We start from the raw sequence: 57,671 nt of genomic DNA, 5'->3' as shown, positions 1-57,671 counted from the left end.
CGCGCCGCAACGCATCGTGATGACGGCGGAACTGTCCGGGCGTCTGTCCTCGCTGAAAGTGTCCGACGTGCGCCCGCAGATCGGCGGCATCGTGCAGAAGCGTCTGTTCGTCGAAGGTTCGGACGTGAAGGCCGGTCAGGTGCTCTATCAGATCGACCCCGCCACTTATCAGGCGACCTACGATCAGGCGCGCGGCACGCTTGCGAAGGCCGAGGCCACGCTGGCGTCGGCGAAAACCAAGGCCGACCGCTACGCGCAGCTCGTGAAGATCAACGCCGTGAGCGCGCAGGACAACGACGACGCCATCGCCGCCGTGCGCGAGGACGAGGCCGACGTGATCGCGGATCGCGCCTCGCTCGAATCGGCGCGCATCAACCTCGGCTATACGCGGATTACCGCGCCCATTTCCGGGCGCATCGGCTCGTCGTCGGTGACCGAGGGCGCGCTCGTGACGTCCGACCAGACCACGGCGCTCGCGACGATTCACGCTTACGACGAGATGTATCTCGACGTGACGCGTTCGAGCGCCGACTGGCTGCGTCTGCGCAAGGCGTTCGCGTCGGGCCGCATGAAGCGCGCGGGCAACGGCGCGGCCGTGCAGCTCGTGATGGAGGACGGCACGCCTTACACGCACACGGGCGTGCTCCAGTTCTCGGGCATCACCGTCGATGCCACCACCGGTTCGGTCACGCTGCGCACGATCTTCCCGAATCCCGAAGGCGAATTGCTGCCGGGCATGTTCGTGCGCGCGCAGCTCGACGAAGGCGAAAGCGCGAGCGCGCTGCTGGTGCCGCAACTGGCCGTCACGCGCGCGTCGGATGGGGCGGCGAGCGTCTATGTCGTCGATGCGACGGGCCACGCGAAACAGGTTTCGGTGCAGGCCGACAGCGCTTACGGCGATCAGTGGGTCGTCACGAGCGGACTGAAGGCGGGCGACCGCGTGATCGTCGACGGCTTGCAGAAGGTGCAGGCGGGCGCGGCGGTGCATGTGGCCGCGGATTCGGCTTCGGCGGCATCGGCTGTATCGGCGGCATCGTCGGCGGCATCGGCAGGTTCGGCGGCGGATGCTGCCGCGTCGTCGCCGGCCGCGAAGGCATCGTAAGGAGGGCGCATGGCAGGCTTCTTTATCCAGCGCCCGATCCTCGCGTGGGTCATCGCAATCGTCATCATGCTGATTGGCGGCGCGGCGACCACCACGCTGCCGATCGAGCAATATCCGACCATCGCGCCGCCTTCGGTGCAGGTCACGGCGACCTATCCGGGCGCATCCGCCGACACGGTCGCGAAGACCGTCACGCAGGTCATCGAGCAGAAGCTTTCGGGCATCGATAACCTGCTCTATATGTCGTCGACGAGCAGCGGCGCGGGCCAGGCGACCATCACGCTGACCTTCAAGCCCGGCACCGATCCCGACATCGCGCAGGTGCAGGTCCAGAACAAGGTGACCCAGGCGAGCGCCTCGCTGCCCGAAACGGTGCAGGAGCAGGGCGTGCAGGTGGCGAAGGCGTCGAGCGACTTTCTGATGATCGTCGCGCTGTCCTCGCCGGGCGGCACGCTCAATTCCATCGATCTCGGCAACGTGATCGCCACGCAGCTCGAAGACCCGCTCACGCAGATCAACGGTGTGGGCGACGTGACGCTGTTCGGCGCGCAGCACGCCATGCGCATCTGGCTCGATCCGGTCAAGCTGCGCAGCTTCGGCCTCACGGCTTCCGACGTGACGACCGCGGTCACCAACCAGAACGTGCAGCTCTCCGTCGGCGAACTCGGCGGCGCGCCCGCTACGGACTCCCAGGCAATCAACGCGACGATCTCCTCGTCGAGTCTGCTGACCTCGCCCGAGCAGTTCGGCGACATCCTGCTGCGCGTGAACAGCGACGGCTCGAAGGTGCGCGTGAAAGACGTCGCGCGCGTGGAAGTGGGCGGCGATTCGTACGATACGTCGTCGCGTCTCGACGGCAAGCCGGCCTCGGCGCTGGCGGTCAAGCTCTCGACCGGCGCGAACGCGATGGCGGTCGCGAAGGCCGTGCGCGCGAAGCTCGTGGAATTGCAGCCGCAACTGCCGAAGGACGTGGCGATTGCGTATCCGTACGATTCGACGCCGTTCGTGAAGATCTCGATCGAGGAGGTCATGAAGACCCTCTTCGAAGCGGTGATCCTCGTGTTCCTCGTGATGTATCTGTTCCTGCAGAATCTGCGCGCGACGCTGATTCCGACCATCGTCGTGCCGGTCGCGCTGCTGGGCACGCTGGGCGTGATGTCGGCAATCGGCTTCTCGATCAACGTGCTGTCGATGTTCGCGATGGTGCTGGCGATCGGCCTGCTCGTCGACGACGCCATCGTGGTGGTGGAGAACGTCGAGCGCATCATGGCCGAGGAAAAGCTCGACGCGAAGGCCGCGACGAAGAAGGCGATGGGCCAGATCACCGGCGCGCTCGTGGGCGTGACCACGGTGCTCACGGCCGTGTTCATTCCGATGGCGTTCTTCTCGGGCTCGACCGGCGCGATCTACCGGCAGTTCTCGGTCACCATCGTCTCGGCGATGGTGCTTTCGGTGCTGCTGGCGATGACGCTCACGCCCGCGCTGTGCGCGAGCCTGCTGAGCCCGGCCGCCGTCGAGCATCATGAACGGCGAGGTTTGCTCGGCGCGTTCAACCGCTTCTTCACGAAAAGCAATGCGCGCTACAGCAACACGCTCGCGCGCGTGGTCGCGAAGCCGGCGCGCTGGATGCTGGGCTACGCGCTGATCGCGGGCGTCGTGGGCATTCTGTATGTGACGCTGCCTTCGTCGTATCTGCCGGAAGAAGACCAGGGCTCGATCATGGTGTCGATCTCGGCGCCGGTCGGCACGCCCGCGTCGAAGACGGTCAAGACCGTCGAAGCCGTCGAGCAGTATTTCCTCAAGCAAGGCGCGGTCTCGCACGTGATGGCCGTGAACGGCTTCAGCTTCAACGGGCAAGGGCAGAACAACGCGCTCGCGTTCGTGCAGTTGAAGGACTGGAGCGTGCGCGGCTCGAACGACAGCGCGCAGGCGGTGATCAATCGCGCGAACGCCGCGTTCGCGGGCAATCGCGACGCGCAGGTCTTCGTGATGAACGAGCCTGCGATTCACGGCCTCGGCACGCAAAGCGGGCTCGACTTCGAAATCGAGGACCGCGCGGGCCAGGGCCACGACAAGCTGCTCAAGGCGCGCAATCAGTTCATCGCGCTGGCCGCGAAGGAACCGGCGCTGTCGATGACGCGCGCCGCCGGTCTCGAAGACACGCCGCAGCTTTACGTCGATATCGACCGTGAAAAGGCGAGCGCGCTCGGGTTGTCGATTTCCGATGTCGATTCGACGCTGTCCACCGCGTTCGGCTCGTCGTACGTGAACAATTACATCGATACGGGCCGCATCCAGAAGGTTTATGTGCAGGCCGACGCGCCTTATCGCATGATGCCGAACGACGTGGGGCAGTGGTATGTGCGGGCGGATTCGTCGTCGTCCTCGTCTTCGTCTTCTTCGTCATCGAGTTCTTCGTCGTCGTCGAGTTCGTCGTCCACTTCGACCACGAGCACGTCCGGTTACGACAGCCAGATGGTGCCGTTCTCCGCGTTCGCTAAAACGCGCTGGACCTTCGGCCCGCCGCAGATCGAGCGCTACAACCGCGAACTCGCGATGGAGATGAGCGCGCAACCGGCACCTGGCGTCAGCACGGGCCAGGCCATGGCCGCCGTCCAGAACATCGCGAAGCAATTGCCGACCGGATTCGGCATCGAGTGGACCGGCCAGTCGTATCAGGAAGTGCTCGCGGGCTCGCAGGCGACCTACCTGTACGCGATTTCGCTGATCGTGGTGTTCCTCTGTCTCGCGGGCCTTTATGAAAGCTGGTCGGTGCCGATTGCCGTGATTCTCGTGGTGCCGATCGGCGTGCTCGGCGCGCTGCTCGGCGCGCATATGCGCGGCCTCTCGAACGACGTCTACTTCAAGGTCGGCCTGCTGACGACCATCGGTCTCGCGACCAAGAACGCGATTCTGATCGTCGAGTTCGCGAAGGATTTGCAGGCGCAAGGCCGCGGATTGGTGGAGGCCACGCTCGAAGCGGCGCATCAGCGTCTGCGTCCGATTCTCATGACGTCGCTGGCGTTCGTGTTCGGCGTGCTGCCGCTCGTGGTGAGCACGGGTGCGGGCTCGGCCGCGCGTCACGCGATCGGCACCGGCGTGGCCGGCGGCATGATCGCGGCCACCGCGCTCGCGATCTTCTTCGTGCCCGTGTTCTTTATCGTCGTGCGCAAGCTGTTCAAGGAGCACGGCGATGTCCGCAAGGACGATGCAGACGGCAAGGATCAGTCTGCGAAGGATTCCGAATGAAATTGAAGCTTTTATCCGTGCTCTGCGCCGTTGCGCTGAGCGCGTGTTCTCTCGATCCCGCTTATCAGCGGCCCGCCGCGCCGGTCGATTCCGCATGGCCGACGGGAACGGCTTATGAAACGGGCGCTTCGGCGGCGTCGGCGGCGTCTGCTGCCACCGCGCCTGCCGCGCCCTTCGCCGCCGATGTCGGCTGGCGCGATTACTTCAAGGACCCGCGCCTGCAGAAGCTGATCGCGCTCGCGCTCGACAACAATCGCGATCTGCGTGTGGCCGCGCTTCAGGTGGCCGAGTACGAGGCGCAGTACCGCATCACGCGCGCCGCGCTCGCGCCGACCATCGACGCGGGCGGCTCGATCACCAACACGCGCAGCGACGGCGCGATCAGCCACTCGAATACCGCGTCGGTCGGCACGACCTCGTGGGAAATCGACTTCTTCGGCCGTCTGCGCAGTCTCAAGCGCCAGGCGCTGGAGAACTATCTGTCGAGCGATGCGTCTCGCACCAGCACGCAGCTTACGCTGGTGGCCGACGTGGCGACCGACTTCCTGCAACTGCAATCCGACGAAGCGCTGCTCAAGGTCGCGACCGACACCGTGGCCGCCGACCAGAGCACCTACGATCTCACGGTCAGCATGATGAAGATCGGCAGCGCGTCGTTGCAGGACGTGCGCGAGGCGCAGACCTCGCTCGCGAGCGCGCGGGCGAGCATGGCGTCGTACACGCGCGCCGTCGCACAGGATCGCAACACACTGAGCGCCGAGATCGGCTGCGCGCTGCCCGACGATCTGAGCAGCGGCCCCACGCTGCTCGACAGCGACGCGATGTTCGCCGACGTCGACGCGGGCGCGCCCTCGGACCTGCTCACGCGCCGCCCCGACATCATCGAGGCCGAGCACACGCTCAAGGGCGCGAACGCGAATATCGGCGCGGCGCGCGCGGCGTTCTTCCCGAAGATCGAGTTGACGGCATCGGCGGGCGCGGCGAGCACGAGCCTGTCGCAACTGTTCAAGGCGAGCACGGGCGCGTGGAGTTTCGCGCCGTCGATCACGATGCCGATCTTCGACTACGGCAGCAACAAGGCGTCGCTCGACGTCGCGAAGATCGAGAAGGACATCGATATCGCCGACTACGAGAAGGCCATTCAAACGGCGTTCAAGGAAGTGGCGAATGCGCTGGCAGGCCGCGCGACGTATGTCGATCAGGTGGCGGCGGATCGCGATTACGTGCAGTCGGCGCAGGATTACTACGATCTCGCGCAGGCGCGTTACAAGACCGGCACCGACAGCTTCCTGACCGTGCTGACCGCGCAGCGCACGCTGTATACGGCGCAGGAGCAGCTCGTCACCGATCAGCTGGCGAAGCTGTCGAACCAGGTCACGCTGTATAAGGTGCTGGGCGGCGGCTGGTCGGCGGAGAGTGTGCAGGCGGGGACGGCGACGGGAGAGAAAACCGGGGCGCAAACGGGGACACAAACGCAGGCGCAAACCGCAGCCCGCTAGGCACCCACCCGGCGCCCCACGCCCGGCGCGCCCACTTTCCACACCTCTTCAAGGAGCCCCGCACGCCCGTCCGACGCGGCGCGCGGCGGCCTCCGCAATTACCCGACTCAAGAAGCGCGGCGCCGTGCCGATATGCATTAACCAAATGGTTAATTTTGCGGAAACGTTCATCCCGCACGGCGTCTTTCCCCGTCTTCTTCGAGTCGAAATGAAAGTCTCAACCAAGCTGATCCTTCTCGTGGGCACCGCGCTTGTCGGTGTCATCCTGATCGCTGCGACCACCTTGTCGCAATTGAAGCAGTCGCTCGTCGAAAGCCGGCAGCAGGAGATCACTAACCTGTTGCTCAAGGCCGAGCATCTGGCGCTCTACTATCAGCAGCAGGAAGCACAGGGCAAGCTCACGCGCGACGCCGCGCAGACCGCGGCGAAGGCGGCCATCGGCGAATTGAACGCGGACAGCAAGAGCTATTTCTGGATCACGACGACGGACAGCATCAACCTCGTGCATCCGAACCCGAGCCTGATCGGCACGAAAACGGGCGGTAATCGCACGACGATGGGCGATCTCACCGACACGCAGGCCTATGCGCAAGGGCTGCAACGCGAGCACGTGGCGCTCGTCGACGTGCTGATCCACCGCTCGGCGAACAGTCCGCTCGAACCGAAATTGCAGGGCGTGGTGGCGGTGCCCGCATGGCAATGGTGGATCGGCACGGGCTTTTTCTACGACGATATCAACGCCGCGTTCTGGCGCGTCGCGCGCACGATGATCGCCATCGCGGTGCTGATCTTCGCGGTGGTCGGCACGATGGCGTGGCTCATGACGCGCAGCATCCGCCGCGCGCTCGGCGGCGAACCGGCCGACGCGACGGCGCTGGCCGCGCAGATCGCGGCGGGTAATCTGACCACGCCGATCGCGCTCGCCGCCGGCGACCGTACGAGCCTGATGCACGCGCTGCATGAAATGCGCGTGAAGCTGCGCGATCTCGTGCAGGGCATCCAGCAGTCGAGCGATTCGATCGCCACGGGTTCGTCGGAAATCGCGCAGGGCAACGCCGATCTTTCGCAGCGCACCGAGGAGCAGGCGGCCTCGCTCGAAGAAACGGCGGCGAGCATGGAGCAGCTCACGGCGACGGTCAAGCAGAACGCGGAGAACGCGCGCCAGGCGCGTCAGCTCGCGGTGCTCGCCTCGGATGCGACGGGGCGCGGCGGCAGCGCCGTCGACGAAGTGATCGCGACCATGCAGGGCATCGCGGGCGAGTCGAAGCGCATCGGAGAGATCATCGGCACGATCGAGGGCATCGCGTTCCAGACCAATATTCTGGCGCTCAACGCGGCGGTCGAGGCCGCGCGCGCGGGCGAAGAAGGGCGCGGTTTCGCGGTGGTCGCGGGCGAGGTGCGTTCGCTCGCGCAACGCAGCGCGGCGGCGGCGAAGGACATCAAGGCGCTGATCGGCTCGTCGGTCGATCGCGTGGATGCGGGCTCGGATCAGGTCGCCGTGGCGGGCGAGCGCATGAAGGAAATCGTGCAGTCGATCACGCGCGTGAGCGACATCATGGGCGAGATCGAGGCGGCGTCGGTCGAGCAGAGCACCGGCATCGAGCAGGTCAATCAGGCGGTCTCGCAGATGGATACGGTCACGCAGCAAAACGCGGCGCTGGTCGAGCAGGCGGCTGCCGCCGCAGCTGCGCTCGACGAACAGGCGGCGCGGCTGCGCTCGACGGTGGGCGTGTTCCGTATCGCGGGCTGATCAGCTCTTTGCCTGCTGAACGATCCAGCGTCGGTAGCGGCGCGTGCGCGCCGCTTCGGCGACTTGCTGAACGATCAGCGCACGCAGCGGCGAGACGTTCGGATCGGTCCGCTTTCCCGCGCTCAGCCGCTGCAACTGGAATTTCACGGCGGCCATATTGGCCAGCGACGCGAGCGGCTTGTTCTTCCAAGTGATGGGCGCGAGCGCGGGCGCGGCGTCGTGGCCCGCGCGCCAGTCGCGCGGCAGGTTTGGATCGATCGCGAGCGCCGTGCCGATCCCCACCATATCGACGCCGCTCGCGACCACCTGTTCGGCAATCGCGCGGCGGCGGATGCCGCCCGTGACCATCACGGGCATCGTCGCAATCGTGCGGATATCGCGCGCGAACTCCACGAAATAGGCTTCGCGCGCGAGTGTGCGGCCGTCGCGTGCGTCGCCCTGCATGGCGGGCGCTTCGTAGCTGCCGCCCGACAGCTCGACCAGATCGACGCCAAGTTCGTTGAGCCATTGCACGACGCCGCGCGCGTCGTCGGCACTGAAGCCGCCGCGCTGGAAATCGGCGGAATTCAGTTTGACGGCGACGGCGAATGACGGCGACACGACCGCGCGCACCGCGTTCACGATCTCCAGCAGCAGACGCGCGCGATTCTCCAGCGAGCCGCCCCACCGGTCGGTGCGCCGGTTGCTCAGCGGCGAGAGAAACTGGCTCAGCAAATAGCCGTGCGCCGCATGAATCTCGACGCCGGTGAAGCCCGCGCGCTCGCCGAGTTGCGCGGTGCGTGCGAAGCGCTGAATCACGTCGTCGATGACCTCGTTCGTCATCGCTTGAGGCGTGGCGAAATGCTTCGACATCGTGCCCAACGCGAGCGGCACCGCCGATGGCGCCCACGTCGGCTGCCCGAGATTGGCGCGCATCTGGCGCCCTGGATGATTGATCTGCAGCCAGCATTGCGCGCCGTGCGAGCGGCCGATGCGCGCCCACTCGCGAAATGCTTCGAGGTGCTGATCGTTTTCGAGCACGACGCCGCCGGGTCCGGTCATCGCGCGGCTGTCGACCATCACGTTGCCGGTGATCAAGAGGCCCGCGCCGCCTTCGGCCCACGCCCGATAGAGCCGTATCAGTTGCGCCGACGGCGCGTGATGCGCGTCGGCCATGTTTTCTTCCATCGCGGCTTTGGCGATGCGGTTCGGTATCGACGAACCGTTGGGCAGGGCTAAGGGGTCGAACACATGCATGGCTTCACCTCGTTGGATCGTGTGCCGACTTTAAGGTTGAAGCCAACTTGAATGTCAATGGGCGAGCGGCGGTTTGGGGCGCGAATTTTTTCTATCGTCGCGATAGGGCACGCGACTTGACCTTCAAGTTCACTTTAAGCTTAAAGTGCGGACTGAAGGGCAGTCGGCGCCTGGTTTGAGCGCGGAGGTCGAAAGACATGAAAATCGGAGAACTGGCGGAGCGTACGGGCCTGGCGGCTTCACGCATTCGCTTTTACGAGGACATCGGCTTGTTGAAAGCCGAGCGAGAACCGAATGGTTATCGCCGTTATGCGCCCGAGGCGGTGCTCGTGCTCGATCTGATTACGAGCGCGCAGCAGGCCGGTTTCAGTCTCGACGAGATCCGCATGCTGCTGCCGCTCGATAGGGCGCAATGGCAGCACGGCTCGCTGATCGAGACGCTGCGCGGCAAGGTTGGGGAAATCGAGGCGCTGCAACAACGGCTCGCGCAGAGCAAGGCGCACCTCGTGGCGCTGCTCGCGGAAATCGAGGCGAAACCCGACGATATGGATTGCAGTGCCAACGCCCAGCGCGTGCTTTCACGCATCCGTTCGGGGGCGGTGAAAGCGCCCGCGCTGGCCGCCGAGGACGTTAAGGCACTACGTAAAAATAAAACATCGGCTAAAACAGCGCGCCCAGCCACAAAAGCGCGCCGTCCGCTTAAACGTGCTTAATGCCGTTCGTGCGCAGCTGCGTGCCGAATCGCATAACGATATTGACTATGCGTCCGGCATCGTTTGGATTACATCTCTCTCAGGTTCTATTTTTTTGGCCGATCAAGCTGAGTGTTCGCCGCTATTCTTTCAACGTGGCGAGCAATTGATCAATTTCGTCGAATTGGCCATTCGACAATTGATGGGTTTGCATCAGGTCGCGCAAACGCTTGCGCCAATATCCAGGCGGCAAACCTAAATCGTTCATATCGTCGGCGGACAATCGCCGCAGCACCGCCTTGATATGCACGATCTCGTCGTGGGCAAGCCTCGACGAATGGGCGCCCGACAGCTTCTGTCTGGCATTCCCCTGTAAACCCCGTTCCGACATGATTCCCATTGTTCTTCGCCTGGCATTGAGCGATGCGCATGCCCTGAGCGCATCGCGGCCGTTTGGCGTCCTGTTGTCATCTGTTTGGGTTGGGCGCGCGGTGAATCCGCGGCGCATCCGTTCTGCAACCCCCATTCGCGCTGGATTCAATCGTTCGGCTATACCGAACGCCGTTCGGTAGTGTTATTTATGGTAGGTTCCGCCCTAGTGACTGTCAATATCGACTGTGCGAAGCTAGCGAATCGCCGGGTGGGTTCGCTAACGGGACGAACTTGTACGAACCGGTACGGACATGAAATAACAATGACGCAAGCCGCTCAAAACCAGACCATTCACCCTCAGGCCGCTCAAACCTCCGAAGACCGCTACGCGCTGCGCAGCGTCAGCCGCGCGCTCGACGTGCTCGAAGCCCTTGGGGCGTGCGGAAGCGAAGGACTCACGGTCGCCGAAATCGCCACGGTCATCGGCGTGTCGAAAAGCACGGCGTTCGCCCTGTTGCAGACGCTGCTCGCGCGCAGCTATGTGATCGACGTGCGGCTCGGCGGCTCGCGGCGTTACCGGCTGGGTTTCGCGCTCGTGCATCTCGGGGACCGCGCGGCGGCCGATATCGGCGTGTCCCAGCTTGCGATGCCAGTGCTGCGCGAACTGACCGAGGCCACCGGTCTCACGTCGCGGCTGGCAGTGCTCGACGACGAGGGCTACGCCGTGGCGATCGCGCGCATGGAGGCGCCGGGTATCGTGCGCATTGCGTCGGCGCTCGGTCAGCGCGAGCTGCCGCATTGCTCGGCGCTCGGCAAGTCGCTGATGGCGTTGCTGCCGCCCGCGCGCGTCGTGAAGCTGCTCGCGCAGACGGGCATGCCGAAGCGCACGCAGTTCACGCGCACGACGCCCGCCGAATTCATGCGCGATCTGATGCTGGTGGCCGAGCGCGGCTACGCTTTCGACGACGAGGAAGACAACATCGGCGTGGTCTGCGTGGGCTCCGCGATCACGAACCGCGACGGCGAGGGCGTGGCGGCGATCAGCGTCACCACGCTCAAGACCGGCCTCAGCGAAGACGACCTGCACGCACTGGGCGGCACGCTGCGCATGTATGCCGAGCGTATCAGCGGCATGCTCGGGGCGCAGGTGCAGCCGCTGGCGGCCGCGCGTGCCTAACTAACCAGTACGCACAAGCCGATATAAGCGAACATCAGCGCGTAAAAGCACGCAAAAGCACGCGCTAGCGCGCAAGAACACACAAGAACACACAAGAACTCAAACGCGGACGCGCAGCCTCCCGGCGCTCGACGGGCACGCGCGCCGCCGCATTCCCGGAATTACCGCACTCCCGCAGGGCCGCCGCGGGCAAGGACCTCATGCCGACCACGCTTCTGGAATTATTCGACCTTCACGGCGCGAGCCAATATCTGCCCGAGCTGCTGCGCGGCGCGCTCACGAGCCTCGAATTGACGTTCTGCATTCTCGCGCTGAGTTTGCCGTTCGGCCTCGTGCTCGCCATTGGGCGGATCAGTCATGCGCGGCTGCCGCGATTGCTGGCTTCGGGCTATATCGAGTTGATTCGCGGCACGCCCGCGCTATTGCAGCTTTTCTATATTTATTTCGTCTTGCCTTCATTTGGCATTCGTTTCGATCCGTTCGTCGCGGGCGTGATCGGCCTGTCGATCAATTATTCGGCCTATCTCGCCGAGGTGTATCGCGCCGGCATCCTCGCGGTGCCGAAAAGCCAGCTCGAAGCCGCGAAGGCGCTCGGCATGTCGAACGGGCAGACGCTCAAGCTGATCGTGCTGCCGCAAGCGCTACGCATCGTCGTGCCGCCGCTCGGCAATTACGCTATTTCGCTGTTCAAGGACACCTCGCTCGTCTCCATCGTGACGGTCAAGGAACTGATGTTCACAGGCCAGATTATTTCTTCGACGAATTTTCAGTACGCCACCGTATTCACGATCATCGGCGCGATATATTTGGCGTTCTCGTGGCCGAGCGCGTTTGTCGTGCGCTGGCTCGAACGCAAAATGGGCAGTCCGCGTTTCGCGAATTCCACGGCCGGACGCCGATGATGCACGCCGCATGGCTATTGGAATGGCTGTTGGCATTCACACGCGCATGATGGCGCATTTCCTGTGCGTGCAACGATCATTTTGAAGCGGTAAAACCGTTGCTAACCCCACTTGTCCTGGAGCGTCTCGTGCGCAAAATCATGCTGGCGCTGGCCGCCTTGCTGGCGGGTCTGGCCGCGTTGCCCCCTGCTTATGCCGACGACACCGCCGCGATCACCAGCGTGCGTTTCGACGGCGGCGACGGCTCGTATGCGCGCGCGGTGCGCAACGGCGTCACGCTGGCGATCGCCGCCGATCCGCCGTCCACCTTTCTCGACGACAAGACCCACGCGTTCGACGGCGCCGACGTGCGCATCTTCAAGGAGATCATGAAGCGGCTCGGCATCGGCAAAGTCACCTGGAACATCATGCCGTTCGACGCGATGATTCCGGCGCTGCTCTCGGGCCGCGCCGATATCATCGTCGACAATCTGCATGAGAACGCGCAGCGGCTGCGCGTGGTGTCGTTCACGAGCCCCGCGTACTGGTACGGCTCGGCGATTGCCGTGCAGCGCGGCAATCCGTTGAAGATTCACGGCTGGGACGATTTCGGCGGGCGCACCATCGGCACCTTGCGCGGCAGCATCAATCATCAGTTGCTCGATGGGCGCAAGGATCTCAAGGAGCTCAAGCTCTATACGAGCAGCGAAGCCGAATTCGCCGATCTGATCGCGGGGCGTATCGACGTGGCGATGGAAGACGGCATCAAGATCAGCCTCTTTCTGAAGCAGCATCCGAATTCGGGCATGGAGATGGTGGCCGATTACCGGCCGCTGCCGCAGGAATATGGCTATGCGCGTTACGCGCTGCGCAAGGGCGATGTCGATCTGAATCACGCGGTGTCGCGCGCGCTCGACGAATTGCGCGCCGACGGCACGCTCGCCTCGATCCTCAAACAGTTTGGCTATACCGACCGCAATCTCTGGTATTTCCCGGTGAAGAACTGAGCGTGCGCTCGCGCGGTAAGGCGGCGTAAGGCGAGCGCGCCGCGCCGCGCGTGCAGGCCCTTCAGGTTTTCACGCCGCTGCCGTTATGCCGGAAGTCGATACGCATCGATGCGTCCTGTCGAAGTCGAATCGACGCTGAATACAATCCACGCCGCGCTGAGAGACGCGGCGTCGGTGCGTGCGCGCCGCACAGCCCGATGACGGGCGGCTCACGCGCACGAACGCGAGACCTGAACAGAATCAGAACGACGCGCAGGAGAGACGCGCGCAAAGGGCCACGAATGAACGGTGTCTATAACCCGCTGTTGACGTGTCTGTCCGTGGTGGTCGCGTTCCTCGCGTCATTCACGGCGCTCGAAGGCGCGGCCATGCTCAGTACGGTGACCAGCAGCCGCTGGCGCCACGCGTGGCTGCTCGGCAGCGCGTGCGCGATGGGCATCGGCATCTGGTCGATGCACTTCATCGGCATGATCGCGCTGACCTTGCCGATCGCCGTGGGTTACGACCTCGACGTGAGCGCCGCCTCGCTCGCGCTCGCCGTGCTCGCGGCCCTCGTGGCGCTCGCCACCGTGAGCCGCGGCACGCTCTCGGCGCGCCGCCTGCTCGCGGCGGGCGTGGTGATGGGCATCGGCGTGTCGGGCATGCATTACACCGGCATGATCGCGATGCGCATGTCGCCGTCCATCGATTACGACTTCTCGCGCGTCGCGCTTTCGGTGGCGATCGCGATGGGCGCGTCGATCGCCGCGCTCTGGCTGGCCTTTCATCTGCGCGATTCGCGCCGCGAAAACATCGTCTGGAAACGTCTCGCCGCCGCCGCGATCATGGCGTTTGCGATCACCGGCATGCATTACACGGGCATGAGCGCGGCCACCTTCGCGGAGGGCAGCCGCTGCCTGGGCACGCACAAGGTCGACGCCAACACGCTCGCGTTCGCGGTGGGCGTGGCCTCGACGGCGGTGCTCGTCGGCACGCTCTGGATCTTCGGCACGCAGGCGAGCCGCCTCTCTGCCTCGCTCGATCGCGCGACGCGCACGATCCGCCATCTCGGCACGCACGACGCGCTGACCGATCTGCCGAACCGCGCGTATCTGATGTTGCGCGCGAAGGAACTCGTGCAGCGCAGCGCGCGCGGCGGCGGGGCGCTGGCCGTGCTGTTCGTCGATCTCGACGGCTTCAAGATCGTCAACGACACGCTCGGCCACAAGATCGGCGACGATCTGCTGCGCCAGGCGGCCGCGCGCATTTCGGATTGCGCGCGCAAGGACGATCTGGTCGCGCGCCTCGGCGGCGACGAGTTCGTGGTCGTGGTGTCGGGGCCGCCGGGCGTGCCGCGGCGCGGCCAGGGCATGCGCGCCGGTGCGGATAAAGCCGACGTAGACGGCATGGCCGGCGATGGGCGCGAGACCGATGCCGCCACGCTCGCCGAAAGCCTTGCGCGCCAGATTCTCGCGAGCCTCGCCGATGAGTTCGTGCTCGCCGAGGCGATTCCGATCCGCATCGGCGCGAGCATCGGCATTGCGCTTTCGAAAGACGAGAGCACCACGCTCGACGCGCTGCTGAGCCACGCCGACTGCGCGATGTACGCGGCCAAGCGCGGCGGGCGCAACACCTTCCGCCGCTTCGAGGACAGCATGAGCCAGTCCACGCTGCGCTCGCTGCACATTCAGCGCGACCTGCACGTGGCGCTCGCGCGCAAGCAGTTCGATCTCGTGTTTCAGCCCAAATTCACCGTCGACGGCAAGGCCATGACGGGCGCCGAAGCGCTGCTGCGCTGGGCGCATCCGGTGCTCGGCAACGTGCCGCCGCTCGAATTCATTCCGATCGCCGAACGCGCGGGTTTGATGATCGCGATTGGCGACTGGGTGCTGCGCGAGATCTGCGCGCATCTCGCCGATTGGGAGCGCGAAGGGCTCGCGCCGATGCCGATTTCGATGAATCTTTCGGCGATGCAATTCAATTTGCCGCGCATCGTCGAGCGGATCGACGCGATCGTGACGGCGGCGGGCGTGCCGCCCGAGCGGCTGATGTTCGAGATCAGCGAGTCGACGGCGATGCAGGACGTGGACCGCACGCGGCACGTCGTGCAGGCCTTGCGCGATCGCGGCTATGCGGTGGCGCTCGACGACTTCGGCACGGCGCTGTCGAGCCTCGGCCATCTGCACGATTTCCGCGTCGATCAGATCAAGATCGACCGCGCCTTCGTGAACGGTCTCGATGACACTTCGACACGCAGTTCGGCGCTGCTCTCGGCGGTCATGGCGCTCGCGCGCGTGCTCGGCATCGAGGTCGTGGCGGAAGGCGTGGAGACCGTCGCGCAATCGCTCAAGCTGCTCGCGCTCGACTGCGATCAGATGCAGGGCTTTCTGTGCGGATCGCCGCTCGCGGACGGCGAATTCCGGCGCGCGATGGCGGGATCGATAACGGGATCGATGGCGATAAAAAACTGAATGGCGGCGGCGCTGAATAATGGGTGCGCGATCACGGCGTGTCACGCTACAATCCGCGCTCCGCAGGGTAATGACGTAAGCGACATAAGCGACTTATTAGCGTTTCCATTTCACGGAAACCGGGGCGGGACTTGAATCGGGTCCCCGACGCGATCAGCACGATAAAAATAAACCATGAAAAACTGGTGTGAATGCTATGGGCAGTGAACGCGATTTCCGGCGCGGCGTGCGCACGCCGATGTTGTTCGCGCCGCTGCTGCTGAACAAGGACGGCAGGGCGCTCGCGCAGGTCGCCGACCTGAGTTCGCACGGCGCGCTGCTGCACGCGCGAAGCGGGCTGTTTTCGCGCGGCGAAACGGTGTCGGGATGGCTGCAGTCGTCGGCCGTCGACGACGATGACGAGATCGTCGTCGCGGTGTATCTCGACGTGCGCTGGATCGCGGAAGATCACGAGCACGGCTGGAGCCGCGTGGGCTGCGAAATGCATCCGCTCGATTCGCGTTCGATGGCGCGGCTGCACAGCATGATTGCGAAAGCGGCGCCGTAGCGATGGCGTGAGTCCGCGAATGGGGTATCGTTCGAGCTTGCACTTTTTCGCTCGATCCCCGTTCCCATGCTCCGATTCGACAAGCTCAGCAAACGCTACGGCGGCCACGTTATTTTTCAGGGCCTCCATTTCGCCACCGGCCCCGGCTGCGTGGCGCTCTGCGATGACAACGGCAGCGGCAAATCCACCTTGCTCGGCCTGCTCGCGGGCACGATCGACGCCGACGAAGGCGAGATCTGGCTCGACGGCCATTCGCTGCGCCGCGAGCCGCTGAAGGCGAAAGCCGCGCTCGCTTTCGTGCCCGACGATTGCATGGCGTATCCGATGCAGACCGGGCGCGAATTGTTCGAACTCGCGGCGTCGGCCAGACAAACGGCCGTCGACGCGCGCACGATCGACCTCGCGCATCGCTTCGGGCTGGAGCCGCATCTGGAGAAGCGCTTCGAGCAGATGTCGCTCGGCACGCGCAAGAAATTTTTCCTGACTGCGGCAACCATCGGCGACCCGGCCGTTGTCGTCGTGGACGAAGCGAGCGACGGACTCGACGCGGCCGCGCGCGCCGTGCTCGTCGATCTGTTCAAGACCTTGGCGAAGGATCGCGTCGTGTTCTTTTCGAGCCACGATGTGAAGCTCGTGCACGCCTGCGAAGCCCAGATCACGAACTTCGCGGAACTGGCGGCGGGCGCGTCAAGCGCGCGCTAACGCGTAATGAAATTCGTCGCTGACGGCGCCTTTGAATGCGTCCGCGTGATCGACGCGCCGGACGCATTCAAACCCCAGTGACTCGGCCAGCCGGATCGACGCGATATTGCGCGTATCGATTTCCGCATGGAAACGGCCGATGCCATAGACCTCCTGCAAAGCGGGCAGCAGCGTGCGCAGCGCTTCAGTTGCGTAGCCGCGTTGCTGGCTCGGCGTGAACACAAAATACGCGATCCAGGCTTCTCTTGAAGCCAGTTGAATCGTTGCCTGCACGTAACCGTGCGCGCGACCGTCATGGCCGATCAGCGCCCAGTTCAACCATGCCTCGCTCGCATCGGGCGAGCGGCGGCCTTCCAGCATCCGGTAGCGGGCGCGCAATGCGTCCATGCTGGCGGGCGGGTCTTGCGGAATGTAGCGATATGCCGCCGGGTCGCTCAGCCCTTCGAACATGACGGCGGCGTGCCGTGTGATGAGCGGCTCGATGCTCAGGCGCGATGACAACACGACGGCGGATTCGAAGTCGGCGATGCTCAAGGGAATGCACCTCGCGAGTAATAAAGGCGATTCAACTATCCCGCTAAATTCTTACGCGCAGGAAATATATGGAAATGATCGGGAAGTAATTCAATTGTCCGAATTAAATCCATGCGTGTAAACCTCAAGTATTGAAATTCCCGGTCGATATAAAAGGGAACGAATATCGGCGGCGTCGTACGGTGAAGCATGCAAACGTTAAAACTTCATGTCGGCGCTAAATATGCGGGGTTAGTTAACTATGCAGGTTACGTCGTCCACATCCAGTCAGGCACTGGCCGGGAACACGCGCGTCAACGCGAGCGCGCCCAAGGCGGGCAGCAACGATGCGAATGCGCAACCGGAGCCCAGCACGAAAGTCACGTTGTCGAACGAGGGCTTGCAGAAGAGTGCCCAGGCGTCGGCCAGCGACGCGGGACAAAGCAGCACCTCGAATCCCAACACGAATACTCAAGGCACGGATACGCAAGACGCCAGCACGTCCAGCGCCGACGCATCGGGCTCGACGGATGCGAACACATCGAGCACATCGAGCACATCGACCGATCCGGCCGCCGCGCCTTCGGCGCTCAAGTCGGTGACTTACGGCGTGCTCGGCTTGCCCGATCCCTCGAAGCCGCCGGTGACGAACACGGCCTTCGGCCTTGGCAAATGCTTCGCCGCGGTCGGCACGGTCGTCAGCACGATCATGCTCGCGCTGAAGTTCCTCTGATGTGACGCCTCGCGCGGCGCGGCCTGTTTCAGCCGCCTAGATCGCCTGAACCGCTTCGCTCTCGCACACATCGGCGCGCGACTGCATCCATTTCAGCAGTTCGTCGTGCGGCAGCGGCCGCGCATACAGGAAGCCTTGCAGCTCGTCGCAACCGATGCGGCGCAGCGCCTGCGCTTCGTGTTCCTGTTCGACGCCTTCGGCCACCACGCGCAAACCGAGTTCGTGGCCGAGGCCCACGATCGCACGAATCACCGCGAGATCGGCGGGCGCGTCGAGGCGGCCATTCACGAACGCGCGATCGATCTTGAGCCGGTCGAGCGGGAAGCGCGGCAAATAGCTGAGGCTCGAATAGCCGGTGCCGAAATCGTCGAGCGAGAGCTTGACGCCCAGCGCGCGAATCTCGTTGACCACGCCCAGATAGCGGTCGACGCTTTCCATCAGCACCGTTTCGGTGATCTCCAGTTCGAGACTGCCCGCGTCGACGCCATGCGCCGCGAGGCTGGTGCGCAGCCGCTCGACGAGTTGCGCGTCGTCGCGCAATTGCACCACCGAAAGATTGATCGACACGCGAATGCGCGGCAGTCCCGCCGCGCGGCAGCGCGCAATCTGGCGGCACGCTTCGTCGATCACCCACGCGCCGATCGGGACGATCAAACGCGTTTCCTCGGCGATCGGAATGAACTGCGCGGGCGGCACCAGACCCAGATGCGGATGCTGCCAGCGCAGCAGCGCTTCCACGCTGAGCAACTCGCCGGTCGCCGCATGCACGCAAGGCTGATACGCGAGCCATAGCTCGCCGCGTTCGACGGCGGTGCGCAAATGCGTGTCCAGCTCCAGCCGCTGACGCGTGCTTTCGGCCATCTCCTGCGAGAAGAATTTGACGAGGTTGCGTCCGCTCGATTTCGCGCGGTACATGGCGGCGTCGGCGTTCTGCATCAATGTTTCGATATCCTGACCATCGTCCGGGAACATCGCGATGCCGATGCTGCACGCCACCTGCAGGCTCATGCCGCCGATCGTGTGCGGCTCGCGCATCAGCGGCAGCAGCCGGTCGTCGATCAGGCGCGCGACGTCGGCGGGATTGGCCACGCCGCCGAGCAGCACGGTGAATTCGTCGCCGCCGAGCCGGCTGACCGTGTCGCCCGCGCGCACCGATTGCAGCAGGCGCCGCGAGACCGAGCGCAACAGGCCGTCGCCCGCGTGATGGCCGAAGGTATCGTTGATGTCCTTGAAGCGGTCGAGGTCGATGAACAGCACGGCCGCCTGCTCGCCGGTCTGCCGCGCCGTGTCGATGGCCGCGCCCAGTCGCCGCGTGAACAGGGCGCGATTGGGCAGTTCGGTGAGCACGTCGTGTTCGGCGAGAAACTGGATGCGCGCATCGCTTTTCTTGCGGTCGGTGATGTCGATCAGCGTGCAGATGTAGTGCGAGACGCTGCCGTGCTTGTCGCGCACCGCGCTGATCATGAGCCATGCGGGATAGTCGCCGCCCGCGCGCCGCCGCACGACGGCTTCGCCGTTCCAGACGCTGGAGATATCGACGAGCGCCGCGAGCTGCTCCATCAGCGGCGCGTCGCTGCCGCTCGCCACGATGAAGCGGGGCAGGGTGCCGCTGATGTTCGCGGCGCGATAACCGGTGGCGCGATAGAACGACGCGTTCGCGGTCAGCAGGCGGCGCTCGTTGTCGAGAATGAGGATGGCTTCCGAGGACGCTTCGAATACCTTCGCCCAGAGTTCGAGGCGCTGCTCCATCAGCTTGATCTGATTGATCGGCGTGAAGGCGGTGAGCACGGCGTCGCGGCCCTGGAACTTGAGGCGTCGCGCCGAGAGCATGGCCCACGTGGGCTCCTCGCTCGCCAGCCAGCGCACCTCGAATTCGTCGATCGCGTCGCGGTCGGAAAGCTGCTGGAAAAAGCGCGCGCGCACGGCGGAATCGAGGCCGTAGGCCCACGGGTCCGAGGTGCGGCCATTGAGCCAGTAAAGCGCCGGATGATTCGCGTGCAGCACTTCGTGACCCGGCACGGCGGTGACCATCATCGGCACCGGCGTGGCTTCGACGAGCGCGTGCTGCGCTTCCGAGGCGCGCGCGGTGGCGGCGAGTTCCTTTTGCACGTCGCGTTCGTGATCGAGCTGCGCGAGCATGTCGTTGAAGCCCGTGACGAGCTGGCCGATTTCATCCTGGCTGTGCCACGTGGCGCGCAGGCGATGATCGCCGGTGCGGCGCACGGTGTCCATCACGCGCGCGAGCTGGCGCAGCGGCCGCGAAATCTGCTGCGCGACCAGATAGACCATCGAGAGAATGCCGCACAGCAGAAAGAGCGCGGTGCCCAGATGCAGCCACATGCGCGAGAACAGGCCGCTTACGCGCGCATGCAGCAGCGTGTCGAGTTCCGCGCACGTCGCGTGCCACGCGTCGCCCACGCGCGCGACGAGCGTTCGCTGCGCGGCGTCGGCGGCGGCGAGCGTGGCCGGGTCGGTGCCGTCCAGCGCCACGGCCGCGCGCGCGGCGTCGCGATAGGTTTCGAGCGCCGCGAGCAGACGCGTGATCGGCGCATCGAGCGCGCGCCGCACGTCCTCGTTAGCCGCGCCCGCCTCGGCGAAGTCGGAGCGCAGTCCTTGCGCCACGGCGTCGAGCTGGCCTTCGAGCACGAGATAGCGCGTGCTCAATTCGCGCCGCCGCTGCGCATCGCTCGCGCCTTCGTGCAGGCGATGACCGATGCCGTCGACGGCGTCGAGCAGCGCGGGATAGCGCAGGATCGACAGCGACATCGAGTAATAGCTGTCGAGGTCCGGGTCGAGAATCAGATTCGATTGATTGCCCACGCGCGTGATCAGGTCGCGGCAGGCGGTGAGCGCATCGTGGACCGCGCGCGATTCGGCGGTGTCGGTGGCGATCGACGCGTCGGGCACCTGTGCGAGCGCATCGAGCGCGGCGCGCACGCGCGTATTCAGTGCGGCGCTCTGCATATTCGCGCCGTATTGCTGTTCGGCGTTGGCGAGCGCGGCCTTGGTTTTCGCCACGTGCTGCGCGTCGAACGGGCCGCCCGCGCCGCGTTGCGCGACATCGATAATCGCGTCGCGCACGCTCGCGAGATACGCATTGCCGACGATTTCCTTTTGCGAGAAATCGATCGAGATATATTTTTCGTGAATCAGGATGCTGCTGATATAGACCACCGCGCTCAGATCGAGCAGATAGATCAGCAGCAATTTGCGGCCCACGCGCAAGCGGCCCAGTAGTCGAAAAAACGGATTGTGTTTCATCGCTCGCGCCAAAATGACATCTTGTTTTACGCTACATTCTGAACTGAAAACCGCCGTGCCCAATATTAGCGCGCGAGTTTACGCGCCTTTCATCCCTGTTTGACGGCAAGGTTGCGCGCGCACTTAAGTACGCTTCCTCTAATTCCCCGTGTTGGTGTGCGGATGCGTCGGCGTGGTGCGAATGCGCACTACGATGGCGCGCATTCGCGTTTCGCATTCCTGTTTTATTCGCAGCGCGGCGCGATTTTCAATAGCTCGGGCCATTGGCCGCTCCAGTCGCCGTCGTGCGCCATGTCCGGCACCGTGCGCACGCTCACGCAATGGCCGCCCGCCGCCGCTGCGAATCGGCGCGCGACTTCGGGCGTGACGATGCGGTCGGCGTCGCTGTCGAAATGAATTTGCGCAATCGCGGCGACGCGCGGTGCGGCGTCGATGGGATTGAGCGAATCCGGCATCGCCGAGACGCCGTGCGTGCGATTGATGTACTCGTCGTCGAGATTGCCGGCCACGGTGCGCAGCGTGGCGATGTCGTCGCGGCGCGCGGCCACCAGCACGGCGATCGCGCCGCCGCCCGAAAAGCCGATCAGATTCAGACGCTGGCCCGGCGCGCGCGCGGCGATCTGGCCGATCGCGTCGTTCATCGACGCCACCACGTCGGGCGCGAAACGTTTGCCGGTCCACCAGGGCACCGCGCAGCGCGGATTGAGCGCCATCGGCGTGAACTGGCAGGGGCGCGCGAGATAGACCACGTTCGGCGCGGGATCGGCGGCCGCGAGCGCGAGGCCGGTGGCTTCGCGCGGCGTGGGATCGAGCGAGGGTTCGCTGCGCGAGAGCCACGCGAGACCGTCGCCTTCGATATAGACGTCGATCGGCTGGCCGGGCTGCGCGATGCGCGTCCACGCGGTGAGTACGAATTGCGGCGTGGCGATCTGCTCGCGCACGAGCGCGGCGGGCTGGGCGCGCGCGGCGAGCGAGTCGGCGTGCGCGTTGCGGTCGAGTTCGGCGCAGGCGCTCAACTGCCATACCGCGCCGATCACGAGGCTGAACGCGCCGAGCGAGCGCCAGGTTTGCCGGCTTGAATAGCGGCGCATGAAAGTCGTGAGGCTCATGGTGTGGCGCGTCGCGGTGTGTGCGCGACGAGGCGCGTGAGATCGGTTGCGAGCGCGCGCAGGACGCTGTCCCAGTCGCCGCGCTGCGGCTGCCGATAGAGTTTCATCGACGGATACCACGGGCTGTCGTCGCGGCCGAGCAGCCAGCGCCAGTCGGGCACGAACGGCAGCATCACCCAGACGGGCCGCCCGAGCGCGCCCGCCAGATGCACGGGCGACGAATCGACGGAAATCAGCAGGTCGGCGACTTCGAGAATCGCGGCGGTGTCCTCGAAATCGCGGATCTCGTCGCTCAGCGACAGCAGCGGCATGCCCGCGGGCGGCTCTTTCGCCTGCGCTTCGGCGGGCCCTTTCTGGATCGACACGAAACTCGCGCCGGTGGCCGCGAGCGGTGCGAGGCGCGAGAGCGGCAGCGACCGGTTCGCGTCGTTGCCGTGCGTCGGACGCCCGGCCCAGACGAGCGCGACGAGCGGGCGCGGCAGATGCGCGAGCCGCGCGCGCCAGTGCTCGACGCGTTGCGGATCGGCGCTCAGATAAGGCGTCTGTCCCGGCAGGTCGGAAAGCTTGAGCTGCATCGCCATCGGCAGGCTCATCATTTCGCAATGCTGATCGAATGCAGGCGGCAGCTCGCCGCGCACCACGAGTTCGTCGTAGCCGACGAGGCGGCGCGCGAGCGGCAGTGCCTCGGCGTTCACTTCGAGCACCACGTGCGCGCCGCTGCGCGCCTTCGCCCACGGCACCATGCGCATGAACTGGAAGGTGTCGCCGTAGCCTTGCTCGTCGTGGATCAGCAGCGTCTTGCCGGTGAGCCGCTGGCCGTCCCAGCGCGGCTTCTGTACTTTGCGCTCGTATTGCGTCGTGTGCGCGAGGCTGTAGCGATAGCGATATTCGCGCCAGCCGCGCTCGAATTCGCCGAGCAGCAGCAGCGTTTCGGCGAGATCGAAACGCACCGGGTAATCGCCGGGCAGATTCGCGACCAGCATTTCCTGGATCGCGCGCGTGCCCGCGAGCTTGCCTTGCGGACGCAGCGCGGCGGCGAGCAGACGCCACAGCCGCAGCGGCCCGGTGCCCGAGGCGAGCGAAGGCGCGAGCAGCGCCTCCGCTTCCTCGTAGCGGCCCGCGTTGAGCAGCGTTTGCGCCGACTTTTCGAGCGACGCGAGTGCCGAGAGCGCCGCGAGATCGGCTTGGCCCGTGCTCATGATGCGTCTCCGTGCGTCGTGTCGGCGTGCGTCTTTACGCCCGCGGCGGCGAGCGCGGCAAGCAGCGGTTGCAGATGCGCGGCATGCGCGTGCCAGCGGCCCTTCGAGCTGCGATAGAGCGGCTGGCGCACCTGGCTCACGCTGGCGGTGCGCACCACGCGCGGATTGGTGTGGAAGTCGAGACAGGCGGCGTCCCACGGCAAGCCGAGGAAATCGATCAGACGGCGCGCCTGGCCTTCGAGATCGTCGATCACGTCTTCGTAGTCGACTTCGATGAAACGGTCGGCGGGCAGCGACTCGCGCAACTGCGTCATCAGCCTGGCGTAGTCGCCGTAGAACGCGCCGAGTTCGGCCTGATCGTAGCTGAAGCGCTGATCGCCCGAGAACACCCGCGTGTAGCACGACAGGCAGGTATCCACAGGATCGCGCCGCACGTGCACGATGCGCGCGCCGGGCAGGATATGCGGCACGAGCCCGGCGTAGATGAAGTTCGCGGGCATCTTGTCGATCAGGCGCGCGCGTCCTTGCGCGAGCGGTTCGACGCGCGCCAGATAGTCCTCGCCCATGCGCGCGAGCTGCGCGGCGTCGAGCGTCGCGACGCACGCCGGATACGGGGCATGCGCCGCGCTGTGCGCTTCGATCACGTGACGCAGGGCGGGCAATTCGCCCGCGCCCGTGACCTGCGAATGCGAGGACAGGATCTGTTCGATCAGCGTGGTGCCGGAGCGCGGCATGCCGATGACGAACACGGGCAGTTCGGAGCGCGGCGCGTTCGCGCCGTCGAGACGTGCCGACGCGAACGCCGCGCCAATGCGCGCCATCCACGTGCGGGTGGCGGCCGGATCGTAGACGAGGCTCGCGCGCTTGAGGCGGTTGCCCGCGTCGAAATGGGCGAATGCGCGCGCGGCTTCGCCGAGGTCGAGCCACGCTTTGCCCAGCGCGAAGCGCGCCGTGATCCGCTCGGGCCGCGCGCGCTGCGCGCCGTCGGCGACGAAGGCTTCGAGCAGGGCGATATCGGGGTCGTCGGCGCGCGTGAAACGGCGCGCGTTGGCTCGGCCCGCGAGTGCGCCCACCGAGCCGGGGAACGCGGCGAGCGTCGCTTCGTAGACGGCCTGTGCTTCGTCGCCGTGGCCCGCTTCGAGCAGCAGCATGGCGCGGCCGAGCATTGCCTGTTCGCGCAGCGCGCCGGGCAGTTCCGCCGCGCGCGCGTAGGCGTCGAGCGCGGGTGCGGTCTGGCCGAGCGCCTGGAGCACGCGCGCGAGCGTGAGGTGCGCGTCGGCGACTTGCGGCGCGAGTGCGAGCGCGTCGCGCGCGACGACGAGCGCTTCGTCGGGGCGCTCGAACTGGCACAGCACCTTGGCGCGCGCGATCAGCGCACCCGGATGGCGCGGCGCGAACGCGCCGAGCATGTCGAGCGTGCGCAGCGCGGCAGCAGGGGCGAGGCGCGCGCTTTCGACATCGGCGAGATTGAGGTACGCGTCGATCAGATGCGGGTCGAGATCGATCGCGAGACGGGCTTCGGCAGCGGCCTCGTCGAGACGTCCCTGGGTCGAGAGCAGGAACGCGAGATTGCTGTGCGCCTGCGCGTAGGACGGCTTGCAGGCGAGCGCTTCGCGATAGCAGGCTTCGGCGAGGTCGAAGCGGGCCAGCCTGCGCCACGTGTTGCCGAGATTGTTGCGGGCTTCGGCCGAGTCGGGCTGGAGCGCGACCACGCGCTCGAGACAGCGCCGGCTTTCGTCGAATTGCCCGGTTTCCTGCAGCACGATGCCGAGATTGTTCCAGCCGGCCACCAGATCGGCGTCGAGCGCGACGGCGCGGCGCGCGGCCGCTTCGGCTTCGGCGAGACGGCCGTGCTGGCGGCACATTTCCGCGAGATTGGCGTGGTACGCCGCGGGGGCTTGCGGCGCGCGGCAGGCGGCCTGGAGATGCTCGATCGCGAGGTCGAGCTTGCCGTAGGCGTGCGCCATCAGGCCCAGCAGATGCAGCGCGTCGGACTGCCCAGGCGCGACGGCCAGCACGCGCTGGCAGAGCTGTTCGGCCTGGGCGGCTTGCCCGGCGTTCCAGTGGGCGTGGGCGCGCATGAGCGCCTCGGCGAGAGTCAGGGTCGAAGGAGCGTTCTGGTCCGGCATGCGCGGTGTTCGAATTCGTGGCCCGGCGGGCGAGGGTTGAATCGTTCGGTCCGCCTGCCGCGCCCCGTGAGGGCGGCGCGGCAGGCGGACCGTCAGGCTTGCGTTATGTCGGCGACGACATTAGAAGCGCTGTTGCAGACGCAGGATACCGGTGTTCGAGATGAACCCGGAACCGGCCTGCAATTCGTAGCGTGCGGACACGCTCAGGTTGCTTGCGCGCACCAGCGTCACGCCGATCGACACATCGGCGAGATTCGACAGCGGCGTGGCCGCGAGCGTCGTGAACGCGGTCGCGCCGGTCGGGTCGGCCGCGAAGCTCGCGCTCGTGGTCTGACGCGTGCGATTGTAGTCGTGGATCCACTGCACGCGCAGTTCGGGCACGAGTTCGCCGTACGAGGTGCCGAACGACTTTTCGAGCTTCGCGCCCAGTGCGCTGCGCACCGAGCTCGAATGCTCGCCGCCGATCGTCAGCGCCGAACCGTTGCCGCCTGTTTCGGTGTAGCCCGCTTCGTTCAGGTAGCTGTACGTGAGGCTCGCGAGCGGCGTGAGCGTCATGCCCGCGACCGCGAGCGGCCAGCCGGCTTCCGCGCGCGCCACGTATTGCTGGCCGCTGAAGCTGCCGTAGGCGACGCCGCTATAGCCCGTCATGTTCACGGCGCGCGTGGTGTCGAAGTGCTGCAGCGTGGCCGCGCCCGAGAGGTTCACATACCACGGCGAACCCGAGTAGCTCGCGTAGCCGATCAGGCCGTAGGCGTTCACGTCGGCGCTGTCGCCCGACTCGCTGCCGGTGAAGTTGATCGCCGTGTGCGAGTAGTCGAACGCGCCGCCGACGCGCCAGTTGTCGCCGACGCTGCGGTCCGCGCCGAGCAGCAGGCCGCCGTAGTTGGCGCTGTAGCCGTCGGTGTCGTCGCGTTCAGCCTGGCTTGCGTGGCCGCCGAATGCCTGGCCCCACGCGGTCCAGTGCGTCGGGCTGTCGCCGGTCGAGAGGCCGGTGGCGCCCGACGAGTGCGCGATGCGCAGCGCGTCGATGTGCGCGCCGACCACGCCGACTGCGTCGAGCGTTGCGGCGGAGCCGGCGTACTGCGTCTGCAGCGGTCCGAGCTGCTTGCCGAGCTGGTTGGCGGTGCTGCTCGAACCCGTGGCGAGCGAGGAGATCGCGGCGTCGTAGAGGTTCAGCAGGGCGGCGTTGCTCACGCCGGTGTAGCCGAGCAGGCCGGAGATTGCGTTCGAGGCGTTGGCCTGGGTCGCGACCTTCGTGTAGTCGGTCGTCGAGCTGCTGGACGAGCCGCTGGACGAGCCGCTGCCGCTCGACGAACCGTCGCCGGTCGAGCTGGTGGTGGTGCCGACGCTGTCGACGGTCACGACGAGGTCGGTGTGGCCGTCGGAGGTCGTCACCGAGGTGCCGCTCAGCGTGGCGGTGACGCCCGCGATCGAGTAGTTGAGCGTGCCTTCGTTATAGGTGCCGGTGCCGGTCGCGTCGACCACCACGAAGCGCTGGCCCGCGGCGAAGCTGTAGCCGCCCGTCGTGCTCTTGAGTTCGACCGACGAACCCGAGGCGATGGTGGCGTTGCCCGACACCACGAGACGGCCATAACCGGTGTCGGTGAGGCTGCCGGTAGTGATCGCGCCGCTCGTCACGCCGATCAGCAGCGTGGCCGCCTGGCCTTGCGTGTAGTTGCCGGTGATGGTCGTGACGCTGTCGACTTCGAGCGTCGCGCTGTTGTTGTAGACCGTGTTGGTGCCGACGTTGATCGAGTCGTTGAGCAGCAGGTTGCCCGAGTCGAACACGAGGTCGGCGTCGGTGCTGGTGATCGTGCCGACCGTGCCGTTGTAGCCCGTCAGCGTGCCGAAGATCGTGCCGGTGCCGCCGCTGATCGTCAGCGCGTTGCTCGACGCATTCTCGATGTTGCCGGCGATCACGCCCGTGTTCACGATCGAGCCGATCGACGCGGTCGCGGCGTTGACGATCGCGTAGCTGCTGCCCGTGATCGTGCCGCTGTTGGTGAGCGTGCCGATCGAGCCGAGGTTGTCGACGCCGTACACGCTACCGCTGACCACGCTGGTGTTGTTGATCGAATCGATCGTGCCGACGCTGCCGTTGTAGATGCCGAAATAGCCGGAGATCTCGCCGCTATTGTCGATCGAGCCGATCGAGCCGAGGTTGTCAATGCCGACGCTGCCGCCGAGACCGATGGTCTTGCCGATGATCGTGCCACTGTTGTCGATCGCGCCGATCGAGCCGGTGTTGTAGATGCCGTAGTTCGCGCCGCTGATGACGGTGCCGGTGATCGTGCCGCTGTTGTCGATCGAGCCGATCGTGCCAACGTTATAGATCCCGAAGTAGCCGGCGGAGATCGTGCCGCTGTTGCTGATCGTGCCGATCGAGCCGAGGTTGTCGACGCCTTCGTAGTTGCTGCTGATCAGTCCGGTGTTGTTGATCGAATCGATCGTCCCGGTGCTGTCGCTGTAGATGCCGATATAGCCGGAGATCGCGCCGTCGTTGTCGATCGTGCCGATCGTCCCGAGGTTGTAGATACCGTAGACGGTACCCGTGCTCGTACCGGCAATGGTCCCGCTGTTTTCGATCGTGCCGATCGAGCTCGTGACGCTGCCGTTAAAGATGCCGTACGTCGAGCCTTCCATCACGCCGGTGTTGCTGATCAAGCCAATCGTGCCGGGCGAGTTGTCGATGGCCGCGAACGTGGTGCCAATGATCGTGCCGTCGTTGGTGATCGTGTCGATCGTGCCGGTGTTGCGGATGCCGGTGTTGTGCGCCTGGATCAGCGCGCCGGACTCGTTCACGATCGACGTGATCGAGCCGAGAACATTGTAAATGCCCGAGTTGTTGTTGGCCGTGATGGTCGACTGATTGTCGATCACGCCGATGGTGCCCTCGCTGTACACCCCGTAGTTGCCCGAGAGCAGGCCGGCGTTGATGATCGACGCGATCGAGCTGCCGCTAAGGTTGTAGATCGCGTTCGTGCCGCCGGTGATGGTGCCGTTGTTGGTGAGCGTGCCGATGCTGCCGTCGGTCTCGACGCCGGTGGCCGTGCCGCTCACCGTCGTGGCCGAATCGATCGTCTGGTCGCCGCTGGTGTAGGTCGTGCCCACGGCAGAGCTGACCGCGTACGCGCTCGTCGGCGCCGTCATCGCCAGCGCCGATACCGCCAGCGAGAGCGCGCTGAGCGCCGGACGCCACACGCTTGCCGACGCGCGCGCCGTCGTGCCGTTCGACACGGAGTGCAGCCCGTGTCGCTTCGCGAGTTCCGATACCGCTTGCCACGTCCCCTGGCTCGCGTTCCAGACTACGTTGTATGCCTGATTCATTGTTCGATTTCCCCGTCTTTCCTTTGCACTCGCTCCAGGCGCGACGAAAACGACCGGGGCGAGGCGGAACTGGTCTTGTATTCCGCCAGCGGGTTTATCGGCGTTAAGGATCCGAAATTAAGTATTAACTTAGATGAAATATTGGGTTTTTCATTTCGTAATCTTACGCAAAGGTTTGCGCGTGCCTTTTTAATAAAAGGGCGCGATTAAACGGATGGGAAAAACCTGGAAAGCCTGGTGGGGCGGGTGTTTGCGGGATTTTTGGGGCGCGATGATCGAGTCGTGAACTGTAAGCGCCGGTTAAACGTTTGCGCGATTGCGCAGCGTCAGAAAATATTACAGATTTACTGGGGATTTAAAGCGGGGAATACCGGCTGAAAGGTTCGGCTATTTAATAAAAAACGGACGCTCGTGCGGCGTCCGTTTGAATTCAGCGAATGCGCTTTTAAACGCGCGTCTGCTCGAATGCGCGTTCCGCAAACCGTTCGATCCACACCGCGAGACGGTCGGCGGCGAAGCTGTCGGCGCGCGGGGCGGCGCGGCAGAGGAGGAGATCCGCGTCGCGCCCGAACTGCAGCGCGCCGCCCGCTTCCTCGATCCACAGCAGGCAGGCGAGCCAGGCCGCGTGCGCGTCCGAAACGGACTGACCGACCGGCCGCGCGAGGAATTCGCTGAGCGTGTCCGGCGCGGCCCAGATCAGCGCATCGCCGCTGCCGCGCACGCGCTCGCCGAGCGCGTCGGCGACCACCTGCACGGCATCGGCGGCGCTGCGTCCCGCCAGTTGCGTGCGCAGTTGCGCGAGCCGCGTGGCCACCGCGTGGCCGAAGCGGCCGCTCGATTCGCTTTCGGCGCGCACGAGATCGGCGTAATCCATGCGCTGCCAGTCGGGCTGCACGTTGCCCGTGCCCGCGAGATCGGCGCCCGCCAGATACGTTTCCACCGGCTGGAAGCGCCCCGGGCCGATCAGGCTCGCGCACAGCGTCTGGACGATGCCGAGCCGCGTGGCCACGGTCTGCGTCTGCATCACGCCGAGCTTTTCGCGCACGAGCTGATCGCGTTCCTTGCGCAGCCCCGCGAGTTCGAGCGCCTGTTTCATCTCCATGCGCAGCGCGGTGATGTCCCACGGCTTCTTGATATAGCGATGGATCTGGCCTTGATTGACGGCCTCGACGGTCTGATCGAGTTCCGAATAGGCCGTGGTCAGAATGCGCACGACGTGCGGATAGCGCTCGCGCGCGTAACGCAGCAGTTCGTTGCCGTACTCGCCCGGCATGCGCTGGTCGGACACCAGCACAGCGAGGCTGCCGGCGTGGGCGTCGAGCATCGCCTTGCCGTCGTCCACCGAGCCGGCCGTCGCGACCGGCGCGATCGCACCGATGGCGCGCTCGAAGTATTTGACCGCGGTGGCTTCGTCGTCGACGAACAGAATCGCCGGGGGCGGCGTCTGGCTGGCAATCGTGTGGCTCATGAAACACTCCTGTGCATTCGATTCTTCAAATAGGGGGCTGCCAGCGTCGCGAATCGCGGGACCTCGCGCCTGAAACATCGGGCCTGGAAGCGGGCCTGAAAGCGGGGCTGAAAGCGGGCCATGTTCGGTGCAATGACAAGGGCAGCGGCAGGCGGCGCGATCGTCGAGCGCCGCATCACGTCGGGCGCGCCGCCGTGGCCTCGGCCAGCACCTCGCGGACCGTGCTCACGCCCAGCGGCTTTTCGAGGATGCGGAACACCTCGCCGGACGCGAGCGCGTCGAGCAGCGCGTCCTTGTCCGCGTAGGCCGTCACCAGCACGCGCACGATATGCGGATAGTCGCGCGCTATCTCCCGCAGCAGCTCGTCGCCGTGACGGCCCGGCATGCGGAAGTCGGTCACGAGCACCGACACGCGCGCGCCCTCGCTGCGCAGGATCGACAGAGCTTCGTCGGCGCCGTCGGCGAGCAGCACTTCATAGGCGCTGCCCGCCGAGCGCGCGAAATACTTGCGGGCCAATTCCTCGTCGTCGACATAGACGACCGTCGGGCGTGCTGACTGGGTTTCGCTCATCTCGGCCTCACTCCACACGCGGCAGGTCGAAGTTGAACGCGGTCCACTCGCCCAACTGGCTTTCGGCGAACAGCGTGCCGCCGTGCCGCTCGACCACCGCATAGCTGATGGACAGGCCGAGGCCGAGGCCCTGGCCGACTTCGCGCGTCGTGAAGAACGGCTCGAACACCCGCGCGAGATTTTCCGGCGCAATGCCCGGACCGTTGTCGCGCACGTTCATGTGCAGCCGCTCGTCGCGCCATTGCGCCGTCACGTGCACCTTCGGCGACGCCGTATGCGCCTTGTGCATCGCGAGCGCCGCATTCGAAAACAGATTGATGAGCACGCCGATGATCGCGGCTTCGTCGCCGAGCACGAGCGTGTCGGCGGGCAGCTCGCGCGTGACGGTCACGCCGCGCAGTTCGTGCGCGCTGAGCCGGATCGACGAATCGAGCGCCTTCTCGAACAGGAACGGCACGTCGTCGGCCGCCGCGCCCGGCTTGCGGTAGGCGAAGGTCTTGAGGTCCGAGACGATGTGCTGGATGCGGTGCATGCCCTGCTTGACGTCGGTGAGGCATTCCTGGAGCGAGTCGCTGTCCTTGACCTGCGGCTCCTCCATCGCAATCTCGATCGCCATCAGGCAGAAATTCACGGGGTTGTTGACCTCGTGAAGCAGCCCCGCCGACAAGGTGCCGATCGCGGCCATCTTCTCCTGCTGCAACAACTGCCCCTTGATCTGCGCGAGGTTCTCGTTGGTGCGCGCGAGCTGCTCGTTCTTGTTCGCGACTTCGTCCTTGAGGCGAAAGAGCTGGAAGCGGCCCTTCTCGTTGAAGTACGTATAGATGGAACTCGCGAGCGCGCAGAAGAAGATCAGGATCAGCTGGAACTGGAACTTGCTGACGTCTTCGATGCCGCCCGGATGCGCGGCGCACGCGACGTAATAGAGCGCCACCGTGGCGACGCCGAAGGCGAGCGTCTGCCACGCGCCGGACTGGAACAGGATGCCCACCGCGAAGATCGTCAGCATGAGGCCGGCGTAGAACAGCGAGGCTTCGCCTTCGGTGGCGTAGATCATCCACGAGATCATGACCTGCGGCAGCAGCAGCCAGCCGAAGGTGATGACCTGCACGTGGCGGCGTCCGGCCTGCGTGTAGAGCGCGAGCAGGGCGAGGCCGATGGCGACGCTGGTGAGCGCGCGCACGAACGCGAAGGTTCGCTGCTCGGACGGATAGACGACGTAATCCATCGCCATGCCCATCAGCACGAGCACGATCACGGTCAGGCCACCGGCCTTGCTGCACAACAACCGGTAGTCGCGCAGCTCCTCGCGATAGGTCGTTTGCAGCCCAACGAGGGAGGTACTCATCTCAGGCAGCGCAAGGCTGGCCGATCACCGCTTCGGCGAAGACGTTGACGCCGGTCGCGTCGGTGTACAGGCGCGGCTCGCCGCCGTCCTCCGGCATGATCTCGGCCATCTGCGCCTCGTTGCGATAGATGAGGTACCACTCCAGCACGTGTTCCATGCTCAGGCGTTCGGGATTGTCGGCGTGGACGTTGGTGACCAGCAGGCGGCCGCCGGGGCGCGTGCGGCTCGCGAAATACTGGGTCAGCCGCGCGCAGACCTTGTCGGACAGATAGTCGAACAGGCCCGCGCAATAGACCGCGTCGAACACGCGCGTGTCGGGCGCGTCGGCGTCCATGCGGCGCTTGAGCAGATGGTGGACCGAGTCGTGCGTGTAGCTGATGCTCATCGGCTTGCCCAGGCTCTGCGCGAGCGAGCCGAGACGATTGCGCGTCCAGTCGAGCGTCTCCTGGCTGAAGTCGAGCAGCTCGAACGTGAGCCACTGCGGCTCGTCGTATTCCTCGATGAAGCGCTGGATTTCCTGCGCGGGACCGCAGCCCACGTTGAGCACGCGGAACGGCCGCTCGGCGGCGCGCGCGGCGTTGGCGAGACGCGTGAGGTAATCGACCAGCAGCTCGATGCGGTTGCGGTGCGCGCGCGCCACGGCCGTTTGCAGGAAGGCCGCGTTGACGATCTGGAAGTACGTGCTCGGACCCTGGCGCGGGTCGTCGAGCATCTGGTTGACCATCTGATAGTCGCCCGCATAACCGAGCGGCTTCGTGAAGGTGCGGAACACGAACGGCGAGCGCAGCAGCAGCGGATGGAGCGCCGCCTGGGCGAACGCGCGATGCGCGGGCGCGAGTTCTTCGTCGACGAGGCGCGCCTCGCCTTCGAATTCGTCGAAATAGACCTTGGTCCGCTGCATCAGCGGCGAGGCCAGTTCGAGGAAGAAGTCTTCGCGCAGGCTTTTGCCTTCCTTCGGCAAGGTGTCGGCCAGATCGGCCTGTTCGACCCAGCGCGACATGTCGGTGAGGAACGCGCGCAGCTGGTTGACCGCGATCTGATAGTCGCGGCGGATCTGGAAGCGCTCGGCCCAGTCCTGCGCGAAGCGGCGCGCTTCCTCGCCCACCGCGCGCGGCTCCAGCACGCCGCCGCTCAGTTCGCGCCATTCGTCGATCAGCGTGACCGAGACGATCGCGGTCAGGCCGGTATTGACCATGCTGATGACGACGGCCTTGCCCGCATAGGCCTGCTCCACGCCCATCTTGACCGACAGGTCGCTCAGCACCTCGCTGACCTGGACAATCGAGTACGGGTTATAGACCTCCATCACCAGGGACTTGCGCTGGAGATTGATGATCGTGCCCCGCACCTGCTCGCCCTGCGAGTTGCGGAAGCTCACTACCGGATCGATTTGCGTTTTGGAATACACGGTATTGCGGCTAGGTAAGTACCACAGGAAATGGGTTCGAAATCGGTGGCTAAACCGTGGCAAGGAGTGATGCCTTTGCCTTATACGCGTCACATCGCGACGGTATGGAAGGCGTTGGCACCACCCGCTTGCTTCGCCGGTCCTGTAGCCGGTTTCGAAACACTGCGCGCCTATACGTTTGCAGCATTCTACTGATAAAAAAAGATTGCTGTCGTCTCACGCGGATGACATCGGAACAAGCCGTGTGACAAACGATTTCGCCTATGGCGATCCGCATGCATTCAGCGCTTCATGCGCGGCGCCTGCCAGTTCGATTCGCGCGCGAATTCGACGAATGAACCGAGGTAATCGACGGACGCGTCGCCTTCGCGCGTGCCGAGGAAAATCTGCTTGGCGATGCCCTGTTTACCGAGCTTCACGATGGCGAGCGGCATGCGATCCGCGTATTCCTCGGCGAGCCATTTCGGCAGCGCGGCCACGCCGCGATGGCTCGCGACCATCTGCAACATGATGTCGGTGGTTTCGATCGTCTTGTGACGGCGCGGCATGATGTTCGCGGGCCGCAGGAACTGGTTGTAGATGTCGAGCCGGTCGGTTTCCACCGGATAGGTGATGAGCGTTTCATCCACGAGTTGTTCGGGTTTGATGTATCGCGCATGAGCGAGCCGATGGTTTTCGGCGACCACCAGCACCTGCTCGTAGTCGAACACCGGTTCGAAACGCAGGCCGGGCCGGTTCAGCGGATCGGGCGTGACCAGCACGTCGATGTCGAAACCGATCAGCGCGCCGATGCCGCCGAACTGGAAACGCTGCTTCACGTCCACGTCCACGTCGGGCCAGCGCGCCAGATACGGCGACACCACCTTGAGCAGCCACTGATAGCAGGGCGCGCATTCCATGCCGATGCGCAGCGTGCCGCGCTCGCCCGCCGCGAACTGCTTCATGCGCGCCTCGGCGGTTTCGAACTGCGGCAGCAGCCGTTCCGCGAGCGATAGCAGATAGCGGCCCGCCTGCGTCAGCCGCAGGCTGCGGCCCTCGCGGTCCCAGATCGCGGTGCCGAGCTGCTGCTCGATTTTCTTGACCGTATGACTCAGCGCCGACTGCGTGAGGAACAGCGTTTCGGCGGCCGCGGTCAGCGAGCCCTGGCGGGCCACTTCGCGGACGATGACGAGGTGTATGCGTTCGAGCATGGAGCGACGGATTGGACTTCAGATGAAAATTTCTAATGGATAGATGAAATAATGCCATTTTTATTCATCGACCGTAAGCCCTATCATCGCTGCCACTTCGGAACCTTTTTATCGGATGGCAGCGCAATGGTCACGACACACAACCTCGGCTTCCCGCGCATCGGCGCGCAACGCGAACTGAAATTCGGCCTTGAGCGCTACTGGAAGGGCGAGTCGTCGCGCGACGAACTCACGGCGCTCGGCGCCGAATTGCGCGCGCGCCACTGGGCGAATCAGCGCGCGCTCGATCTCGTGCCGGTCGGCGATTTCTCGTTCTACGACCAGGTGCTCGACATGAGCTTCACGCTCGGCAATCTGCCCGAACGCGTGCGCGATTTTCACGGCGACGCGCTCGACAACGCCTTCCGCGTCGCGCGCGGCCGCTCGGCGGCGGGCGCGGACGATCACGCGGCCTGCTGCGGCGGCGTGGCGGCGGGCGAAATGACGAAGTGGTTCGACACGAACTACCACTACATCGTCCCCGAATTCACGGCGCATACGCAGTTCAATCTCGACACCGCGCGCCTCGCCGCGCAACTGCGCGAAGCGCAGGCGCAGGGCGTGAAGGCCAAGCCGGTGATCGTCGGGCCGCTCACGTATCTGTGGCTCGGCAAGGCCAAGGACGACTCGGACAAGCTCGCGCTGCTGCCGCGCCTGATGGCCGTGTACCGCGCGCTGCTGAGTCATTTCAACGCGCTGGGCGTGGAGTGGGTGCAGATCGACGAGCCGATTCTCGTGACCGAACTGGAACCGGCGTGGCGCGAGGCGTTCGTGCGCGCTTACGAAGGTTTCGAGGAACGCAGCGTCAAGCTGCTGCTCGCGACGTATTTCGGCGAGCTGAAAGAGAATCTCGATCTCGCGTGCAGCTTGCCGGTCGACGGCCTGCATATCGACGCGGTCAACGCACGCGAGGAAGTCGCGCTGGCGGCGCAGAAGCTGCCCGCGACGAGCGTGTTGTCGGTTGGCGCGATCAATGGCCGCAACATCTGGAAGACCGATCTGAACGCCGCGCTCGACTGGCTCGCGCCGCTCGCGCGCGAACTGGGCGAACGTCTGTGGATCGCGCCGTCGTGCTCGCTGCTGCATGTGCCCGTCGATCTCGCGAGCGAAGTCCGGCTCGACGCGGAGATCCGTTCGTGGCTCGCCTTCGCGCTGCAAAAGCTCGACGAAGTGACGCTGCTGGCGCGCGCGCTCAACGAAGGCCGCGAAGCCGTGGCCGATGCACTCGCGGCGAATGCCGCCGCCATCGAAGCGCGCCGCCACTCGCCGCGCGTGAACAATCCGGCGGTGAAAGCGGCCCTCGCGCGTATCGACGCGACGCTTGGCCATCGTCAGCACGCGTATGCGGAACGCGCGCCGAAGCAGGCCGCGTTGCTGAAGCTGCCCGCGTTCCCGACCACCACGATCGGCTCGTTTCCGCAGACCGGCGAGATCCGCCAGGCGCGCAGCCAGTACAAGCGCGGCACACTCGACGACGCGGGCTATCGCGCCGCGATGCGCGCCGAAATCGCGCGCAGCGTGCGCGAACAGGAAGCGCTCGAACTCGACGTGCTCGTGCATGGCGAAGCCGAGCGCAACGACATGGTCGAGTATTTCGGCGAACAGCTAGACGGCTACGCGTTCAGCCAGTTCGGCTGGGTGCAGTCTTATGGGTCGCGCTGCGTGAAGCCGCCCATTCTGTTCGGCGACATCAGCCGCCCGAAGGCCATGACGGTCGAGTGGATCGCCTACGCGCAATCGCTCACGAACAAGCCGATGAAGGGCATGCTTACCGGCCCGGTGACGATCCTCAACTGGTCGTTCGTGCGCGACGACCAGCCGCGCTCGGTGTCGTGCCAGCAGCTCGCGCTGGCGATCCGCGAGGAAGTGCTCGACCTCGAAAAAGCGGGCGTGCGCGTGATCCAGATCGACGAGGCCGCGCTGCGCGAAGGCCTGCCGCTGCGCCGTGCGCAATGGAGCGAGTATCTGGGCTGGGCGGTGGAGTCGTTCCGCATCGCGGCGAATGGCGTGGCCGACGAAACGCAGATCCACACGCATATGTGCTATTCGGAGTTCAACGACATCATCGCGTCGATCGCCGATATGGACGCGGACGTCATCACGATCGAGACCTCGCGCTCGGATAGGGAATTGCTCGATGCCTTCGATACCTTCAGGTATCCGAACGAAATCGGGCCGGGCGTCTACGATATTCATTCGCCGAATATTCCGACCGAGGCGCATATCGTTCAGCTGATGCAGAAGGCGGCCGAGCGCATTCCGGCGCAGCGCCTCTGGGTGAACCCGGATTGCGGCCTGAAGACGCGCCAGTGGGCCGAGGTGATTCCGGCGCTGACGCAGATGGTCGCGGCCGCGAAGGTGTTGCGCGCACAGGCGCGCTAACGCTTCGCGATCGCGCGCTGAGTCGGGTTCGACTCAGCCTGGCTCGACTCAACTGCCCGCGACCTTGAACAGACGATTTTTCTGCAAGGTCTTTTCGTCGGGCGCGGCCACCTTTCCCCGGCGCGGCGCGCTCGGGCCCGCTTCTTCTTCGAGCGGCGGGCCGGTATAGCGTCCGCGCGGGCGAATCACCTTGCCCACGCGCAGTTGCTCGATGCAGTGCGCGAGCAGGCCCACGCAGCGCGCCGTGGCGAACAGCGCGAACGCGGCGTCGCGCGGCAGATTCAATTGCGCCGCGAGCGTCGCGAGCGCGACGTCGATGGTCGGCTTGAGGCCGGTGAGCTTCACGACCTTGGCGATGAAGGCGGCGAGTTCGGCGGGCGGCTCCAGCGCGTCGAGCAGCGCGGCGGCACGCGGGTCGCCGTCCGGGTACAGATGATGACCGAAGCCCGGCACCGGAATCGCCGATTGCAGATGATGCGTGACGACCTGATCCGCGCCGAGCCGGTTCACGTCGTCGAAGACGGCGCGCACGCGCCCGGACGCGTCGCCGTGCAGCGGCCCCGACAAGGTCGCGAGGCCCGTGAGCAGGCAGCCGGGCAGCGAGGCGCCCGTGGACGCCGTGATGCGCGCCGCGAACGCCGAACTCGTGATCTCGTGGTCGGCGACCAGCACGAGCGCCTTGCGGATCAGCTCGGCGCCGTGGGCGTCCTGATTCCAGCCGAGCGCGAGGCGTGCGTGGACCGGCATGGCGTCGTCGCCGTTTGAGCTAGCGCTTGCGCCGAATGCCCGCGCGACGGCCGCGACCAGCTGGCCTGCTTCGACGTGCAGGGCGGCGTCGGTGCGGCCGAGCGTGGAGTGGCCGTTGGCGGCGAGCGCCGCGAGCGAGGTGAACGCGCATTGCCGTCCGCGCGTTTCGCCTTCCGGCGCGGCGTCGTCGGCCTCGAAGGGGAAGGTCACGGGCGCGCGCGCGTGCCAGAGCAGCGTGGCGACGTCTTCGAGCGTGGCGTGGTCGGCGAGCGCGATGGAGTCGCGTCCGCGATAGTACGGGCGGCCCTTCGAGAACGTGGTGATGCCGCTATAGATGCACGGCTCCGCGCCGAAGATCGTGCCCGCCGCGAGCGCTTCGCGCTTGCGTCCGACCTGCTTCTTGCGGCACAGGCGCGCGACGTCGTCGGCGCGATAGAGGCTTTTGCGCGGATCGTGCGGGTCGGGCATCACGGCGATATTGCCGCGGCTCGCGTAGGCGTAGACGGTCTGCGCTTGCACGCCGAGTTGCCGGGCGGCTTCGGCCAGAGTGATCCAGTTTCGCATGGGAAAACAGGGGGAATGCGGGGAACGATGAGCGGGGCGACGCGCCGCGGGCGAGCCGCGCGCGACGCCGACATCGTCTCATCTTGCAGGCTTTCTAGCGAAAAGTCATCTCGGCGGGGCGGCGCTCCAGCACCTCGATGAGCACGTCGCCCGGCGCGCGCACGAAGCAGGCGCGCACGCCGGGCCGGATCTGGCGCACCGGCTCGACGATCTGCGCCTCGCAGCGCGTGAGATGCGCGAACGCGGCGTCGAGATCGTCCACCGTCACGCCGAAGTGATCGATGCCTTCGCGGCGCGCTTGCGCATCGCGCGATTCAGCGGACGACGCCGTTTGCGAATGAATCTGCGAAGGCGCGAGCGGCGTAATGAACAGATCGACGCCGCCGATGCGCAGATCGACGCGGCCAGGCCGCCGGACGATCCCGGCGTTCAGGCAGCGCGCGAACCACGCGGCGGTGGCTTCGGCGTCGGCCGAGCAGAGTTGCAGATGATCCCATCGGCATTCGACAGGCGAGGGCAGGTTCGTCATGAACGGTTCCGGTTGGCGTGCGCGTTAGAGTTCGATGCGGGACAGCTTGCCCAGCAGCACCGAATACGAGAGCGTGCCGACGAGGCAGATCGCGCCCATCAGATTCAGCGCCCAGTAGAAGTGGCCCGTGTGCTGCGTGATATAGCCGATCATCAGCGGCGTGGTGATGCCCGCTATATTGGCGGCGAGACTCGTGATGCTGCTCGTCAGGCCCACATATTGGCGCGGCGCGATTTCGGCCACGGCGGCCCACGACATCGAACCCACGCCCTGCGCGAAGAACGCGACGGTCAGCACGGCGATCACGAGTTCGTTCGACTCGACGAAATTCACGAGCACGATCGATGCGCCCAGCAAGGTGCCGACGATCAGCGGCGCTTTACGCGCGGTGGAAACCGAGACGCCGCGACGTATGCAGAAGTCCGAAATAAATCCGGCGCTGAGAATGCCGATCGTCGCGCCGAGAAACGGCATCGCCTGGAAGATGCCCACCTTGATCATCGACATGTGGCGCGCTTCGACCAGATAGGTCATGAACCACGTCGTGAAGAACACCAGCAGCGTGTTATTGCAGAACTTGCCGAGACAGATTGCGAGTATCTGACGATAGCCGAGCAGGCGCAGCGCCATGCGCCAGTTGAACTTGTCGCGCGGCTTGCGCGAGGCGGGCGTGACGCCGCCGTTGATGTGCTGGAGTTCGGCGGCGTTCACGGCGCGATGGCGCGCGGGATCGCGATAGGTGCGATACCAGAGCACGCTGAACAGAATGCCGAATCCGCCCGTCACGAAGAAGACCGTGCGCCAGCCGTACATCGACGAAATCCACAGCAGCAGGCCCGTGAACAGCGGCGTGCCGATGTATTGGCCCATCACGTAGACGCTCGTGGCGAAGCCGCGTTCCTGCACCGGAAACCACAAGGTGACCGCGCGCGTGTTCGAGGGGAACGCGGGCGTTTCGAGTGCGCCCATCGCGAGGCGCGAACCGAGCAGCATGTGATAGCCGTTCGCGAAACCTTGCGTGAGCGTCGCGAACGACCAGCCCACCAGCGAGAGCGCATAGGCCACGCGCGAGCCGAGCACGTCGGTGAGCACGCCGCCGGGCACGAGCGCGATGGAGTAGGCGAGGCCGAATGCGGCGAACAGCTCGCCCATCTGCATCTTGTTGAGCCCGAGATCCTTCGAGAGCGAAGGCGCGACGATGCCGAGCGCCGAGCGATCGACGTAATTGAGTATGGTCGCGATCAGCAGCATCGAGAGCACGGCATAGCGGACTTTCGTGCGCTTCGCGCTTTGCGCGTAAGCCGGCGTGCCCGCGGGCAACGGTTGATCCTCTGCGTATTTCATCGGTGTCTCCATGTCAGGCGGCTTTTTTATGCGGTCCGCTTCGTGTCGTTATCCGCGGCCGACGAACGGCATCGTGGTCGCCATGATCGTCATGTCGAGAATGTTGGCCTCGGGCGGCAGCGTCGCCATATGCACGACCGCATTCGCCACGTGCTCCACGTCCATGCGCGCTTCGGGCGCGAGCCGGCCATCGGCCTGCAGGACGCCTTTGTTCATACGTTCCGTGAGCGGCGTGGCCGCGTTGCCGATGTCGATCTGGCCGCACGCGATCTTGTACGCGCGGCCGTCGAGTGCGATCGAGCGCGTGATGCCGGTCACCGCGTGCTTGGTCGCGGTGTAGGCGATCGTGTTCGGACGCGGCGAGTGCGCGGAGATCGAACCGTTGTTGATGATGCGCCCGCCTTGCGGCGACTGCGCTTTCATCTGCCGATACGCGGCGCGCGCGCACAGAAACACGCCGGTGAGATTGGTGGCGACGACGTCGTTCCAGAGATCGAGTTCGTAGTCTTCGAGCGGCACCGCGCCCGCGTTGCGGCCCGCATTGTTGAACAGCACGTCGAGACGGCCGAAGCGCTGAGCGATCTGCGCGAAGGCGTGCTCGACGGAGTCGGCATCGGTCACGTCGGCGGTGAAGGGCTGCGCCTCGCCGCCGGTCAGGCCGATCGCTTCCTGCGTATCGAGCAAGGGTTCGAGGCGGCGTCCGATCAGCGCGACCGTGAAGCCATTCCTCGCGAGCGCGATGGCCGTGGCGCGGCCGATGCCGGAACCCGCGCCGGTGACGGCCGCGATGCGAGGCAATGCGCGTGGCGATGCGGGGGACGATGCGGGTTTCGATTCAGGCGTCGATGCAGACATTTCCCGTCCTCTGGTCGATTCGGTTGAACACGGAAAAAGGATTGCATTCGGCTGACACGGGCAGCAATCTTGATTGGATCAATCAACATCAGAGGGCTTGCCAGCCGGGGGGCCATCAGGGAATGTCCCGATGCGGCGCGCGAGACGGGACGCGCAAAAGACATGCGCGATGAAGTCGGTGATTAAGTCCGCGCTTAGGTTCGTGATTCAGTCCGCAATGAAGTCCGCGAATTAAGGGCGCGAATTAAAGCACTGCGTGTGAATAGCGTAGTGAACGGCGCGCTTGAGCGATAGCGGCCGATAAGTTGATTGATCGAATCAAGATTGACGCATCGGTGTGCGGCTTCGTAGTCTCTCGTCGTCATTCGACCCAAAGGAAAGCACGATGCCGGACACTCAACGCACCCGACTGCTCATCGCACGCAAGGTTCCCGCTGCCGTGGCGCAGCGCGCGGAAGCCGAATTTCACGCCTACGTGACCGACGCCGACATGGACGCGGCGTCCGTGGTCGACTTCTGCACGAAGCACGCGCTGCCCGCCGTGCTGATCGGCAAGAAGTCGGGCCTTCAGGCCGAGCACATCGCCGCCTTGCCGCCGACGCTGAAGATCATCGCGAACGCGAGCGCGGGCGTCGATCATATGGATGTGGCGGCGGCGCGCGCACGCGGCATCGTCGTGACGAACGCGCCCGACGCGCTGACCGAATGCACCGCCGACTTCACGATGCTGCTGGTGCTGGCGGCTTGCCGCCGCGCGTCGGAATACGAGCGCATCATGCGCGCGGGCTGGGGCAAGTCGTTCGGCATGACCGACATGCTCGGCACGCGCGTGAACGGTAAGACGCTCGGCATCGTCGGGTTTGGGCGCATCGGTCGCGCGGTCGCGCGGCGCGCGCAAGGCTTCGGTATGCGCGTGATCTATACGGATATTCAGCGTGCCGCGCCTGCGCTCGAAAACGGCGCGACGTATTACGAGAGCCTCGACGCCATGCTGCCGCACAGCCTGGTGCTGACGCTGCACGTGCCCGGCGGCGGCGCGCCGCTAATGACCACGCGCGAATTCGGACTCCTGCCGAAAGACGCGATCTTCGTGAACGCGGCGCGCGGCGGTCTCGTCGATGAAGATGCGCTGTACGCGGCGCTGACCTCGGGGCAGCTGCGCGGCGCGGGCCTCGATGTCTATCGCGGCGAGCCGAACGTCGATCCGCGCTTCGCCACGCTCGACAACGTGTTCCTCACGCCGCATATGGCGAGCGCCACGGTGGAAACGCGCGACCAGATGGGTTTCACCGCGCTCGATAACGTCGCGGCCGTGCTCGGCGGCGCGAGTGCGCTGAATCCGGTTTGATCGGACCCGACTCTGCGCTTTAAAGACTGCGGTTCGCCGTCGTGCAATGCGGCGGCGAATCGGCAAAAACAGTCACTGCATCCCACTATGTCGGATCAGGCTGCGTCCCTCACGCAGCGGCTGCGATATCGAAACCGATATCGAAAGCGTCCGGTTTTTCATTAGAACGATATCGATTCGGTCCTTAGACTCGAACGGCCGCCTCATTGCGCATCGTTTTCCCGCGCTTTCCCTCACTTTCCGCAAGCCCGCGCGCCGCGCTGCCGGTGCTCCGTCTAGGGCAAATCCCTATGGGTCTGAAGTTTTCCGCAACATTAGTATATTAGAAAGCCTCCGTCATCGAGATGGAGTAAAAGCATGGAGACCAGCGTCGCCGGGGCGGACACGAACGTGTCGCGGCCTGGAGAGACGCCCGCCGCGAAGGTTTTTCGGAGCACGGATGTGATCGATAACATCGAGTCGAAACAAAGCGCGTCCCCCCTGATACGTTTTTCTGGCATCGGCAAGTCCTTCGGCAATGTGAGGGCCTTGTCCGATATCGATTTCGATTTCCTCGCGGGCGAATGCGTCGGCATCGCCGGGCATAACGGCGCGGGCAAATCGACCTTGATGGCGGTGCTCGCGGGCGTGTATACGCCCACCGACGGCCGCATCGAAACGCATGGCGCGTCCGCGCCGCATTACGACGCCGACGCCGCGCGACTCGCGGGCGTGCGCTGCGTGTTCCAGGAGCTGTCGCTCTGTCCGAACCTGAGCATCGCGGAGAACATGTGCGTCGTGCATCCGCGTCTGCGCGGACGCGGCTGGCGCAAGCGCGCGAGCACGCTGATGCGCGAGAAGCTCGCCGAAATCTTTCCGGGCTGCGGCCTGAGCGGCGCGGAACTCGTTTCCGACCTCACGCTCACGCAGCGGCAGATGGTGGAAATCGCGCGCGCATTCACGGAAACCGATACGCCCGTGCGTCTCGTGATTCTCGACGAACCCACGTCGAGCCTCGACGCGCACACGGCCGAACAACTGCTCGCCTACGTGCGCAAGGCCAACGCGCGCGGCGTGACGTGTTTGCTCGTCACGCACATGCTCGGCGAAATCGAGCGCGTGGCCGACCGCGTGATGGTGATGCGTGACGGCAAGCTCGTGCGCATTCTGCCGCGCGAAAATCTCACGCGCGACGCGATCATTCAGGCGATGGGCCAGCATGTGGAAGTGGCGAACGCGCCGCGCGAAGATGCCGCCGCGCAGACGGCGCGCGAGCACGCCACGCGCGATTATCGCTGGGTGATCGGGCCGCACCGGCGCGCCGAAATCGACGCGTCGCGCGGCGAAGTGATCGGCTTCGGCGGCCTCGCGGGGCAAGGGCAAACCGAAACGCTGCTGGCGATCTACGACATCGCACAACGCGCCTCGCGCGACAGCGTGGCCTTCGTCGCGGGCGACCGCGCGCGCGACGGCGTGTTTCCGGTCTGGTCGATCGCACAGAATCTCGACGTGCGCTGGCTCGGGCGCGGCGGCATGACGGCGCACGACACGAACGATGCCGCGAGCAGTGGCGCCGCGAAAGGCCTAGGCTGGCTGATCGACTTCAAGGCCGCGCGTGCGCTGGTGGAAACGTGGCGCACGAAGATCGGCATACGCGGCGCGTCGATGCAATCGAACATCCTCTCGCTCTCGGGCGGCAATCAGCAGAAGGTGCTGTTCGCGCGCGCGCTCGCCTCGAACGCCTCGCTCATTCTGATGGACGATCCCACGCGCGGCGTCGATATCGGCACCAAGCGCGAGATCTACGCGCTCGTGCGCGCCGAAGCCGCGAAGGGCCGCACCTTCGTCTGGTACACGACCGAAAACGACGAACTCGCCTATTGCGACCGCACCTTCGTGTTCCGCTCGCGCCGCGTCACGCGCGTGCTGCACGCGGGCGAATGCACGGAAGAAGCGCTGCTTGCAGCGAGCTTCGAGGAGCTGGCTGCATGAGTACTGTGATGACCCAGGCGCGTTTGCGCACGATGTTGCCCGCCGTTTCGCTGTGCGCGGTGCTGGTGCCGATCCTGTTTCTGCAACCGGCCACGCTCAGTTATTTCGGCTCGAATCTGCTGCTCAATCTCGCGGTGCCGCTGGTGCTCGCGACGCTCGCGCAACTCGCGATCATCACCGTGAACGACCTCGATCTCTCGATCGGGCCGTTCGTGAGCCTCGTCGCCTGCATCGGCGCGACGATCCTCGATCAGCATCCGCTGCTCGGCGTGCTCGCGCTCGCCGCTTGCGTGGCCGGTTATGCGGCCATCGGCGCGTTGATCGAGATTCGCCGCATTCCGTCGATCGTCGTCACGCTCGGTCTCTCGTTCGTCTGGAGCGGGCTCGCGATCGTGCTGCTGCCGTCGCCGGGCGGCAACAGCCCCGGCTGGCTCGGCTCGGCGATGAGCTTCCAGACGCCGCTCGTGGCCGCGCCCATCGTCTGGTCGGCGGTGATCGCCGTGGTCGCGCACTTCCTGCTGATGCGCAGTTCGGCGGGCGTGCGCAGCCGCGCGGTCGGCGGCAATCCGCGCGCCGTGAGCCGCTTCGGCTGGTCGCTGGTCGGACGCCGCGCGCTGATGTACGGCGTGGCCGGCATCTTCGGCGTGCTCTCGGGTCTCGCGCTGCTCGGCCTGACGACTTCCGCCGACGCCAACATCGCGCTGCGCTACACGCTGCTCTCGATCGCGGCCGTGATCCTCGGCGGCGGCGAATTCGTGGGCGGACGCGTCTCGGTGGTCGGCGCGGTGCTCGGTGCGATCACGCTCACGCTCGCGGCGTCGTTCCTCGCGTTCCTCAACATTTCGTCGGACTGGCAGGTGGGCATGCAGGGCGCGATCCTGATCGTCGTGCTGTCGCTGCGCGTCCTGCTTCAACGTAACGGAGAGCGCCAATGACGACGCCTCGTTCCGGCGGCGTCGCCGCCACGCCCGCCGATTCCGCTGAATCCGCGCAAGCGGGCCTGTTCGCACGCGTTAGAGCGCTCGACGCACCGTGGGCGCTGTCGTTTGCGGGTGCCGTGCTGGTGTGGGCCGCGACGGTGGGTTTCTTCGGCTTGCCGGTCGCCGCCAACGTGCTCGAAACCGCGCTGGTTTACGGCATTTTCATGGTGCTCGTCGGGCTCGGACAGATGCTCGTCATCACTTCGGGGACCGGCAACATCGACCTCTCGGTGCCGTCGACGATCGCGCTCGCGGGCGTGATCGGCATGCACGTGATGAACGGCAGCGACGCGCGCATCGCGCTCGGCATTATCGCGGTGATCGGCGTGGGACTCGCGGTCGGCCTCGTCAATTACGCGCTGATTCGCCTGCTGCGCATTCCGCCGATCATCGCCACGCTGTCTTCCAGCTTCATCATCCAGTCGGTGGCGATCACGCAGGGCGGCAATCTGCCCGCGCCGCCCGCCGCGCTCGGCAACTTCGCGACCGGACGCCTGCTGCACATTCCGTATCTCGCGCTGCTCGCCGTGGTGCTCTCGCTGCTGATCGCGCTGCTCATGCATCGCAGTGTGTACGGACGGCGGCTTTCGGCGGTCGGCCAGAACGCGCGCGCCGCGTGGCTCGCGGGCGTGAACGTGCATCGCACGCGCTGCACCGCCTACGTGCTCTCGGCGATCATCGCCTCGCTCGCGGCCGTGTGTCTCGCGGCGGTCGCGGGCGGCGCGGCGCTCGACATGGGCGTCGAGTACATGCTGATCTCGATTGCCGTGGTCGTGATCGGCGGCACGCTCGTGACGGGCGGCAAGGCTTCGATTCTCGGCGTCTGGGGCGCGTCGATGTTCCTCTTCATGATGACGTCGATCCTCAATGCCGTGGGCGCGGACGCGGGCGTGCGCTCGCTCGTCTACGGCGTGCTCATCATCGCGGTCACCGCCGTTGCGGGCGGGCAGAAGCTGCGCTGATCGTTATCTAAGGATGCCTGATTAACTGGAGGTGGCGCGGCGCGGGATGCGCCTGCGCCTCTGTTGTTGCGCCCGCCATCGAGCGCCACCTTCATCGAATAACAAGGAGACACCATGAACGCGCACGACCACGAAGTGCACGATCCGCGTTTTCGGCGGCTGATCCAGCCCAACGCGCTGTTGCAGAAGATCGCGGGCGACTGTCTGTGGACCGAAGGGCCGGTGTATTTTCCGGCGAGCGACCTGCTCGTGTGGAGCGACATTCCGAACAACCGCATGATGCGCTGGGCGCCCGGCATGGGCGTGGGCGTGTTCCGCGCGAACGCGAATTTCAGCAACGGCAACACGCGCGACGGCGAAGGGCGGCTCGTGAGCTGCGAGCACGGCAGGCGCTGCATTTCGCGCACCGAGCACGACGGCAGCGTGACCGTGCTGGCCTCGCATTACGATGGCAAGCGCCTGAATTCGCCGAACGATCTCGTGGTCGATTCGCAAGGCACGATCTGGTTCACCGATCCCGATTACGGCATTCTCAGCGACTACGAAGGCTATCGCGCCGAAAGCGAAATCAGCGGCTGCCACGTCTATGCGTTCGTGCGCGGCGCGCTGGAGCCGCGCCGAGTCGCCGACGACTTCGTCAAGCCGAACGGCCTCGCGTTCTCGCCCGATGAATCGAAGCTCTATATCGCCGACTCGGGCGCCTCGCATGTCGAGAACGGCCCGCGCCATATTCGCGTGTTCGACGTGCGCGACGGGCGACTCACGAACGGCCGCATTTTCGTGGAGATGGAGCAGGGCATTCCCGACGGTCTGCGCGTGGACGAACACGGCAACGTCTGGACCAGCGCCGCCGACGGCGTGCATTGCTACGCGCCGGACGGCACACTGCTCGGCAAGATCCTGATTCCCGAGGCGGTCGCGAACCTGACCTTCGGCGGCCTCAACCGCAACTGCCTGTTCATCACGGCGACGACCTCGGTCTATTCGCTGCCGGTTGGCGTGCGCGGCGCGCGCTGATTCGATATCGCAGCATCCCGCAAGACAAGAACACTTCAGAGGAGATGACTTTCCATGCGTAAATTGAGCCACATTGCCGGCGCGGTGGCGCTGATGAGCCTCGCGTTTGCGGCGACGGGCGCGCACGCGCAAGTGTCGCAAACGAGCACGGCGACGAAGAAGATCGCGCTGTCGAACAACTACGCGGGCAACGCGTGGCGGCAGACCATGATCAAGGACTGGCAGACGGTGACGAACGAAGCGGTCGCGCAGAAGCGCGTCGCGGCGGCGCCCACCTTCACCACGGCCGAGAACCAGGTGACCGAGCAGGCGCAGCAGATCCAGAACCTGATCCTGCAAGGCTATAACGCGATCGTCGTGGATGCGGCTTCGCCCACGGCGCTCAACGGCGTGATCAAGCAGGCGTGTGCGGCGGGCATCGTCGTGGTGTCGTACGACGGCATCGTGACCGAGCCGTGCGCGTATCGCGTGTCGTTCGATTTCCACGCGTGGGGCGCGAATCAGGTCGACTATCTGGCGAAGCGTCTGAACGGCAAGGGCACGCTGCTCGAAGTGCGCGGCCTCGCCGGTGTGTCGGTGGATGAAGCGATTCACCAGGGCATTGTCGATGAACTGAAGAAGTATCCGGGCATGAAGATCGTCGCGAGCGTCAACGGCAACTGGACGCAGACGGTCGCGCAAAAAGCCGTGGCGGGCGTGCTGCCGACGCTGCCGAAGATCGACGGCGTGACGACCCAGGGCGACGACGGCTTCGGCACCGCGCAGGCGTTCAAGGCCGCGGGCCGCCCGACGCCGATCATCGTGCTCGGCAATCGCTACGACGAACTGAACTGGTGGAAGAACCAGGCGGGCGCGGGTTATGAAACGACCTCGGTGTCGAATCCGCCGGGCGCGGTGACGGCGGCGTTCTGGGTCGCGCAGCAGGCGCTCGCGGGCAAGAAGATGCCGAAGGACATTCAGGTGCCGCTCGTGAGCGTGACGCGCGAAACGCTCGACGCGGAACTCGCCAAGCTCAAGCCGGGCGGCGTGAGCGACAAGCTTTATACGGTGGAGGAAGCCGTGGCGGTGGTCGACAAGAAGTGAGGTTGAGATGACGTGAAAAAGGCGCCGCGTTGAAAGACGCGGCGCCTTTTTTGTTGGATCGATCCGGGCTTATTTGGCCCAGCGCAGCACCAGCGGATCGAGCCGCTTCGCGACGCGCAGCAGGCTCGCGCGCGTGGCCTCGGCCACGCCCGGCAGCGGCGCGCGCACGGCGTCCGAGGCGATCACGCCGCCGGCCTTCATCAACACCTTCGCGGTGGCGATGCCGCCTTGCCGGTTCTCGTGATTGATGAGCGGCAGCCAGCGCTGATACGCGTCCTCGGCGGCCTCGACCTGCCCGGCAGCCCATGCGTCCATGATCTGGCGGATGCCGTCCGGGTAGCCGCCGCCCGTCATCGCGCCGGTCGCGCCCGCTTCGAGATCGGCGATCAGCGTGATCGCTTCCTCGCCGTCCCACGGTCCGACGATCGCGTCGCCGCCCACGCGGATCAGCTCGCGCAATTTCGCTGCCGCTTGCGGCACTTCGATCTTGAAGTAGCTCACGTGCTCCAGTTCGTGCGCGAGGCGCGCGAGAAAGGGCACGGAGAGCATGGTGCCGCTCATCGGCGCGTCCTGGATCATCACGGGAATCGTCACGGCGTCCGAGACCGCGCGGAAGAAGCCGTAAATCGCGGCCTCGTTCGCGCGCAGCGTCGCGCCGTGATACGGCGGCATCACCATCACCATCGCGGCGCCTGCGTCCTGCGCCGCGCGGCTGCGTTCGGCGCACACGCGCGCGCTGAAATGCGAAGTCGTGACGATCACCGGCACGCGGCCCGCGACGTGTTCGAGCACGCAGCGCATGACGGTTTCGCGTTCGGCGTCGGTCAGCGAAAACTGCTCGGAGAAGTTCGCGAGAATGCACAGGCCGTTCGAGCCCGCGTCGATCATGAAGTCGGTGCAGCGGCGCTGGCCGTCGAGGTCGAGGTCGCCGCTCTCGGTGAAGATGGTCGGCATGACCGGGAAGACGCCGCGATAGGGCGTAGCAGAGGCTTGAGCTTGTGTCATGGTCGAATATTAGTTAGGCATACCTATGGAGTGTGCGATAACGCGCTTCAGGTGATCGCGCCGATCTGCCAGGGCACGAACTCGTTTTGCCCGTAACCATGCAGTTCGCTGCGCGTGCGCGTGCCCGAGGCCGTATCGAGCATCATGCGGAACAGCGCTTCGCCGAGCGCGTCGATGTCGTCGTTGCCGTCCACTACGCCGCCGCAATTCAGGTCGATGTCGTCCGACTGGCGCTTCCAGAGCGCGCTATTCGTGGCGAGCTTCAGCGAAGGCGAGGGCGCGCAGCCATAGGCCGAGCCGCGCCCCGTCGTGAAGCAGATCAGGTTCGCGCCGCCCGCGACCTGGCCCGTCGCCGAGATCGGGTCGTAGCCGGGCGTGTCCATGAACACGAGGCCTTTCGCGAGCACCGGCTGCGCGTATTCGTAGACATCGACGAGATTCGTGCTGCCCGCCTTGGCGATGCCGCCGAGCGATTTTTCGAGCACGGTGGTGAGGCCGCCCGCCTTGTTGCCTGCCGAGGGATTGTTGTTCATCGACGCGTTATGGCGCGCGCAATAGTCTTCCCACCAGCGGATGCGCGCGACCAGCTTGTCGCCGACTTCGCGCGTCACCGCGCGGCGCGTGAGCAGATGTTCCGCGCCGTAAATCTCGGGCGTTTCGGAGAGGATCGCGGTGCCGCCGTGGCGCACGAGCCGGTCGACGGCCGCGCCGAGCACCGGGTTCGCGGTGATGCCCGAATAGCCGTCCGAGCCGCCGCATTGCAGGCCCACGGTCAGATGGCTCGCGCTCACGCGCTCGCGCCGCACGTCATTCGCCGCGCCCAGCATTGCCTTGACGATCTCGATGCCCTTGGCGATGGTTTTGGCCGTGCCGCCGCTGTCCTGAATCGTGAAGGTGCGCAAGCCCGCGTGTTCCTTGAGGCCCTGCGTTTCGAGCAGGCGCGGAATCTGGTTGGTCTCGCAGCCGAGTCCGATCACCAGCACGCTCGCGAAATTCGGGTGGCACATGTAGCCGCCCAGCGTGCGTTGCAGCAGCGCGAGCGCTTCGCCTTCGGTGTCCACCGCGCAGCCCACGCCGTGCGTGAGGGCGACCACGCCGTCGACGTTCGGGAACGCGGCGAGCGCTTCGGGATGAATGTCGCGGCGGAAGTGATCGGCGATGGCGCGCGCGACCGTCGCCGAGCAATTCACGGAAGTCAGGATGCCGATGTAATTGCGCGTGGCGACGCGGCCGTCTGCGCGCACGATGCCGTCGAAGCTCGCGCGTTCGCTGTCGGCCACGAACTCGGTGGCGCGTGCGCCTTCGCTGAACGCGTAGTCGCGCGCGAACTCGCCCATGTCGAGATTGTGCGTATGCACATGATCGCCGGGCGCGATCGCCTGACGCGCGAAGCCGATGATCTGACCGTAACGATGCACGGGCGCGCCCGCCGCGATCGCGCGCGTGGCGACCTTGTGGCCCGGCGGAATCAGGCCGCTGACGCGCACGCCGTCGCCTTCGACGGGCATGCCGCCGATCAGCTGTTCGAGCGCGACGACGACATCGTCGGCGGGATGCAGGCGGATCACGCGCGCGGACGCGGGCGCGGGTTGGGACGATGGCGTGTGCGGCATGGCGGAAGTGAGTGTGGACATGATCGCAAGTGAATTAGGACGCGAAATAAGCGGCGCCGCGTGCTCAGTCGAGGCCGCGGTCGCGATAGTCGATGAGACTCGCGCAGACGGCGAGGCCGAACGCAGCGGCGACGAAGAACATCAGCGCGAGGAAATAGGTGCCGGTCGTTTGCACGATGACGCCGATCAGGATCGGCACGATCACGCCGACGATGTTGCCGGAGAAGTTCATCGCGCCCGCGAGCAGGCCGGCGCGCGACTGGCCGCCGAGCGTGGCGGGCACGCCCCAGAACATGCCGCACCAGCGGATGAAGAACAGCGCGATGGAGAGCAGCACGACCACGCTGACGAGGCCGGTGGCGTAGCTCACGGCGAGAATCGCGGCGGCGGAGGCGAGGCCCGCGAAGCCGAACATCGACTTCATCACGCGGTTCGGCTCGCCGCCCTTCGCGCGCCACGTATCGGCCAGCCAGCCGCCGAACAGTTCGCCGATGAAGCCGCACAGGAAGATCACGAAGGTCGCGCCGCCCATCTGCTTGAGGTCGAAGCCGTGCGCCTTGTGCAGATAGCTGGGCATCCACGTCATCAGGCCGTAGAACACGCTGTTGTAGCAGGCCCAGCTCGCGAACATGCAGAGCACCGAGCGGTCGGCGAGCACGGCGCGCAGCGGCAGGCGCTCGCGCGGCGCGCGGGCGCTGCGTTGCCGGCGCGCGCCTTCGACGTGCGCGAGTTCCGCGGCGTTCACGCCCGGATGTTCGGACGGATGATTGCGGATGTACCACCACGCGATCACGCCGACGACCACGGTGCCGACGCCCGCCACCACGAAGGCGAGCCGCCACGAGCCGAGCCACGCGATCAGCCCGGTGATGATGATCGCGCCGAAGGCCGAGCCGAGCGGCGCGCCGCCGTCGAGCAGCGCCGCGCCGCGGCCGCGCTCCGAAGGCGTGAGCCACGAACCGGCGAGCTTGGCGCCCGCGGGCATGATCGGCGATTCCGCCACGCCGAGGCCGAGGCGCGTGAGCAGCAGCGGAATCCAGTGGAAGCAGCCGGCGGCGAAGGCCTGGCACGCGCCCCACGCGACCGTCGCCATGCCGACGAGATTGCGCGCCTTGAAGCGGTCGACCAGCAGGCCGCTCGGGATCTGCATCAGCGCATAGGTCCAGAAGAACGCGCTCAGCAGCACGCCTTCGAGCGCGGGCGTGAGATTGAATTCGGTCGAGATGAGCGGCAGCGCCACGGAGAGCGACGCGCGGTCGATGTAGTTGATCGACGAGAGCAGCAGCAAGATCCAGAAAATGCGCCAGCGGACGGCGGTGGGCGCGGCGGCGCGGCTGTCGGCGCGCGCGTCTGCCCGGGCCGTGGCGGTGTCTTCCAGTTGCATGGATGTCTCCTGTGGGGATCGGCGCGGCATCGACGCTCGATCGAGGCCGCGCTCAGTGCACTAGTGAATTAATATATTAGTTCTTCGATGATAGAAGAACCTGGCCGCGATCACAACGAAAGCGGGCGCGACCGAGGGAAATCCCTGGAGCGCCCGTCCGGCGGGGCCTAAAGAATTGGGACACTAATATACTGACGGCATGGTTCCGGCCCGCGTGGCGGAACGCTCAGCAACCCATCCGAGATATGACAGAAAACCGCAACGAACCCGAGGCGTTCGTCGCCCGGCTGCTTCAGGCCGACTTTCAGCTGGACCGCGCGAACGCGCTCTCCACGCAGCTTTACCAGTTGCTGCGCGACGCCATCGTGACGATGACGCTGCAACCCGACGATGTGATCTTCGAGCGCGCGCTGGCCGACGCGCTCGGCATCTCGCGCACGCCCGTGCGCGAGGCACTGCTGCAACTGTCGCGCGAGGAACTGGTGCGCATCGCGGCGCAGTCGGGCACCTTCGTCGCGCCCGTGAAGCGCGAGCAGTTCGCGGAGAGCGCGCTGATCCGCAAGGTGCTGGAGACGGCGAGCATCCGCCGCGCGGCCGAGATCATCACGACGCGCGAGCTTGAACAGCTGCACGATATTCAGGAGGCGCACCGGCGCGCGATCGCGCGCGACAACGCGGTGGCCGCGATCAGTTGCGACAACGCGTTTCACGCGACCGTCTGCGCGGCCGCGCGGCTGCCGCGCGTGCAGCAGCTGGTGGAATTCGCGCGTGCGCCGATCGACCGCGTGCGCCACGTGACCGTGCGCGATCCCGTGGTCGCCGACGTCACGCTCAAGCAGCATCAGGCGATTCTCGAAGCGCTCGAACGCCACGATCCCGACGCGGCCGAGCGTGCGCTGCGCGATCATCTCGACGACGCGTTCGTGCGCCAGCAAGCCGCTTACGACGCTAACGTCGATCTGTTTCAGGGACGCTGAAGTTTTCGTTCCGCGGACTCTGCGGATTTACAAGGCGAGATGACCGGAGCGGCGATGGCGTGCGGGCGTCGCGCTTTGCGCGCGCGGCGCAGACGCATCGCCGAACTCACCGGCGTCGCGCGTGACGGCAAACTGGCGGCGATACTCGGTCGGCGTGAGTTGAAAATGTTGGCGGAACAGTTTGGACAGGCCCGCGCCGTTGGCGATACCGCAGCGGCGCGCGATCTTTTCGACGGGCAAATCGGTTTCCGCCAGTAGTCGGCAAATCGCCTCGATGCGCAGATTCAGCACGTATTCCGAAGGCGTGAGATTCGTCGCGGCCTTGAAGCGGCGCAGGAAATTACGCTCGCTCATCGCGGCGGCCTGGGCGGCGTCGCGAATGCTCATCGGCTTGTCGAAATGCGCTTCGAGCCAGCGGATGGCGGCGGTGATCTTGTCGTTCGCGATGGAGGCGAGTGCGGGAAGATCGGGCGGCGAGGGGCGTGCTTTATCTGCGTAGGTATCCGAACTATCGGCGAGGGTCGGCGAGGTCGCGCCGCATTCTTCGTCGATCAGCGCACGCGCGGCGTCGGCCAGATCTCGCGAATCAACCCACGTATGACCCGCGGCGTCGGCGACCGATTCAGCGGACGAGCGCTCGATAACGCCCGCCGCGCACAATTGCTCAAGCGTTTTCGCAGTGGCGACAAGCCGTTCGCCGCGCGACTGCGCGCGCTGGAACCACGTGACGAGCCGCGTATCCTTGAGCGCGCGCTGAAGCCCCGTTCCGCTCATGATGAAGAACGCGCGGTAAGCGCTTTTCGATCGTGTGGCGTCGATACGTTCGGTCCAGACGAACACCGACGTCGCGCTCGCGATCCGTCCGCCCGCCGCCGAGAACAGCACGATGTCGCGCGGCGTGAGGTCGGTATCGGCGGCCTCGGCGGCATCGGTCTCCGCGTCGGCGGGCTGGAGCGCATCGACGAGTCTCGAAAGCTCGGACAGCGCGAAGCCGTTGAACAGCACGATGCCGATCGGTGTTCGATGAAGGGCATCCGGCGTGGCGAACTGATGCGCGGGACAAGACACGTTCTGACTTTCCGAAAGAGTGAGGCGAGGCGAAAGCGGGCTCATGCAGCGTCGATTTCGCCGCCGATCATTTCGAGCACGTGATAGCGCAGCGCAAAGGCGCCCGTCGACGTCGGCATCGCGGCTGCGCCGATCAGATGCGCGAGCCGGAACAGCGCGGCGCGCGGCGGCAGCGCGCCGGACGTCATCCACAAACCGTCGCGTCCGCTCGGCAAGGTCTGCGCGTGACCGGCGAACAGCGCGATCGCGAGGCCGTCGGCCGGGTCCATGCGCGCGATCGCGCGATTGGCGCCCATGCAGTTCCAGCAAAACGTCGCGCCGGGCATCCGCGAGGGTTTGATCATGTGCACGACCATCTGCGCGCCGGGACTGTCCGGTGCGAGCGCGATCGACCACGTGAGCAGGCCGTTGAGCGTGGGCAGCGATTCGAGCCACGTTTGCGCGAGTGCGCTGTCGTAGCCCCACAACCGGATGGCGATGTGCAGCGGCGAATGCGCAATCGGGCGCGCGGGATCGGGCCGCGCGGCCTCACGCTGATTCGCGCGGCGTCCGCCCGTGTGACTGGGCTTCATCATGGTGTTGGAAACTCCCCATTGCCTTGGAGTGGACAGTTTGCGGCGCAATTTGGACAACGCGTGTCCGGTTTCGCACGCAAATGAACAATCACGCGTTCGGTGAAAACGCGATCGTTCTGGACACGCGGTGTCCGGTTCATCCCCACTGCCGGCGTGTGTTACAGCAGCGTCGCCATTTCGGCTGCCGCAAGTGCATAGCGAATCAGGCGGCGGTCGCTCGAATCGAGCGCGTCGGCGTGAAAGTGCAGCAGGTCGCGCAACGCGCCCGCCAGGCGCTTCGCGGGATGCATGCTGGCATCGGCAAGCGGCCACGCGTGCATCAGATAGGCGAGCGGCACGACACGGCGGCTTTCGCACCAGCGCTCGAACAGACGCGCGCAGCAGCGTTCGAGATCGTCGATCAGCGTTTCGCGCGATGCGTGCGATTCGCGCGATTGTTGCGTTTCGCGCGCTTCAGGTAATCGCGAATCGACGATGGACGCGCGCATGACAGGTTCACGTTCCGGCATAGGCTCAACGCAGAGAAGGCGCGCGAATGCGCAGTCCAGGTGGTCAATCGCCCATCGCGATGGGCAGCGATCGCGAGTCAATGTAGCAATGCCCGCTAACGTCCGCGCCCGATTGGCCAAATCGCACCCGGTTTGGCCGATCACGACAATTTATTCACGCGCGGCTAACGCTTGAGCGAAGCCTGCATTTGCGCGCGGTAATCGGTGGGCGTGGTATTCAAACGGCGGCGCAGTAGTTTGGACAACTGCGCGCCGCCGCGCAAACCGCAGCGGCGCGCGATCTTGTCCACGGGCAGCCGCGTGTCGGCGAGCATCTTGCAGCAGAGTTCGATGCGGGTCTGCTGCAAATACTCAGAGGGCGTCACGCCGGTTTCCGCCTTGAAACGGCGCTGGAAATTGCGGTTGCTCATCGAGGCGAATTTCGCTGCGTCGTCCGTGCTGATGGCGCGCGTGGCATTCGTTTCGAGCCAGTGCGCCGCGCGCTGGATCTGCTGACTGAGCGCGGCCACGGAGCGCTTGCCCGCGAGCGAGCAGAAGTGCCAGCGCAGCGGCTGGCTCGCGCGGCGGCCGATGTCCTGCGCCACCGCCGCGCCGAGATCGGATTCGACCAGCGCGAGCGCGAGTTCGACCGGGCTCGTCGCGTGTCCCGTGCGTTCGAGTCCGTCGTGTTCGGCCAGCGTGCGGGCCACGTGCGCGCTCAGCCACGCGGGACGCGCCGTGTCGTCGTGCGACTCGCCGTCGGCGATGGCGAAGACCTTGGCGGCGAAGCCGACGAAACGGCTCAGCGCCGCGTGGGGCGGTTCGTGCGTGGCGTCGGCGTGGTTGCCCACAGGATCGCCGGTCGCGACGAACACGGCATGAAAGGCATCGGCGTGAGACGGCGGCTCCGCGCGCGCCGTCTGTAGCCCGATCGACGACGCGCTGCGCACGACGCCGCCGCTCGCCGAGAGCAGGCGCACATCGTAGGGCGAGCCGTCGGTCGACGTGCCCGCATGGACCCGATTCGCGAGATGCAGAATCTCCACGACGGCGCCGACCGGCAGCAGCGCAAAGCCGTCGCAGACCACGACGCCGATTTTTTTCGCGCGATGACGCCCGGCATTCGCCCCGAGCGTTGCATCGGGCGGAAGTTGTTGCAGCCGCGCACCCGCCATTGCCGCCATCCCCGCGTGATGTTGGTTTGCGTGCCTGAGCGGCACTTGTCGGTGCATCTTAGTCAGCGCGTATCGAAAGGGCGCGGGCGTGGCTGATTGCGACCCATCCTGGGCGGATTCGCGCACAAGGGCGCTGCGAGCGCGAGCGGCGCCGGGTGGGATGAATTCCGCCGAGCTGCTGTTGGAATCGGTCAGGGCCGATGGCGAAAAAAGTGGCGCGCCTATGATGCGGCGCTGCTGGCGACATCCGCGCCGGTATAACCGGGCAAGCCGACGCCAATGACATCTGCCATCACGATTGCAACGACCGCCACGACCACCACCACCGCCACGCCTGCAGCGATCCACGACGACGCAAGCCGCCGCCAGAACGACAGCCGCCACACGATCGGCGTGCTGCTCTTTGAGGGCTTCAGCTTTCTGATGATGAGCGTGATCTCCGATCTGTTCCGTTTCGCCAACGAGACGTCGGCGGCGCGCGCGCATGGCGCGATGTGCTACGACGTGCGCTTTTTGTCGCTCGACGGCGGGCAGGTCCGTTCGTCGTCGTCGCTCGACGTGTGGACGCATGCGTGCGAGACGCAGCGCGCCACGCGCTTCGACGTGCTGTTTATCGGCGACGGCGCGGGCGCGAGCCGCGCGGCGGCG

The 57,671-nt window shown here is 65.7% G+C and carries 44 protein-coding genes and 1 pseudogene (1 of these 45 running past the window's edge); 21 read left to right on the top strand and 24 right to left on the bottom strand.

What is annotated here, in order from left to right; all coding sequences use genetic code 11:
- The 4 genes from LDO54_RS07460 to LDO54_RS07445 form a co-directional block, all read left to right on the top strand.
- A protein-coding gene (locus LDO54_RS07460; protein ID WP_224008728.1) for an efflux RND transporter periplasmic adaptor subunit crosses the window boundary here: on the top strand, nucleotides 1–1,102 show its 3' portion. Its footprint begins 158 nt before the window's first position; the window shows 1,102 of its 1,260 coding nt (coding positions 159–1,260); its start codon lies off the left edge, out of view; the stop codon is at nucleotides 1,100–1,102.
- 9 nt (nucleotides 1,103–1,111) lie between these two features.
- Entirely contained in the window at nucleotides 1,112–4,351 is a 3,240-nt protein-coding gene (locus LDO54_RS07455; protein WP_224008727.1) for an efflux RND transporter permease subunit, read from the top strand.
- Nucleotides 4,348–5,850 (top strand): efflux transporter outer membrane subunit, encoded by a 1,503-nt coding sequence (locus LDO54_RS07450; protein WP_224008725.1) that lies wholly within the window; start codon nucleotides 4,348–4,350, stop codon nucleotides 5,848–5,850. Before LDO54_RS07455 ends, LDO54_RS07450 begins: the two co-directional genes overlap by 4 nt.
- A 208-nt stretch (nucleotides 5,851–6,058) precedes the next feature.
- The gene (locus LDO54_RS07445) at nucleotides 6,059–7,600 is read left to right on the top strand and encodes a methyl-accepting chemotaxis protein (protein ID WP_224008723.1); all 1,542 of its coding nucleotides are present in this window, start codon (nucleotides 6,059–6,061) and stop codon (nucleotides 7,598–7,600) included.
- Here LDO54_RS07445 and LDO54_RS07440 read toward each other — a convergent pair whose 3' ends face one another.
- On the bottom strand, nucleotides 7,601–8,836 hold the full coding sequence (locus tag LDO54_RS07440; protein WP_224008721.1) for an NADH:flavin oxidoreductase/NADH oxidase family protein: 1,236 nt from the start codon (nucleotides 8,834–8,836) through the stop codon (nucleotides 7,601–7,603).
- A gap of 197 nt (nucleotides 8,837–9,033) precedes the next feature.
- On the opposite strand from LDO54_RS07440, the gene LDO54_RS07435 reads away from it, so the two are divergent.
- Complete coding sequence (locus tag LDO54_RS07435) at nucleotides 9,034–9,549, top strand: MerR family transcriptional regulator (protein WP_224008718.1); 516 nt, start codon at nucleotides 9,034–9,036, stop codon at nucleotides 9,547–9,549.
- A gap of 121 nt (nucleotides 9,550–9,670) precedes the next feature.
- Here the strand turns inward: LDO54_RS07435 and LDO54_RS07430 are convergent, their stop codons facing one another.
- Nucleotides 9,671–10,054: a hypothetical protein gene (locus tag LDO54_RS07430; protein WP_224008716.1), complete on the bottom strand. Its 384-nt coding sequence runs from the start codon at nucleotides 10,052–10,054 to the stop codon at nucleotides 9,671–9,673.
- 168 nt (nucleotides 10,055–10,222) lie between these two features.
- Here LDO54_RS07430 and LDO54_RS07425 point away from each other — a divergent pair, with 168 nt between their 5' ends.
- From LDO54_RS07425 to LDO54_RS07400, 6 genes are all read left to right on the top strand, one after another.
- The gene (locus tag LDO54_RS07425) at nucleotides 10,223–11,077 is read left to right on the top strand and encodes an IclR family transcriptional regulator (RefSeq protein WP_224008714.1); all 855 of its coding nucleotides are present in this window, start codon (nucleotides 10,223–10,225) and stop codon (nucleotides 11,075–11,077) included.
- Nucleotides 11,078–11,277: 200 nt separating this feature from the next.
- On the top strand, nucleotides 11,278–11,979 hold the full coding sequence (gene ehuD / locus LDO54_RS07420; protein WP_224008712.1) for an ectoine/hydroxyectoine ABC transporter permease subunit EhuD: 702 nt from the start codon (nucleotides 11,278–11,280) through the stop codon (nucleotides 11,977–11,979).
- 128 nt (nucleotides 11,980–12,107) lie between these two features.
- Nucleotides 12,108–12,965, top strand: a complete 858-nt coding sequence (locus LDO54_RS07415; RefSeq protein WP_224008710.1) for a substrate-binding periplasmic protein — start codon at nucleotides 12,108–12,110, stop codon at nucleotides 12,963–12,965.
- A 281-nt stretch (nucleotides 12,966–13,246) separates the two neighbouring features.
- Nucleotides 13,247–15,415: a putative bifunctional diguanylate cyclase/phosphodiesterase gene (locus LDO54_RS07410; RefSeq protein WP_224008708.1), complete on the top strand. Its 2,169-nt coding sequence runs from the start codon at nucleotides 13,247–13,249 to the stop codon at nucleotides 15,413–15,415.
- Nucleotides 15,416–15,611: 196 nt separating this feature from the next.
- Nucleotides 15,612–15,962, top strand: coding sequence for a PilZ domain-containing protein (locus LDO54_RS07405; RefSeq protein WP_224008706.1), 351 nt, complete (start codon nucleotides 15,612–15,614; stop codon nucleotides 15,960–15,962).
- A gap of 66 nt (nucleotides 15,963–16,028) precedes the next feature.
- Nucleotides 16,029–16,664, top strand: a complete 636-nt coding sequence (locus LDO54_RS07400; RefSeq protein ID WP_224008704.1) for an ATP-binding cassette domain-containing protein — start codon at nucleotides 16,029–16,031, stop codon at nucleotides 16,662–16,664.
- On the opposite strand, the gene LDO54_RS07395 is transcribed toward LDO54_RS07400, so the two are convergent.
- Nucleotides 16,650–17,198, bottom strand: coding sequence for a GNAT family N-acetyltransferase (locus LDO54_RS07395; protein WP_224008702.1), 549 nt, complete (start codon nucleotides 17,196–17,198; stop codon nucleotides 16,650–16,652). The two genes, LDO54_RS07400 and LDO54_RS07395, sit on opposite strands and share 15 nt — an antisense overlap.
- Nucleotides 17,199–17,439: 241 nt before the next feature.
- Here LDO54_RS07395 and LDO54_RS07390 point away from each other — a divergent pair, with 241 nt between their 5' ends.
- Nucleotides 17,440–17,910, top strand: coding sequence for a hypothetical protein (locus tag LDO54_RS07390; RefSeq protein ID WP_224008700.1), 471 nt, complete (start codon nucleotides 17,440–17,442; stop codon nucleotides 17,908–17,910).
- A gap of 36 nt (nucleotides 17,911–17,946) precedes the next feature.
- Here the strand turns inward: LDO54_RS07390 and LDO54_RS07385 are convergent, their stop codons facing one another.
- The 10 genes from LDO54_RS07385 to LDO54_RS07340 form a co-directional block, all read right to left on the bottom strand.
- Nucleotides 17,947–21,171: a bifunctional diguanylate cyclase/phosphodiesterase gene (locus tag LDO54_RS07385; protein WP_224008698.1), complete on the bottom strand. Its 3,225-nt coding sequence runs from the start codon at nucleotides 21,169–21,171 to the stop codon at nucleotides 17,947–17,949.
- A 224-nt stretch (nucleotides 21,172–21,395) separates the two neighbouring features.
- Nucleotides 21,396–22,280 (bottom strand): alpha/beta hydrolase, encoded by an 885-nt coding sequence (locus tag LDO54_RS07380; protein ID WP_224008689.1) that lies wholly within the window; start codon nucleotides 22,278–22,280, stop codon nucleotides 21,396–21,398.
- Nucleotides 22,277–23,479 (bottom strand): glycosyltransferase family 9 protein, encoded by a 1,203-nt coding sequence (locus LDO54_RS07375; protein WP_224008687.1) that lies wholly within the window; start codon nucleotides 23,477–23,479, stop codon nucleotides 22,277–22,279. Before LDO54_RS07375 ends, LDO54_RS07380 begins: the two co-directional genes overlap by 4 nt.
- Nucleotides 23,476–25,560, bottom strand: coding sequence for a tetratricopeptide repeat-containing sulfotransferase family protein (locus tag LDO54_RS07370; RefSeq protein ID WP_253074382.1), 2,085 nt, complete (start codon nucleotides 25,558–25,560; stop codon nucleotides 23,476–23,478). Before LDO54_RS07370 ends, LDO54_RS07375 begins: the two co-directional genes overlap by 4 nt.
- A gap of 168 nt (nucleotides 25,561–25,728) precedes the next feature.
- Nucleotides 25,729–28,935, bottom strand: coding sequence for an autotransporter domain-containing protein (locus tag LDO54_RS07365; RefSeq protein WP_224008683.1), 3,207 nt, complete (start codon nucleotides 28,933–28,935; stop codon nucleotides 25,729–25,731).
- A gap of 445 nt (nucleotides 28,936–29,380) precedes the next feature.
- Entirely contained in the window at nucleotides 29,381–30,403 is a 1,023-nt protein-coding gene (locus LDO54_RS07360; RefSeq protein ID WP_224008681.1) for a response regulator, read from the bottom strand.
- Nucleotides 30,404–30,578: 175 nt separating this feature from the next.
- Nucleotides 30,579–30,974: a response regulator gene (locus LDO54_RS07355; RefSeq protein WP_224008679.1), complete on the bottom strand. Its 396-nt coding sequence runs from the start codon at nucleotides 30,972–30,974 to the stop codon at nucleotides 30,579–30,581.
- 7 nt (nucleotides 30,975–30,981) lie between these two features.
- The gene (locus LDO54_RS07350) at nucleotides 30,982–32,319 is read right to left on the bottom strand and encodes a sensor histidine kinase (protein ID WP_224008677.1); all 1,338 of its coding nucleotides are present in this window, start codon (nucleotides 32,317–32,319) and stop codon (nucleotides 30,982–30,984) included.
- Between the two features lies 1 nt (nucleotide 32,320).
- A complete protein-coding gene (locus LDO54_RS07345) occupies nucleotides 32,321–33,727 on the bottom strand; it encodes a class I SAM-dependent methyltransferase (RefSeq protein WP_224008675.1) in 1,407 nt (468 codons plus the stop codon).
- A 281-nt stretch (nucleotides 33,728–34,008) separates the two neighbouring features.
- Nucleotides 34,009–34,917 carry a LysR family transcriptional regulator gene (locus LDO54_RS07340; protein ID WP_224008672.1) on the bottom strand — a complete coding sequence of 303 codons (909 nt, stop codon included), beginning with the start codon at nucleotides 34,915–34,917 and terminating at the stop codon, nucleotides 34,009–34,011.
- A 126-nt stretch (nucleotides 34,918–35,043) separates the two neighbouring features.
- Between LDO54_RS07340 and metE the strand changes: the two genes are divergently transcribed.
- Entirely contained in the window at nucleotides 35,044–37,338 is a 2,295-nt protein-coding gene (gene metE, locus LDO54_RS07335) for a 5-methyltetrahydropteroyltriglutamate--homocysteine S-methyltransferase (protein WP_224008671.1), read from the top strand.
- A 48-nt stretch (nucleotides 37,339–37,386) separates the two neighbouring features.
- Here the strand turns inward: metE and LDO54_RS07330 are convergent, their stop codons facing one another.
- The 4 genes from LDO54_RS07330 to LDO54_RS07315 form a co-directional block, all read right to left on the bottom strand.
- A complete protein-coding gene (locus LDO54_RS07330; RefSeq protein WP_224008669.1) occupies nucleotides 37,387–38,649 on the bottom strand; it encodes a citrate synthase in 1,263 nt (420 codons plus the stop codon).
- A gap of 94 nt (nucleotides 38,650–38,743) precedes the next feature.
- On the bottom strand, nucleotides 38,744–39,178 hold the full coding sequence (locus LDO54_RS07325; protein ID WP_224008668.1) for a VOC family protein: 435 nt from the start codon (nucleotides 39,176–39,178) through the stop codon (nucleotides 38,744–38,746).
- Between the two features lie 24 nt (nucleotides 39,179–39,202).
- Nucleotides 39,203–40,522 carry an MFS transporter gene (locus LDO54_RS07320; RefSeq protein WP_224008666.1) on the bottom strand — a complete coding sequence of 440 codons (1,320 nt, stop codon included), beginning with the start codon at nucleotides 40,520–40,522 and terminating at the stop codon, nucleotides 39,203–39,205.
- A 48-nt stretch (nucleotides 40,523–40,570) separates the two neighbouring features.
- Entirely contained in the window at nucleotides 40,571–41,377 is an 807-nt protein-coding gene (locus LDO54_RS07315) for an SDR family oxidoreductase (protein WP_224008664.1), read from the bottom strand.
- Nucleotides 41,378–41,762: 385 nt separating this feature from the next.
- On the opposite strand from LDO54_RS07315, the gene LDO54_RS07310 reads away from it, so the two are divergent.
- The 6 genes from LDO54_RS07310 to LDO54_RS07285 all read left to right on the top strand — a co-directional run bounded on the left by LDO54_RS07310 (nucleotide 41,763) and on the right by LDO54_RS07285 (nucleotide 48,738).
- Nucleotides 41,763–42,725 carry a 2-hydroxyacid dehydrogenase gene (locus LDO54_RS07310; protein WP_224008662.1) on the top strand — a complete coding sequence of 321 codons (963 nt, stop codon included), beginning with the start codon at nucleotides 41,763–41,765 and terminating at the stop codon, nucleotides 42,723–42,725.
- 444 nt (nucleotides 42,726–43,169) lie between these two features.
- Entirely contained in the window at nucleotides 43,170–44,696 is a 1,527-nt protein-coding gene (locus LDO54_RS07305; RefSeq protein ID WP_224009057.1) for a sugar ABC transporter ATP-binding protein, read from the top strand.
- Nucleotides 44,693–45,631, top strand: a complete 939-nt coding sequence (locus LDO54_RS07300) for an ABC transporter permease (protein WP_224008660.1) — start codon at nucleotides 44,693–44,695, stop codon at nucleotides 45,629–45,631. Before LDO54_RS07305 ends, LDO54_RS07300 begins: the two co-directional genes overlap by 4 nt.
- Nucleotides 45,628–46,638: an ABC transporter permease gene (locus tag LDO54_RS07295; RefSeq protein ID WP_224008651.1), complete on the top strand. Its 1,011-nt coding sequence runs from the start codon at nucleotides 45,628–45,630 to the stop codon at nucleotides 46,636–46,638. Before LDO54_RS07300 ends, LDO54_RS07295 begins: the two co-directional genes overlap by 4 nt.
- Before the next feature lie 114 nt (nucleotides 46,639–46,752).
- Nucleotides 46,753–47,655 carry an SMP-30/gluconolactonase/LRE family protein gene (locus tag LDO54_RS07290; RefSeq protein ID WP_224008649.1) on the top strand — a complete coding sequence of 301 codons (903 nt, stop codon included), beginning with the start codon at nucleotides 46,753–46,755 and terminating at the stop codon, nucleotides 47,653–47,655.
- A gap of 54 nt (nucleotides 47,656–47,709) precedes the next feature.
- Nucleotides 47,710–48,738: an ABC transporter substrate-binding protein gene (locus LDO54_RS07285; protein ID WP_224008647.1), complete on the top strand. Its 1,029-nt coding sequence runs from the start codon at nucleotides 47,710–47,712 to the stop codon at nucleotides 48,736–48,738.
- A 69-nt stretch (nucleotides 48,739–48,807) separates the two neighbouring features.
- Here the strand turns inward: LDO54_RS07285 and LDO54_RS07280 are convergent, their stop codons facing one another.
- The 3 genes from LDO54_RS07280 to LDO54_RS07270 form a co-directional block, all read right to left on the bottom strand.
- A complete protein-coding gene (locus LDO54_RS07280) occupies nucleotides 48,808–49,743 on the bottom strand; it encodes a dihydrodipicolinate synthase family protein (RefSeq protein WP_224008645.1) in 936 nt (311 codons plus the stop codon).
- Nucleotides 49,744–49,790: 47 nt separating this feature from the next.
- Nucleotides 49,791–51,356 (bottom strand): UxaA family hydrolase, encoded by a 1,566-nt coding sequence (locus tag LDO54_RS07275; RefSeq protein ID WP_224009055.1) that lies wholly within the window; start codon nucleotides 51,354–51,356, stop codon nucleotides 49,791–49,793.
- 64 nt (nucleotides 51,357–51,420) lie between these two features.
- A complete protein-coding gene (locus LDO54_RS07270) occupies nucleotides 51,421–52,740 on the bottom strand; it encodes an MFS transporter (RefSeq protein ID WP_224008643.1) in 1,320 nt (439 codons plus the stop codon).
- A gap of 245 nt (nucleotides 52,741–52,985) precedes the next feature.
- Here LDO54_RS07270 and LDO54_RS07265 point away from each other — a divergent pair, with 245 nt between their 5' ends.
- On the top strand, nucleotides 52,986–53,717 hold the full coding sequence (locus LDO54_RS07265) for a GntR family transcriptional regulator (RefSeq protein ID WP_224008641.1): 732 nt from the start codon (nucleotides 52,986–52,988) through the stop codon (nucleotides 53,715–53,717).
- 27 nt (nucleotides 53,718–53,744) lie between these two features.
- On the opposite strand, the gene LDO54_RS07260 is transcribed toward LDO54_RS07265, so the two are convergent.
- The 4 genes from LDO54_RS07260 to LDO54_RS07245 form a co-directional block, all read right to left on the bottom strand.
- Complete coding sequence (locus LDO54_RS07260; RefSeq protein WP_224008639.1) at nucleotides 53,745–54,785, bottom strand: helix-turn-helix domain-containing protein; 1,041 nt, start codon at nucleotides 54,783–54,785, stop codon at nucleotides 53,745–53,747.
- A gap of 41 nt (nucleotides 54,786–54,826) precedes the next feature.
- Nucleotides 54,827–55,360, bottom strand: coding sequence for a hypothetical protein (locus LDO54_RS07255; RefSeq protein WP_224008637.1), 534 nt, complete (start codon nucleotides 55,358–55,360; stop codon nucleotides 54,827–54,829).
- 158 nt (nucleotides 55,361–55,518) lie between these two features.
- Nucleotides 55,519–56,013 carry a hypothetical protein gene (locus LDO54_RS07250; protein ID WP_224008635.1) on the bottom strand — a complete coding sequence of 165 codons (495 nt, stop codon included), beginning with the start codon at nucleotides 56,011–56,013 and terminating at the stop codon, nucleotides 55,519–55,521.
- A gap of 20 nt (nucleotides 56,014–56,033) precedes the next feature.
- On the bottom strand, nucleotides 56,034–57,023 hold the full coding sequence (locus LDO54_RS07245) for a GlxA family transcriptional regulator (RefSeq protein WP_224008634.1): 990 nt from the start codon (nucleotides 57,021–57,023) through the stop codon (nucleotides 56,034–56,036).
- Between the two features lie 279 nt (nucleotides 57,024–57,302).
- On the opposite strand from LDO54_RS07245, the pseudogene LDO54_RS07240 reads away from it, so the two are divergent.
- Nucleotides 57,303–57,671: pseudogene (locus LDO54_RS07240) on the top strand (GlxA family transcriptional regulator); the annotation flags it as partial.

Source organism: Paraburkholderia tropica (genome assembly GCF_914484835.1).
Taxonomy (GTDB): Bacteria; Pseudomonadota; Gammaproteobacteria; order Burkholderiales; family Burkholderiaceae; genus Paraburkholderia; species Paraburkholderia tropica_A.
The sequence above is the reverse complement of the archived record's forward strand: the minus strand, read 5'-3'. Positions and strand labels throughout refer to the sequence as shown.

Bases quoted from the DNA above. Each gene is read 5' to 3' on its own strand.
- LDO54_RS07360 (WP_224008681.1), bottom strand. From the start codon at position 30,403: ATGAGCCACACGATTGCCAGCCAGACGCCGCCCCCGGCGATTCTGTTC.
- LDO54_RS07325 (WP_224008668.1), bottom strand. From the start codon at position 39,178: ATGACGAACCTGCCCTCGCCTGTCGAATGCCGATGGGATCATCTGCAA.
- LDO54_RS07375 (WP_224008687.1), bottom strand. From the start codon at position 23,479: ATGAGCACGGGCCAAGCCGATCTCGCGGCGCTCTCGGCACTCGCGTCG.
- LDO54_RS07430 (WP_224008716.1), bottom strand. From the start codon at position 10,054: ATGGGGGTTGCAGAACGGATGCGCCGCGGATTCACCGCGCGCCCAACC.
- ehuD (WP_224008712.1), top strand. From the start codon at position 11,278: ATGCCGACCACGCTTCTGGAATTATTCGACCTTCACGGCGCGAGCCAA.
- LDO54_RS07270 (WP_224008643.1), bottom strand. From the start codon at position 52,740: ATGCAACTGGAAGACACCGCCACGGCCCGGGCAGACGCGCGCGCCGAC.
- LDO54_RS07355 (WP_224008679.1), bottom strand. From the start codon at position 30,974: ATGAGCGAAACCCAGTCAGCACGCCCGACGGTCGTCTATGTCGACGAC.
- LDO54_RS07300 (WP_224008660.1), top strand. From the start codon at position 44,693: ATGAGTACTGTGATGACCCAGGCGCGTTTGCGCACGATGTTGCCCGCC.
- LDO54_RS07410 (WP_224008708.1), top strand. From the start codon at position 13,247: ATGAACGGTGTCTATAACCCGCTGTTGACGTGTCTGTCCGTGGTGGTC.
- LDO54_RS07340 (WP_224008672.1), bottom strand. From the start codon at position 34,917: ATGCTCGAACGCATACACCTCGTCATCGTCCGCGAAGTGGCCCGCCAG.
- LDO54_RS07380 (WP_224008689.1), bottom strand. From the start codon at position 22,280: ATGAGCCTCACGACTTTCATGCGCCGCTATTCAAGCCGGCAAACCTGG.
- LDO54_RS07435 (WP_224008718.1), top strand. From the start codon at position 9,034: ATGAAAATCGGAGAACTGGCGGAGCGTACGGGCCTGGCGGCTTCACGC.
- LDO54_RS07285 (WP_224008647.1), top strand. From the start codon at position 47,710: ATGCGTAAATTGAGCCACATTGCCGGCGCGGTGGCGCTGATGAGCCTC.
- LDO54_RS07365 (WP_224008683.1), bottom strand. From the start codon at position 28,935: ATGAATCAGGCATACAACGTAGTCTGGAACGCGAGCCAGGGGACGTGG.
- LDO54_RS07255 (WP_224008637.1), bottom strand. From the start codon at position 55,360: ATGATGAAGCCCAGTCACACGGGCGGACGCCGCGCGAATCAGCGTGAG.
- LDO54_RS07290 (WP_224008649.1), top strand. From the start codon at position 46,753: ATGAACGCGCACGACCACGAAGTGCACGATCCGCGTTTTCGGCGGCTG.
- LDO54_RS07440 (WP_224008721.1), bottom strand. From the start codon at position 8,836: ATGCATGTGTTCGACCCCTTAGCCCTGCCCAACGGTTCGTCGATACCG.
- LDO54_RS07445 (WP_224008723.1), top strand. From the start codon at position 6,059: ATGAAAGTCTCAACCAAGCTGATCCTTCTCGTGGGCACCGCGCTTGTC.
- LDO54_RS07330 (WP_224008669.1), bottom strand. From the start codon at position 38,649: ATGCGAAACTGGATCACTCTGGCCGAAGCCGCCCGGCAACTCGGCGTG.
- LDO54_RS07280 (WP_224008645.1), bottom strand. From the start codon at position 49,743: ATGACACAAGCTCAAGCCTCTGCTACGCCCTATCGCGGCGTCTTCCCG.
- LDO54_RS07425 (WP_224008714.1), top strand. From the start codon at position 10,223: ATGACGCAAGCCGCTCAAAACCAGACCATTCACCCTCAGGCCGCTCAA.
- LDO54_RS07350 (WP_224008677.1), bottom strand. From the start codon at position 32,319: ATGAGTACCTCCCTCGTTGGGCTGCAAACGACCTATCGCGAGGAGCTG.
- metE (WP_224008671.1), top strand. From the start codon at position 35,044: ATGGTCACGACACACAACCTCGGCTTCCCGCGCATCGGCGCGCAACGC.
- LDO54_RS07295 (WP_224008651.1), top strand. From the start codon at position 45,628: ATGACGACGCCTCGTTCCGGCGGCGTCGCCGCCACGCCCGCCGATTCC.
- LDO54_RS07310 (WP_224008662.1), top strand. From the start codon at position 41,763: ATGCCGGACACTCAACGCACCCGACTGCTCATCGCACGCAAGGTTCCC.
- LDO54_RS07275 (WP_224009055.1), bottom strand. From the start codon at position 51,356: ATGCCGCACACGCCATCGTCCCAACCCGCGCCCGCGTCCGCGCGCGTG.
- LDO54_RS07450 (WP_224008725.1), top strand. From the start codon at position 4,348: ATGAAATTGAAGCTTTTATCCGTGCTCTGCGCCGTTGCGCTGAGCGCG.
- LDO54_RS07245 (WP_224008634.1), bottom strand. From the start codon at position 57,023: ATGGCGGGTGCGCGGCTGCAACAACTTCCGCCCGATGCAACGCTCGGG.
- LDO54_RS07455 (WP_224008727.1), top strand. From the start codon at position 1,112: ATGGCAGGCTTCTTTATCCAGCGCCCGATCCTCGCGTGGGTCATCGCA.
- LDO54_RS07315 (WP_224008664.1), bottom strand. From the start codon at position 41,377: ATGTCTGCATCGACGCCTGAATCGAAACCCGCATCGTCCCCCGCATCG.
- LDO54_RS07265 (WP_224008641.1), top strand. From the start codon at position 52,986: ATGACAGAAAACCGCAACGAACCCGAGGCGTTCGTCGCCCGGCTGCTT.
- LDO54_RS07370 (WP_253074382.1), bottom strand. From the start codon at position 25,560: ATGCGCGCCCACGCCCACTGGAACGCCGGGCAAGCCGCCCAGGCCGAA.
- LDO54_RS07390 (WP_224008700.1), top strand. From the start codon at position 17,440: ATGCAGGTTACGTCGTCCACATCCAGTCAGGCACTGGCCGGGAACACG.
- LDO54_RS07400 (WP_224008704.1), top strand. From the start codon at position 16,029: ATGCTCCGATTCGACAAGCTCAGCAAACGCTACGGCGGCCACGTTATT.
- LDO54_RS07405 (WP_224008706.1), top strand. From the start codon at position 15,612: ATGGGCAGTGAACGCGATTTCCGGCGCGGCGTGCGCACGCCGATGTTG.
- LDO54_RS07320 (WP_224008666.1), bottom strand. From the start codon at position 40,522: ATGAAATACGCAGAGGATCAACCGTTGCCCGCGGGCACGCCGGCTTAC.
- LDO54_RS07385 (WP_224008698.1), bottom strand. From the start codon at position 21,171: ATGAAACACAATCCGTTTTTTCGACTACTGGGCCGCTTGCGCGTGGGC.